This is a genomic window from Staphylococcus roterodami (assembly GCA_022493055.1).
GTDB lineage: Bacteria > Bacillota > Bacilli > Staphylococcales > Staphylococcaceae > Staphylococcus > Staphylococcus singaporensis.
Genome location: CP092781.1, coordinates 865,073 through 921,643, shown reverse-complemented (window position 1 = coordinate 921,643; position 56,571 = coordinate 865,073). Strand labels below are relative to the sequence as shown.

Sequence of the window (56,571 nt, the reverse complement as noted above, 5' to 3'; positions counted from 1 at the left end):
TTGCGTTACAAAATATGAGCTAACTAATAATTATGTAGAATGTATATACTTCTGCTTTTTCGTTCTATTTTAAATAAGGAGGTTGACGCATAGAGTTTTTGTGCTCTGGGAAACCGATTAACGGCGTCCCAAAAGCAGGATTTTCAGCAGAAACTTTCACGATTTGATGATTTTTAGATGTAAAAATAGCACATACACTCTAGACGGATTAATAATCTATCATCGAGTTATGTGCTATTTGTATTTTATTCTTTTGGTTTGTCTACTTCAGGTTGTGGTTCACCTTTCATATGTTTCGCAATTTGCTCATCCATATAAACCCAACCTTTCCAACCAATGTGTACTGCATCACTGATAACATATTTTTCATAATCTTTATCAGTCATATCGTAAATCTTACCACCATTATCTACTACAGTAGAATGGATTTTTTTGTAAACTGCTTGACGACGTTCTTGGTCAATGCCGATATGATCATACCAAACACCATTTGATGGGATACTTACATATTGAACATCTGCACCAGCAGCACGCATTGTTTTTACTAATAATTCTAGATCTTGGAATTCTGGAGAATTAACATTAAACTCATAGTCACGTCTAACTTTACGTTTACTTTCTTGAATTAATTTCCAGTATTGATCTCTAATACCAAATTTATTTGTAGTAGTATCAGCTTTACCAATTTCTACTGCTTTTTGTTTCATCTCATCCCATGAAGCATCTGGCTTTGTAGCAGGTTTGACATGTTCTAATGGAGATTTATCCATTGCAAACAATGACTTAATTGCTTCAATTTTAATCAATTGATTTTCTTTAAAAGCAGAGATGTAATTATCTTTAGTTTCTTGTGGGTCTTTGGCATAAGACTTCAAGTAACCTTTATTGTGAACATGCGGGAATTGTAATAAACGTTGTGCATAACGTTGTTTTAATTCAGTAGGCATATTCTTCTGCTGGAACATTTGATTAATTTGAGTTTGAGACATACGAGCATCAAAGTTTTGATTTGTTAAACCATGGTTTGTAAACCATTGTGGTGAAATAATAAATGTTAATTTCTTACCTTTTAATTTATCATACTGTGATGCAAGCTCAACTGCATTAATTAAATCCGTTGAACCACCGGCACCTAATAAAAATGCTTTCTTGTTCGAGTTGTGTTTATTTAATGCAATTGCAGGATTAAATGGGTCATCTTTACCTAATTCACTAGAGCCGTATATAGGATAATACTTATTTGATTCATATAACTTATTTTGAATGAGTGTGCCTTTTAGTACTTGATCTGTCAATGAAGTTCTATTATCATCTACAGTTTTTTCAGTTACTAAACCTGTAAACCATCTTGCTGGCAATAATAGAAAGACAATGAATACTGCTCCACTAATTAAAATGGGTAAAAAAGGTTTTAATTTCATCGTAACTCTTCTAATGCTTCAACGATTTTATTTGGTGTTGCCCACTCATCTCTATCAAAGTCCATAATAGATACTTCGATATCAAGTTTATTTTGAATCTCTAATAATAATCCAACTGTTTGGAAAGAATCAATAATACCTTCTTCAAAGATTTCTACGTCTGGATTTTCTTTTACAATATCATTTTCTGCTACTTCTGCTAATAAATTTAATACTTGTTCTCTAAATTCCATAATTAATTTCTCCTTTTTTATATAAGTTTACCTGAGAAGATTAAAAAGCCAAATGTTATAAAATGGAATGTAATCACAATGCTAAGCGCGTTTGTGAAACCATTTTGCCAACGTGGCGGATGTTTCTTGCGCCAACGTTCATAAAAGCCATAACCTATAAATAATGCTGCATGGTATAAACCATAGACAATGTAATACACTTCAATACCATGCCAAATTCCCATTATGAAGAAGTTGATTAAAAATGCCACATTAGACATTGCGAATTGACTCTTCAATAATTTCTTACGAGACATGTAGAATAAAGATCTCATGTAAATACAATCTCTGAACCAGAATGATAATGTCATATGCCATCTATTCCAGAAATCTTTAATATTTTTAGCTTTGAAAGGTTTATCAAAGTTTGGTGGTGTCTTAATACCGAATAAATAACTAAAAGCAATTGCAAATAAACTGTAACCTGCAAAGTCAAAGAATAAATATAAGCTGTATGCATACATATATAGCCACATATGTGTGAAACCATGCAAGTCTAATTGTAATGGCATAATTGCATAAGTGTTGATAAAGTAAGCAATAATATATTTATACAAGAAACCAAGCATAATCATATGGATTGCTTTAAGTACTAATTCACGGTATTCATTACCAGTTGGTACCTTTTTATCATCTTTAACAAAACGTTTGTAACGATCGATAGGCCCTGATGAAATCGTCGGGAAGAATGAAATGAATTGAATCAATTTCCATACTTTGATTTCTTTAATAGAACCATCACGGATTTCCATAATAAGTTGCACACTTTTGAAAGTAACATATGAAATACCAAGGAATCCTACGAATTCGATTAATTTACTTTCATGGAAGTGAATTTCATGTCCACCTAACCATGTGCTTTGTAATACTTTAACTAATGCTAATGGCAATATTGATAAAACCATTACAATAACAAATTTTGAAAATGAGTTATTTTTCGGTCTTGAATGATAATAAAACATGATTAACAATACTTGCCATACAATGTAAATAATGAAACTAATTAATTGAACACTTAAATACTTTTGATCAAACAGATTATGTTTATCTGAAGAAAAGATTAACACAATCATAAATGCTGTCACTAAACCATTATAAATGTAACTTCGCTTACCTAAAAATCCAAGTATAATGACTGGTAATAGTGCAATTAAAGCAATTAAGAAGAATGTAAAATCGCCATATGGAATCATCCGTTGATTACCTCTGCAATTTTCTTACGATCAATTTTACCATTTGAAGTTAATGGTAATTGTTCCATCCATTCAAATTTTCTAGGAATCATATACTCTGGTAAGCGTGATTTTAAATCATGTTTAATATTTTTAGTCATTTCTAAGTTATCAGTAACTTCAGTTGTTGGTACAATTGCTCCGATTAAGTGAATCACTTTATCATTTTTGTATATAGGTACAACAATTGCTTCTTTTACAAACTCAGATTGACGTAATTGTGTTTCAATTTCTTCTAATTCCATTCTGTAACCATTTAATTTGATTTGGAAATCAATACGTCCTTGAATGAACCATTGCCCGTTTTCAAATTTAGCTTTATCACCTGTATGGTATGTACGAATACCATTATCAAAGTTGAATACTTCAGCTGTTTTTTGATCATTTTTTAAGTAACCTAAACTTACGCTTTGACCTTCAATAACAAGTTCACCTTCATCAGTTGTAGATAATCTTGCACCCGGACGTTCTACCCCTACTGGTAATGTCGGATATTGGTCTAAAACTTCTTGTGTAATTTGAATACTTGTCACTGCAACTGTTGCTTCAGTTGGACCATAAGTGTTGTAAATCGTAGCACTTGGGAAACGACTTACTAACGCTTTTGCAGCTCTGTGAGGTAAAATTTCGCCACAGAAGAAGAATTCATTTAAACTTCCATACTGTTCTTCATTAAGTGTAGGTAACAATAAGCACATTTCCATAAATGATGGTGTTGAAACCCATATATTAATCGGTGTTGCAGACAACATTTCATTTAATAATTTAGGTTTATTAATCATGTTTTTATCTACAAGGTTTAATGTACCTCCAGAAGCTAAACATGGATAAATAGCCATTACAGATAAATCAAATGAAAATGGCGCTTGGTTTAGCCATTGTTGTTCATTACCAGATTTATTAAGTTCTAACATCCAGTCAGTAAATTGAACTAAACTTGCATATTCAATTTGAACGCCTTTTGGTTCACCAGTTGAACCGGACGTAAAGATAGTATATACAGTATCGTTATCTTTAATTTGGCTATCAAAAATTACTGGGTCTTGTGATGTTTTAATATCTTCTATTGTAAATACTTCACCTACTACGCTATCGAATGATTCATCTGTTGTATTAAATACGAATTCAGGTTGTACCTTTTCAATAATCATTTTAATACGGTCTTCAGGAATTGATGTATCAACTGGTACATAACCACATCCTGCTTTAATAGCACCAATCATCCCAACAATCATATATGGTGACATGTGACCGAATAAAATCATCGGCTTCTTACTACCTTGTAATCGATGTGCTAATTTACTAGACTCATCCATTAACTGTTGATAAGTTAATTCATCCGTTGTGTGTCTTACTGCAATGCTTTCAGGATTTGCATCCGTAAATGACTGCAGTTTATTAATAATATCTGTCATATTAAGTCTCCCTCATTAGAACTCATTATAAATGAAGTTATTGTGTGTATCGCCACTGCCATAGATTAAATATAAAGTAATAAATATTGCTAAGTACAATATTGTTAATAAATATGGTTTAAATGCTTCTACATATTTATTAGGTGGCTGTTTACTTTTAGATTTCATAATGCACCTCTTAAAGTTCTTAATAAAAACGTTTTTATAAAGTTCAACAATATAAAATACGTTTAATAATTTGTTTTTTACAATTCATTATATCGATATTCATAATGAAATTCAATTTTAAATTTATAGGTTCAACAAAGTATATGGTTGTTATCAGTCAATAATTGTAAAACGTAAACTTTGTTGAGAACATCATTCATTTTAAAGGTTATTTAAACATTAGACAATTACAGTCTATATAACAATTTTGTTATATGTGTCACAAATTTAAAACTCACCATCTACACAAGCTAGTTATATGGTGAGTTTATTGTTTTCGTTGTTGATTTTGGTGGGATTATTCTCACCATAATTTTCAATTTTAAAATGGTAATATGCCGGATTTGTAACAATTAATCACAAGGGCATAAAGTTAAATTACATCGTTAGCGATTCAATTTTAAACGAGCGTTGCCATGAACATAATCATAGTTTGAATATTTATTAACGCAACATTGATTTTTATCATCACATATAATAAGAATGCAACATTTATTAGTTGAAACGCAATCAATACTTTTTAATTAATTGGTGTTCGTGGTGATAAATGATTTAGTACCGCTTTAATGTTATCAATGCATAATTGAACCATATTATCACGTGTCATCACAGATGCACTTCCAATGTGTGGTGTAATGATGACATTATCACGACCCATTAATGGATGCAAATGGTCAATAGGTTCGGTTGCTAATACATCTAAACCACAAGCTAATATTTCTTTATTGTCTAATGCTTCTATTAAAGCAGTTTCATCAACAATCAAACCTCTACCAATGTTAATAAATATTGCATCGTTTTTCATTTGCTTAAACGCATCTGCATTAAATTTATATTTAGTTTCTTTTGTTAGCGGTGCCGTACATATTATAAAATCACTATCTGCTAACAATTTTTCAAAAGAAACATATGTTGCGTCATATTGCATCTCGGCATCTTTATTTCTAGAACGGTTATGATATAGGATATTCGTATTAAATCCTTTTAACCTTCTAGCAAAAGCTTTTCCAATATCGCCCATTCCAAAAATACCAACAGTTGAATTATAAACATCTTTACCTGACAACAAATAAGGTCCCCAGCTTTTCCATGCATTTCTTTCGATATACTTTTCAGCTTCCACTATGCGTCTTGCTGTAGCAAGCATTAACGTAAACCCTAATTCTGCTGTTGTTTCAGTTAATACATCAGGCGTATTTGTAACAATAACATCGTGTGCTGTTGCGCTCTCAACATCAATGTTGTCATATCCCACAGCCATATTTGCAATAACTTTTAACTTAGGTGCATTGGCTAAAGTTTGTGCGCTAATTTGTTCACTTAATGTAATGAAGCAAGCATCTGCATCAAGTAGAGCTGTTTCAAATTGTTGTTGTGGCATGGGCACTAAAGATTCTTGCCACATTTCAACGTCACCTAATTCACATAATTGTTGATAGAATTTATCCGGTATCTTTCTAGAAACAACAATTTTAACCAAATTCACTCACCTACTTTGTAACATGATTTTGAATTATTTTTCTAACTCCGCAATTGTTTCATTTAAATCTTTAAATGAATATGTTGGTGGTACATTTTTATTTTGTACATCTTCTAAAGAAGACACACCTGTTTGTACATGAATCGTATCCATCCCAACATTAATACCTGACATAATATCTGTATCATATAAATCTCCAACCATAGCTACTTCTGATTTATCTAATCCCAGAATCTCTAAAGCTTTAATCATAATAATTGGTTCTGGCTTACCAATAAACTGCGGTTGAATTCCAGTTGATACACTTACAACGCTAGTTATCGCCCCATTACCAGGTAATAGACCACGCTCTTTAGGAATTGATACATCAGGATTTGTAGAAATAAATGTTGCACCATTTCTTACACCTAACGTTGCAATTGCTAACTTTTCATATGTTACTTTTTCATCAAGACCAATGACTACATAATCAACATGTTCATCGTCTTTAATTTCAAGTCCTGCCTCTGTTAAAGCAGTATTCAATCCACTTCCACCTAACATGTAAACTGATGCACCTGGTGATTGTTCCGAAATATATTCAGCAGTTGCCAGTGCTGACGTTACAACTTCTTCAGGTTTTGCGTCAATATTCATTTCACGCAATTTTTCAGTTACTTGTTCTGGAGTTTTCGTTGAATTATTAGTTACGTATAAATGCGGGATATCTTTCTCATTTAAATAATCAATGAATTGTTTTGCACCATCAATTTCATCTGTTCCCATATACATTGTTCCATCTAAGTCGATTAAATAAGCTTTATATTGTTTCATTATTAATTTTCTCCTTTGCCAAAAGCTGTTACTGGTACATTTTCTTGTTGCAAAAATGTAGTTACTTCTGAAATGAATTGTTTATAGTAAGGCAATGCTTCGTCAAACATTGGCACTATCGTCGCAATATTTAACGTAGTGTAGTCATAAGTAAATTGTTTACGGATATCTACCGTTTTATTAATCGCTTGTTGCGTTTCTTTAGTGATAACATTTTCTAATTCTAAAATATCTATTACGTCTTTATAATTTCCAGGATCTCTTAAAATAAACGCGTCAATGATCATGTTACCAATATCTACTGATGATTCAATTAACATTTGAGCAATGCGTTCAAATGCATATTGATTATTTTTACTCTCCTGATAATCATCAGTTAATGTTTGTAAATAGGTTAATTTCTGAGTTAGTTTATCTTTGTCTACAAAATACATTCCTTGTCACCTCTTAGCTCTATATTATCATAATTTTGCAGTATACTTCATTTGTCGTTATACTAACTTTACTACTTTTAAAAGGAGCCGCTACAAAATGATAGATATGTATTTATATGATGATAATGAAGAAAGTCAAGTTCAATTTGTCGGTTTTGTCGGCGAACATAGTCGATATGATTTAATGCTAGTTCATACAAACAGACATTACGGCAAAACACTTGTACTTAATATGCAGACGAATAAATTTGGAATCATTGGTACTGATGATTTGAATGAAGAAGGATATATCGCACATATTTTAGGTGTAAGTCAAGATGAAGGCGAAGAAATTACTGAATATTTAAACGAGGTTATACATTAAAAATTAAAAACCCCTAACTAGATTAAAAGAACATATCATCATGGATTGCTCCATTTGTTCAATCTAGTTAAGGGTTTTATTAATGCTCAGCATCTTGAATGGTTGGTTTAATTTTTACATCTTGAAGTTTATTTTCTTCATCTATAACATCTGGTTGATCATATTCTTCGATTAACTTTTTAACTTCTTGTTTTGATAAATGTCTCAATACAAAATAAGGACAGCCAAAGTTACAATACTCAAATATATAATCTTGAATATTTGAAAAACGTTTACTCATCTCAGCTTTCTTATTTGAATCTTTATAAAAACCTTTTAACCTCAATTGATCATAGCCATAATCACCAACGATATAATCATATTTATCTAAGATATCAGAATATCGAGCGATAAATTGTTCTTCATTAAAGCATTCTCGATAATTTTCAATTAATTCAAAGTAATGTTGATCTACTTTTATCAAATTCTTCACCTATCTATGACAATGAAAGGCTCAGTTTATACTCTATGTGTTACATAAAAATAGAAAACACTTCTTATAACACGTTCGATATGTACAAACTAAGCCTTTATGTCTTATTAATGGTTAAATATTAACTATTTAACTGTGCCTCACCTTGGCGTTGCTTTTCTTTAGCCGCTTCATTTACTTGTTCATCTGCATGATATGAACTACGTACTAAAGGACCAGCTTGGCAATGTTTAAATCCTTTATCCATTGCCACTTTTCTTAATTTACCAAACTCTAAAGGCGTATAATATTTTTGAACTTTTAAATGCTTACGTGATGGTTGTAGATATTGTCCAATTGTTAAAATATCAACATCATTCGCACGTAAATCATCCATAGTTTCATAAATTTCTTCTATAGTTTCACCTAATCCAACCATAATACTTGATTTCGTTGGGATATCTGGTTGTAATTCTTTAGAGCGACGTAAAAACTCTAATGTTCTATCGTAAGTCGCACGTGCACGCACTCTTGGTGTTAATCGACGAACAGTTTCAATATTATGGTTTAAAATGTCGGGTCTGGATGCCATTAATGTTTCTAATGCATCGTAGTCTCCACCCATATCTGACGGTAAAATTTCAATCGTAGTAAATGGATTTCTTTCTCTAACTTTACGTACTGTCTCAGCATAAACATTAGAACCAGCATCTCTTAAGTCATCACGTGCAACAGCAGTAATAACAACATGTTTCAAGTTCATTAATTCAACTGATTCAGCTACACGTTCAGGCTCATTTAAATCAAGTTCATTAGGTAAACCTGTCTTAACCGCACAAAAACGACAAGCTCTTGTACAAACGGCACCTAAAATCATAAATGTCGCAGTACGACGTGCGCCCCAACATTCGTGAATATTAGGACACTTAGCTTCTTCACATACAGTGTTAAGATTCTTTTCCCTCATCATCTTCTTAAGTCCTGTATAGTTTTCGTTGGTATTTAATTTTATCTTTAACCAATCCGGTTTACGTAATATTTCCTCGTTTTTTGTCGCCATAACAACACATACCCTCCTGTTAAGTGTATCTTTAAACATTATATCGAAATTCATGACAAATGAAAATCTAATAATCTTACTTTTTAATATTCCAATAACTTTTCTTTAAAAATATCTCTTAAAAACTCTGGCATTAAATACTCTTTAGGTAATTCTTTTAATGAAGGGAAATAACGGCCAAATGTGTACATATCGATTGTACCTAAAACATAAAGTTGGTCATCTTCAATTTCTTGTCCATTTATATAAAACTTCCCTGTAGATTGAATATACCCTAAATTATAAAGTATATAGCCACCAAATATATTGCCTCTAAATCCTAAACCTTGCGCATGTTCATACATATATTCTTGTTTATTACTTTTCTCAATAATCTCTTTTAATTTTAAACCTGAAAGTCTAACTCTCACCATATTAATCGGATGCGGTAACATTTGATGAATGTCATAGTCTGTCACTAAATCTTTTTCAATATCTTTAACAAGTAAACCAGCATTGATAATTGCACATTGCGCATGCGTATACTCGCAAACACTTTGTGCTAGTAAATATCCAGCCTCAGTTATATGATTCAATCCTCGCTTTAATACAACTGGATGTTCAATGACAGGTGTTGACATTAAAGCTTTTCCTTCTTCATCAAATGATATTGTAACTTGAGGTAAATTCTCTAAAGGAATGATTGTTGCAGATTTGCTAACAACTTTATTTTCCTCAATGGTTAAATTAACTTCTCCAATATAATTTCCATATTTTCCAGCAGCTGCCATAAGTACCCCATTATTCATTTCACCATGTTCAAAATAATGGTGGGTATGACTACCAAATATTACATCAATCTCAGGCAATTCTTGACATAAAGTCTCATCAAAGAAAATCCCACAATGACTTAATATAATTAACACATCATATTTGTCCCGTTGATGTTCAACTTCTTCTTTTATTGCTTCTAAAGGATCCGTTACAATCCAATTTAGCGCGCGATAAAATGGTGTGAACGGTGCTGTTGCTGCGACGAATAAAATTTTTGTGCCTTCTATATCTTTAATATATGAAGAAACAATATTATTAGGTAAATGTCCTGATTCATCAATCACATTACTACATGTCACTTTAAAACGAGCATCATCATATAAATGATTCAACGCTTCATGAGAAATAGTCATACCTTCATTGTTACCAATAGTAGCCACATCACAATGTGCTTCATTTAATAACGACACATTCTTTTTTCCTAAAGTAGCTTCAGTTATAGGTGCAGATAAATCTACATGATCGCCTAAATCAACATATAAAGAAGGATGGTTAAGTCGTGGCCTATGTTCTGCCATATATGCTTTAATACGCTCATATTCATGCAGATGACTATGAATATCGTTAGTATGATAAATTGTTAACTGCATGTTGATGTCCTCCTTTTAAAAATGATGTTATATTAATGCACGAATAATTAAATATATACCTAGTAATAGCATCACTGTTCTCAATAAAGTTACCACTGTGTCTGACTTTATTGATTGATTTACTTTCACACCAATTTTCGCACCAAAGTAGCTTGAAATAATTAAAATAATTGCATATCCCCAAGCAACATGACCTTGTGCAATGTGTCCGATAGAACTCATCACACTTGAAAAGAAAATCATCATCATACTTGTTCCAACTGCAACATGTGGCGGAAATCTGAATACAATAAGCATCAATGGTGCCATAAGTGCACCGCCACCAATACCGAATAAACCAGTCAATATACCAATTAAAAATGTCGTAATAAACGCAAATAAAGGCGGAACGCTGTAATGATATGTTTTACCTTTAGCATCTACATATGTCTTTTGATATTTTGGTTTATCAAATATTTTAAAGGGTTTTATCTTATGTCTAACCATTAATAAAATAGCAACAAATATTAAAAATATACCAAAGTATAGATTAAAAGACTCTAACGTCAAATATCTACTAATAAATGAACCGAGTAATGAACCAGGTAATAGACCAAATAAAAATATGGAACCATTTTTTATATCTACTTGTTTCGTTTTCAAATAACCAAGTGATGAAGAAAGTCCTGTAACAATCAGAATGACTGATGATGTCCCAATAGCTACTTGCGTTGTAATACCATGAAGCAATCCATGTTCAACGCCTAAATAAACCATCGTTGGAACGATAATAATACCGCCACCGATGCCAACAATTGATCCGATAATCGCTGATAAACCTCCGATTAAAACTAATAATGTAATAGTTAATAACATAGTCGTCGCCTCTTAAAATAATTTTAATTGTTGTGGTGCTAATCCTTCATAATCTATATTCAATAATTGCTGGTAAGTTTTAGCATTATTCGCTGCGTGTCCACCAGAATTATTATTAAATATAACATAAACTTTCTTTGCTTTCTGTTCCAGAATTTGTGCCTTTTGTGCTAAGTCTGTTAATTCTTGCTCATTATAATCATATAAATAACGTACATCTCGCCATTCTTGGTCTGACATATCCTTTTTTGTCCAACCATATTGGTTTCTTCCGTGATAACGAACAAATGCAATTTCATTTGTAATTCGATTGACCAACGGAATACTACCATCTTTTACTTGTGGCTCATCAACTACTGCATGTATAATTTCATGTTCAGTTAAAAATGCCAATGTTTGTTCTTTAAATGCCTCACTAAACCAAGATTGATGTCTAAATTCAACACACATTGGGAATGATTGTAATTGTTGTCTTACATATAAAATGTATTTTATATTTTGTACATTGCAATCAAACCAAGGGGGAAATTGAACCAATACCATCGCCAATTTATGATGTGTTTGTAATGGTTCTAACATTTTCTTGAATTGTTCAAATAATTCTTGTCTCGTGTCTGCAAATGTTTTGTAGTCAGCATGCAAAGTGAGTGCTTGATGAATTTTGACCACAAATTCAAATGTATCAGGTGTTTCTTTTATCCATTTCAATATATTTCTTTCTGGTTGTATCGCATAATATGTAGCATCTAATTCGACAACCGGAAAATGTCCAGCATATGTTTTAAGTTTATCGGTTTGGCGTTCTAAATCTTCATATAATGAATAATGATCACCCCAACCTGTCAATCCGATGTTTATCATTTATATCACCACTGTCATCATACCATATAAGTTTTAATATAATCATTTCAGCGAACTTCATTTTGACTATTTCGCTTGTTTATATTCTTATCATTGAAGTTTGATTTGCTAATTGCGATTTTCCATATTCATATCAATGTACTTCGATTTGCTCATTGCGTTGAACTTCAGATTGATGATTATGTTTTGCTCTTTGCGGCGAGCCGCATCTTGATGATTTTGTTTCTTTTGCTCTTTGGGGCGAGCTGCATCTTGATGATAGCGATTCTCCATATTCTTATCATTGAACTTCTTTTTGCTTTTTGCAGCGAGCTGCACCCTTATGATTTTGTTTCTTTTGCTCTTTGCGGCGAGCCGCATCTTGATGATTACGTTTAATCACAATCATTCCAGCGAACTTTAGCACGATGCTTTCGTTCCTTTTGCTCATTGCGTTGAACTTCAGATCGATGCTTTCGTTTGATTTGATTTGTAAAATAAAAAAGCAATCCACCAAATTGACAAGCGCTAAAATTGTATATCGGGCGCTTGTGGTTTTGTGGATTGCGGTCGTTTATTTATATTGCATAATTTGATTTATTTGATTAATTAGGTTCGACATGATGGTGTTGGCAGGGTGTGTAGTTGCTAGTCGCGGACTTTGTCCACTCCACATATGCGTTAACTCTTTGTCGCCAATGTTTGCTGCGGCTTTTCTTATGCTGCTTGTTAGTTCATTTTGTATTGGGTAGTCAGGGATATCGCCTTCAAATTGAGACATTTCTTCGATAAACCTATTGTTGATGCCACGTGCAAGTTTTCCACTGAATGCTTTTGTTACAACGGTATCCGTTTCTTTACTATTTATAATTGCGTCTCGTAAAAGTTTGGATGCTTTACTATCTTGTGATGTTAAAAATGCAGTTCCCATTTGTACACCTTCAGCACCTAAAATAATACTCGCAAGAATTCCTCTGCCATCCATAATACCGCCTGCAGCGATGACTGGTATAGTCACAGCGTCTACAATTTGAGGTACAAGTGATATCGTTCCAATCATAGGGACTTGTTTTTGAGTTTTTAAAAATGAACCTCGATGCCCACCTGCTTCACTACCTTGTGCTACGATAGCATCCATACCGGCTTTTTCGTTCGCGATAGCTTCATCAACACATGTTGCTGTCCCAACAAGTTTAATATCCGCTTCTTTCAATCTATTTATAATTTTTTCACTAGGAATTCCAAAAGTAAAACAGCAAACAGGTACTTGTTTTTCAATTATCGTATCTATATGACATTTAAATTGTTGTTCTTCCGTAATTTTTACAACCGGTTCTTCTAAATGCAATGCACGTCTATAAGGTTTTAACCAGGCATTCATGTTTTCAATTTGCGAACTAGAATATGATTGGTGACTTGGTACAAAAATATTCACACCAAAGGCATTTTTAGTTAATTCTCTTACTCGATCTATTTCTTCTTCTAGCTGTTTCGTATTAAAATAACCTGCACCAATTGTTCCTAATCCACCACTATTACTTACAGATGCTACTAGTTGTGGTGTAGTGCTACCCGCCATACCAGCTTGTATAATTGGATATTTAATATTTAACATTTGAGTAAGTTGGTTCATATTCCACATAGTTGTTCGCTCCTTAGATTGAAATGTTGTGCTTTTTCCGCTGTTGATATTGAATTTGTTGTTGAAAAAGTTTTTCTTTTTCTTTTTTATCCATCTCGTCCTCAATTTCCATACCTAACAATTCTTCAATTAAATCCTCATGTGACACAATTGCCTCAGTTCCACCAAATTCGTCTAATACAATTGCTAAATGTTTTCTTGAAATTGTCATCTTACGTAATACCCATTCCGCTTTGTTATGTTCATTTACAAATAATGGTTTAGCTGAATAGTCTGTAATTTGATTTTCTTTATTATTACTCCAAGCCAATAAATATTTAGAATGAAACACGCCAATGATATTATCTATATCACCTTCATACACCGGATATCTTGTGTATGGTTTATTCATAACCGTTTCATAAACTTCTTCATATGTCGCATTTGATGCAAATGCAGTCACATTAACTCTTGGTGTTGTGTCGACATCTTTTACTTTTAAATTTTCAAAATTAATAACACCATTTAGCCTTTTTGTCTCAATTTTATTTAAAGCACCTTCGTGACCTGCAATTGCTAACATCGTTTTAAACTCTTCTTTAGAAAATTGATGTTCTTGTGGTTGTCCTTTTGATAAATTTCGATTAATACTGTCTGTTAATTTATTTAAAAGTAGTGTAATTGGACGAAATACAAACACACAAATATTGATGACCGGATATACAAGTCTCGTTATTTTGTCTGGAAATGTTGCTGCTACAGACTTTGGAATCACTTCAGAAATCAAAATAATAACAACAGTTAAGACAGCTGATGCAATTCCAACACTGATACCCCAGCGTAATGCCATAATAGTTACAAGTGTTGGTAGCAATATATTTGCGACATTATTCCCTATTAAAATTGTTGTAATAAACTCACTTGGTTTTTCAAGTAACCCTACAATCCCCTTCGCTTTTTTATCACCTTTGTCAGCTTCTGTTTTAAATTTGGTTTTATTTGCAGCTGTTAATGCTGTCTCACTTCCTGAAAAGAAAAACGAAATAAATATCAATATAATTATGGCAATGATCACGCGAGTTATCTCCTTATTGTCATATCTTATTTTTATTTTTGTTGTAGTTACTTAATTCCCGACGTTCAAGTTTAATAAACCATATAAAATTCATTATATATAATACTTTTATTAATAGTAACTAAAATGGCTTTTTAAGAAAGATTCAAATATGACTTGGTTTAATGAATTAACGTGAATGAAGTAAACAAATTAGTAGAATTATTTAAAGAGCGTTTCACATGATAGTCATTAACTTTAAGAAAGTTATACTAATGATAATTATTGAGGCATACGTAATTTTATTTCTAGGTAAATGTAATTTAATTTCTCTATATAGAAAGAAGGATTAACATGTATTTTGTTTTAGCAATATTTACAATAATCAGTGCAAGTGTACGTTTAGGTTATTCGATTCAATCATGTGCATCTAGTCATAATATTAACGCTTATTAAGCACTCACACGTAGCTTACCATTATGTTTATTATCAATTTTCACTATAGTTATTCTTAATGATAGTTTTTTAATTACTACCTCTATTGCAATGATTCTTATTCAATTTTTAGATACGTTTGTTGGTTATAAAAGTAAAGATGCATTTAAAACATACGGTCCATTAGTTACCTCTTTAATCAACTTAATATTGCTAGTCATTTTTTTATTTTAATAATTAAGTTCTTTACTATTATTAGTTACTAGGATTATCTTCAAATCTGCTTTTCTAAAATTTAAGTCAAATAATCTTATTTACTATTCTAAACAATATAAAAATTAAACGTCTCTGCACTTTGGATTTAATTGCCAATGTGTAGAGACGTTTATTTGTATCTTTAACTGTACTAAATATCAATAATGGATGTTCCTAAAATAAAAAAGCCACGTTAACGTGACTTTTTTAGTATCAAAATGGTATCATCAGCCTATTTTCACGATTAAGAATAGCTTAACCGCGCTTTTCAAAACTATCCGATACTACCTTCCATTTCGAATTTGATTAAACGGTTCATTTCTACCGCATATTCCATTGGAAGTTCTTTGGTAAATGGTTCAATGAATCCCATAACAATCATTTCTGTCGCTTCTTCTTCAGAGATACCACGACTCATTAAATAGAATAATTGTTCTTCAGAAACTTTTGAGACTTTTGCCTCATGCTCTAATGAGATCTGATCATTAAATACTTCGTTATACGGAATTGTATCTGAAGTTGATTCGTTGTCTAAGATTAACGTATCACATTCAATGTTAGAACGTGCACCTTTTGCTTTACGTCCAAAATGTACAATACCACGGTAAATAACTTTACCACCATTTTTAGAAATAGATTTAGAAACAATTGTAGAAGATGTATTAGGTGCTTTATGAATCATTTTAGCACCTGCATCTTGAACTTGTCCTTTACCAGCGAATGCAATTGATAACGTACTACCTTTCGCACCTTCACCTAATAGAACACAGTTTGGATATTTCATCGTTAACTTAGAACCTAAGTTACCATCTACCCATTCCATATTTCCGTTTTCATAGACAAAAGTACGCTTTGTAACTAAGTTATATACATTGTTCGCCCAGTTTTGAATAGTTGTATAACGTACATGTGCATCCTTATGCACGATAATTTCAACAACAGCTGAGTGTAATGAACTTGTTGTATAAACTGGTGCAGTACAGCCTTCTACATAATGTACAGAAGCACCTTCATCAGCAATAATTAGAGTACGTTCAAATTGACCCATATTTTCAGAATTTATACGGAAATATGCTTGTAATGGCGTATCCAATTTAACATTCTTAGGTACATAAATGAATGAACCACCTGACCATACCGCTGAGTTCAACGCTGCAAATTTATTATCTGCTGCAGGAATAACTGACGCAAAGTATTTTTTAAATAGTTCTTCATTTTCTTGTAAAGCACTATCTGTATCTTTGAAAATGATACCTTTTTCTTCAAGTTCTTTTTCCATGTTATGGTAAACAACTTCTGATTCATATTGTGCTGAAACACCAGCTAAATACTTTTGTTCAGCCTCAGGAATTCCTAATTTATCAAAAGTTCGTTTAATTTCTTCTGGCACTTCATCCCATGAACGCTCAGCTTGTTCTGATGGTTTAACATAGTACGTAATGTCATCGAAATTCAATTCTGATAAGTCGCCACCCCATTGTGGCATTGGCATTTTATAAAATAATTTTAATGATTTAAGACGGAAATCTAACATCCATTCCGGCTCATTTTTCATGTTAGAAATTTCTCTAACAATATTCTCAGTTAAACCACGTTCTGATCTGAAAATGGAAACATCATCGTCGTGGAATCCATATTTATAATCCCCAACATCTGGTGCTTTTTTAGCCATTTCAATCACTCCTTAAAAATATATTTACAACGGCGTGCGTAAGTTTTTAATTCATGATGTAAATCATATTATAACAATGACATGACACCTTATTAAAGTTTATATGTGTAATGTCAAATATCTCATACGATTAACAGCATTTTATTCTTCTTCAGTTGTACCTTCTGCTTTACCCTCTTTAGCTACAGTACCTTTTTCCAATGCTTTCCAAGCTAATGTGGCACATTTAATTCGAGCAGGGAATTGAGAAACACCTTGTAATGCTTCAATATCTCCCATTTCTTCTGTAATCACATAATCTTCACCAAGCATCATTTTCGTGAATTCTTGGCTCATTTGCATTGCTTCTCCTAGTGAATGACCTTTAACTGCTTGCGTCATCATTGATGCGCTTGCCATTGAAATTGAACAACCTTCACCTTCGAACTTAGCATCTTTAATAATGCCGTCTTCAATATCAAAAGTTAGTCGAATTCGGTCACCGCATGTCGGGTTATTCATATCTACTGTCATAGACCCGTTATCTAATACACCTTTATTTCTAGGATTTTTATAATGATCCATAATGACAGATCTATATAATTGATCTAGATTATTAAAATTCATAAGAGAAAAACTCCTTTGTTTGTTTCAAGGCATTTATTAACTGATCAATGTCTTCTTTCGTGTTGTATATATAAAAACTCGCTCTTGCTGTTGAAGACACATTTAACCATTTCATCAGTGGTTGTGCACAATGGTGTCCAGCCCTAACTGCGACACCTTCAGTATCAACAGCTGTAGCTAAATCATGTGGATGAACATCTTGTAGATTAAATGTTATCACACCTGCACGACGATCTTTTGGTGGGCCATAGATTTCAATTCCATCAATCGCCGACATTTGTTCATATGCATATATTGTTAATTCTTGTTCATATTGATGAATGGCGTCAAAACCTAAGCGCTCTAAGTAGCGAATAGCTTCTGCAAGTCCAATCGCTTGTGCAATTAATGGTGTACCTGCCTCAAATTTAGTAGGTAAATCTGCCCATGTCGCATCATATTTACTTACAAAATCAATCATGTCGCCACCAAACTCAATTGGCTCCATTTTTTGCAGTAACTCACGTTTGCCGAATAATACACCAATACCAGTTGGACCTAGCATTTTATGACCACTAAAGCTATAAAAATCTGCATCCATATCTTGCATATCAAGTTTCATATGTGGCGCTGCTTGTGCCCCATCAACACTAATGATTGCACCATGTTGATGTGCAACTTCAGCAATTGTTTTAACATCATTGATTGTACCAAGTACATTAGATACATGTGCAATTGCAACGATTTTCGTTTTATCATTAATTGTTTGCTTTATATCTTCAATGTTTAATTCACCATCAGCAGTCATTGGAATAAATTTCAATGTCGCATTTTTACGCTTTGCTAATTGTTGCCAAGGAACGATATTCGCATGATGTTCCATTTCTGTAACAACAATTTCATCGCCCTCTTCAACATTTGCATCGCCATAACTATGGGCTACTAAGTTAATTGCTGCAGTTGTCCCTCTAGTGAAAATGATTTCTTCAAAGTACTTTGCGTTAATAAAACGTCTTACTGTTTCTCTCGCATTTTCATATCCATCTGTTGCTAAGGAACCTAAAGTATGCACACCACGATGAACATTAGAATTGTATCGTTTATAGTAATCATCTAGAACATTTAACACTTGTACAGGTGTTTGACTTGTCGCTGTTGAATCAAGATATGCTAAACGTTTGCCATTGACTTTTTGATCTAAAATCGGAAAATCTTTGATTACTTCATTAACGTCAAATGAGTGTTCGGCCACTTCATTCACGACCTTTCTTAAATAAAAATCCTGTTTATTTAAATACTACCGTTGTAATAGTTTGTCACCAATATCAACAGTTTAAATTTAATTTACAATAACTTATTTAGAAACTTTGCGTTCAATTACTTCTCTCAATTGACGTTTAACGTCTTCGATAGGTAATTCACGTACAACTGGATCTAAGAACCCATGAATAACAAGACGTTCTGCTTCTCTTTGAGAAATACCACGACTCATTAAGTAATAAAGTTGATCCGGATCAACACGACCTACTGAAGCCGCGTGACCTGCTTGAACATCATCTTCATCAATTAATAAAATTGGATTTGCGTCTCCTCGTGCATGTTCTGATAACATTAAAACACGTGATTCTTGGTTAGCAATTGATTTAGTACCACCATGCTTGATATATCCAATACCATTAAACACAGATGATGCATGTTCTTTCATTACACCGTGTTTAAGGATATAACCATCAGTTTCTTTACCATATTGAACAATTTTAGATGTTAAATTGATTTTTTGTTCGCCTGTACCTACTACGACTGATTTAAGTGAACTTGTTGAGCGATCACCATATAAATTAGTTGTATTATCAATAATTTGGCTACCTTCATTCATTAAACCTAATGCCCAATTAATTGAAGCATCCGCTTCTGTAATACCACGACGAATGATATGGCCTGTAAAGCCTTTGTCCATGTAATCTACTGAACCATAAGTGATATTTGAATTTGCACCAGCAATGACTTCAGAAATAATATTTAATTGATTTCCTTCACCAGATGCATTTGATAAATAGTTCTCAACATATGTCACTTCAGCACTTTCTTCAGTAACAATAATGACATGATTGTAGAAGCTTGCGTTCTCATCATCATGTAAAACAACATATTGTACTGGATGTTCTACAACTACATTTTTAGGAACATAAACAAATACACCACCATTAACTAATGCTGTATGTAGCGCTGTAATACGATGTTCATCTACAGTTACTGCATCCTTCATAAAATACTTTTGTACTAAATCACTATGATTTACAAGTGCATCTGCTAAACCTTCAATAATAACACCATCATTTGATGCATTATTATCAACTTGTGTAAATGCAATCGTATTGTTATGTTGAATCACTAAATTTTTAGATTGATCTACATCAATAATTTCTCTTACTGATTCAGGTAATTGTGATAAAGATTGATAAACATCACCTTTAACATCGTGTTGTTTAAAAGAATCAAAATCCCATTTTCTTAATTTTGTTTTATCAGGTTTTGGCATTTCTAAAGTTTCTGTTAATTTCAAAGCTTTTTTACGTAATTCTGTCATCCAAGAAGGTTCATTGTGGGCTTTAGAATAATCAACAAGTTGTTCTTCAGAAATGTTCAAAATATCAGTTGTCATAACTTTTTCCTCCTACTTGATGAAATTTACTATTTCGAATAAATGTCCATTTTCATCATATATAGATGAACATCTCATGGATATTGTATTAATAAGATTATTCAGCTGAACCGAACTCTTCTTTAACCCATTCATATCCTTCTTCTTCAAGACGTTTTGCTAATTCTGGGCCACCAGACTTAACGACTTTACCAGCATACATTACGTGTACTTTATCTGGCGTAATATAATTTAATAAACGTTGATAGTGAGTAATCATTAATGCACCAAAGTTTTCCCCACGCATTTGGTTAATGCCTTTTGATACAACTTTTAATGCATCGATGTCTAAACCTGAATCGATTTCATCTAAAATTGCAAATTTAGGTTCTAACATCATTAATTGTAAGATTTCGTTACGTTTCTTCTCTCCACCTGAGAAACCTTCATTTAAATAACGTTGAGCCATGTCTTTATCGATATCTAAAAAGTCCATGTTCTTATCTAATTTCTTAATAAATTGCATTAAGTTAATCTCTTGTCCTTCTTCGCGTTTCGCATTAATTGCCGAACGCATGAAATCAGCATTTGTTACACCTGTAATTTCAGATGGATATTGCATTGCTAAGAACAACCCTGCTTTTGCTCTTTCATCAACTTCTAATTCTAAAATATTAACACCGTCTAAAAGTACTTCTCCTTTAGTTACTTCATAGCTTGGGTGTCCCATAATTGCAGATGATAAAGTTGATTTACCTGTCCCATTTGGTCCCATAATCGCATGTATTTCATCAGTGTTAATTGTCAAGTTAACACCTTTTAAAATTTCTTTATCCTCAATAGACACATGTAGGTCTTTGATTTCTAATGTTGATGCCATTTTATATTCCCTCCGTAAAATATAAAGTTTTCTTAACTAGTTTATAATAATTTTAATTTGTAGTCAAAAAGACTTTGTAATAATGCGTACAGTTAATTATAACTTACTTATACCTTAATATAAATAACTTAAACCCTTTTTATTATTTTTAATAACTCTAAAGTACATCTCTAATTGACTCCGTTCAGAAGTATAAATGATAATCAGTACACATAATTTCTCAATGGATTTTATGTTTTTAAAATATGTTATCATTTCACTAATACATTTATGATATGGTATGATGCTATTTATGTTTTATTCCAATCGTTAGAAAGGAGTTATTCATGCAACAGTTTAAATGGATTAATATTTTAAAAGGATTTGCTATGGGTACGAGTGATTTAGTACCTGGCGTTAGTGGTGGCACCATCGCTTTATTACTAGGTATATACAACCAGTTTATCGCTTCCATAAGTGGTATCTTCTCAAGGCGCTTTTGGCCAAGTTTCACATTTTTACTTCCTATTATAATTGGCATGTTATTAGCAATGGGATCACTAAGTAATCTTTTCAATTACTTATTAAGCCAACATCACATAGCTACTATGTTTTTCTTTGGTGGGTTAATTATAGGAATTGTCCCTTACTTATTAAAAATATCTAACTATAAGTCATCATTTTCAGTTAAACATTATATGATGGTTATAATTGGTATCGTCATTTTAGTTATCATTACTTTATTAAATAGTGGCGATAAACACGCTGGTGAAACACTGACACTTTCAACTGGTCTTATTTTTAAATATTTTATTGCAGGTATGTGTGCATCCAGCGCCATGTTACTTCCAGGTATTTCAGGTTCATTTATGTTATTAGTATTTGGTGTTTATGGTACTGTCATGTTAGCTATTTCTGAAGTAGTTAAGCTTAACTTTGCCGGTATCCCTATTTTACTTGCAGTCGGTTTTGGTGTACTTGCTGGTTTCATTTTTTCCAGCAAAATCATTCAATATTTCCTGTTGAATCATAAATTAATGACTTTTGCGTTGATAATTGGTTTCGTCATTGGATCGCTTTTTGCAGTATTTCCAGGTTTACCAACTAGTATCACGATGTGGTTTGTTTCAATTGTAGTATTTATCATCGGCTTAATCGTAAGTTTGACTTTAGGTCGTATTACCGCTGAAAATGAATAACCATCCGCGAATAATTCTTTGATTCAGATTTTCTCGTTAATTACTTTCAATGTAGGATTAAGTTTTCGTTGATTACCATTGAAGTTAGTTAACGAGTTTTTTAATTTAGACTCTTTCTTTCATTAAAATTAATATTAACTAAATCACGCATGACATAATTTTCATAGACACAGCAAAACCACTTAGCCGATATTTATACCGACTAAGTGGCATGTGTAGTGTATTAGGATATAAAAGTAAAATTACTCGCCTTTGTTACCTTTTACTTTGTCTATAAAATCAGTTGCTTTTTCTTTAGCATTTTCAACGAATTCTTTAGCTTTACCAGAAGCTTTATCTTCTTTACCTTCATTTTCTAAATCTTTATCATCAGTAACATTTCCTACTGTTTCTTTAACGTTACCTTTTGCTTGTTCAAATTTACTTTCGTCTGCCATAATGAATGCCTCCTTGAAATAAATGTTGTAATTTAAATTTACCCGATTCAAAAACGTCTAAACATTTAACTCAAATAATTTTGTAAAATTATTTAGCTTCATTATATAATGAGTGAAAAAATTTCAATGTTAAGTATGTTATTTTACCTTTTGCTACTTCACCATTTAATAAATAATATACCTTATACTTAGTGTTTTTTATTTTCGTTGGAAACTCACAACTCACAAAAGCCCAGCAACTTGACGTTACTGAGCTTGTAATTGGTTATTTAGCAGGAATAACAAATTGTATTATCAAGGAAATCCATGAGCATTCAAAATGCTTTTATATAGGCATTTATAAGTGTTTCAAGGTATTTTATAGTTCATACCCTTGCCCTTTGTTTTAAAATTATGCCCTTTTTTTGCCCTTGAAAATAACCACACTCCTAAATTAATAGGTGGTGTGGTTTGATCATTTATAATATAACATAAAAAACAACCACCCAGTAACTAGTATGGGTGGTTAAAATGTGCCTTTAGCACTTAATAAAACCGATAATATGCTTTATTATGTCGCAAATATTTCAGCGACTTGTTATGCACCACCACACAAACTTACTCCCATCCAGGAACACAGAGCTTTGTCGCTCGTCAGCAACGTCATATGAATTCTCAGTTCATGTTGTGGTGACACTTTAAACGATCTGTGCCAGTAGCGACCGAGTCATTTCAAGAATGACCATTTCACATTTATATTATAACACTTGTCGTGCGTAACTGTATAGTTTTTCAGTTGTATTTAAAGTTAAGTTATCTACTTCGCGCTTTCCTTGCCTTAATTGTGAAATTACATATTGCGCTACGCCAGTTTGTTTGTGAATTTGGTAACCTGTTATATCACTTTTGATCAATTCAATTATTTTTAATTTATAATCACTCATATTATCTACGTCCATTCTTTTTATCTAAACAATAAAAATGTGTTTTTCTCCCGATAAATAATAACAATGGTAGGCTTAATAAAAACAATAATAAATACATTTGTTCTGTCATAATTGAAAACCTCCAAATAATATTATATTATATAAGTGTAAGGAGGAGCCGTCAGGCTCCAAGCATAATGTTAATCTTTGTTGTTTGGCTTTCGGTCTAGGTAGCCGAGATGCCATTCTCTAAGTTGTTTTAACACTTCTGGAATTATCAGTACTGCCAATACTTGATGTTCTAGAAGTGTTTTTATTATGTCTAGCATGAGGCTTTTCACCTCCTTACACATAATTTGTAAGTCATCAACTAACCTACAAATATAATTATACTAAACAAATGTTTATTATTCAAGTGTTTTTTAAAATTTGCATAAAAAAATAGGCAAGTACCGAAGTACCTGCCTAAACAACAACAAGATTAACATGTGAATAATGGAAATAAAAAGTCAGCCCGAAGGCTAACTTACGAATAGATGAAAATTTGAACACATTGCTGTGTCTAAAACGATTATAGCATAAATGACGAATATTTCTAGCTCAAAATTATTATATTTTAATGATAAAATTTTATGGATTTGTTAATAATTATTTAATTGATTTACATAAATAATAATTGTAAAATTACTTTGTAATCGATTGCAAATAAGTTATAGGAGAAAATAAAATGAATAAAAAACTATTAACAAAAACATTGATAGCAAGTGCTTTAGTTTTAACAACAGTAGGTTCAGGTTTTCATTCTTCTTCAAATTATAATGGTATTAATAACGTTGCAAAAGCTGCTGAAACAACAGACGGACAGTTGTGGAAAAATGTAAGAGATGCTTTGAAAGAGGCTAATATTATCGATAAAACAGATAATGAAAATGTCAAAGTGACTTATAAATTACCAAATGGCGGTGAAAACAGTATTGAAGGTACCGCCAATTTAAATGAACTTAGCAATTCTAATAACAAACCGATTAATACCGATAGTGTTAAAAGAATTGATTTGTCAAGAATAAATCCAAACGGAAATAGGTTTGACGCAAATGATGCATGGAAAAAATTAACTGACAAATTAAAAGAGAAACAAATCGTTAAAAACGGCGACACAGTAACTATCCATAGTAAAGATAAAAATGATCCCCCAATTTCAGCTAAAGTTGGTGATGACTATAATGATCATAAACAATTGATGTTATTTAAAAAGGATATAGATAACATCACGATAAACTAATCATGGTTAAAGACAGGTTACTTTTTTAATGTAACTTGTCTTTTTTAAAGAGATAGAAGCAAAGTATCTATCTCAAATATTAGTCTATTATTTACAAATCTATATCTACACTTTATCTATTTCTATATACACACTAATCGCTCACTGCAACACAGTGCGTTTCTCAGCGTCTTAAAATACAAAAAACGCCACTCGAAAGTGACGTTTCTTTAGTTATATTTTATTGAATTGTTCGCATGCGTTTATAATTATTTTTCATTATTCATAGAGAGGTTTAGTGAGAAGAGATAAATAATTAAAGTTATTTTTATAAATATATAAATGGAAATTATAGGTAAAATTAACGAAATATAATAAGTAAATAACTTAATCCAATAATTCGTACCTTCAAAATTAAAATAATGCATAACTAGAAATAAGCTTAAATAAACTATAATAGTAATTAATGAAATAACAATATAAGATATACAAAATGTTATTATATTTTTGAAAAGTTTCTTAGCCTTACTTTTATATTTTTCAATATTCCCAGCCATAAAAGTTAGAGAAGATAGAGTAAAACCAATAGTAATTGAATAATAAGTTAACAAAAGAGGAACAAATTTTTTTAGAACATCTAAATTAGAATCAAGTTTATATTTTATAATTTCACAAACGAAGCAAAAAATAATTACTAATAATATAATAAGTATACATAAATCTAATTTTTTAAATCCTTTTTTAAAATCTTTTAAAAAATTGCATGTATAAAGAAATCGTGTTTTCTTTGTTTTAAAACTAGTATTATCTAAATTGTTTGTTCTTCTACTCATAATTAACACTCCGTCCCTCTATAATTTTACCCCTTTAATCTCTTTATATTGAGAGTTGTCAACATTCAATTGATCCTCTTCTTCAATAACTCTTTGAATATTTTGAAATAATTGTTGTTCTTTCGGAAAACCTTTTACATCAACTTCGTTTTTTACATAAAAGTCTCTAGTTGTTGAATCTTCAGTAATTTTTTTAGGATAATTATTACTTACATTTCCTTCCACAGCGATATCTTCATATTTTTTACTTTTTGCTAAATATTCAATAAAATTTTTTAATTCATTAGTAAGTTTCTTATTTTTAAATTTAGTAAGTTTAATCTCTGTCTGATATTCTCCAACATTATTTTTATCTAAATTTTGTTTCAAATCATCAAAAATATTATTATCTTTTTCATCTTCAATTATTGTTTTTGAAGGATTAATTTTAATACTTTTGACTGTTGTTAACTTACTAATCTTTTCAAGAAATGGTAAAGGTTCTAATAACTCTATCATATAAAGCTTATTATTGTTTTCATCTATAAATGCATTAGAATTTTCTTCATTGAATTTATTTATATATTTCATTCTTTTAGGTTTTTTTATAAAAAAGTAATTTCTTAATCTTTCAAAATTGATAACGTGTAACTCATCATTAACAATATAAAAATATCCACTCTTTTTATCAATTAAAAAACTGACTTTATTTTTAATAGCATCATCTTTCTCGTTTTGTCTTGTTACTTTAAATTCAGTAATATTTAAATTATCTGATATAAAGCCATGCTTTAAAGAAATAAAATTTCCAACTGCGAAATCGTCGCTAAAATCTTCATTATAATTTTCAATATAAAAACTTTCAGTTTTTTTATAAGTTTTAAGTCTGTCTTTTTCACTTAATTTCATTTTTTCTTTAATACAATAATTAAATCTATTAAAGTCAAAGAAATCTCCTACATGAGCAGTATTTTTTTCATCTTTCTCAAACTCAATAGGAGTAGTAATCTTAATGATTTTAATTTTAATATCTTTATTCACTTTCCCCTTAACCTCTTTCATGTGTAGTTATTTTTTATTATATATTTAGTTGTACAAAATAAAAAGGTTTCATATTAAAAAAAGCAACTAATATCAGGGAATGACATTAGTTGCAACTACACAAAATCATTATACTACATTTTAGTACCTAGTACTAATTTTAACAAATTTTTAAATGTTATGATTACTATATATCACAATTAAACGATGTTTCAATCTCCTCAATCCTCTAATGGTATATCATCCAAAATCACAGTATGATTAGGATTAGCGTTAGATACATTTTTCACTGCCTTATCTAATTCCTCATCGTCTCCGTCCCATTCACCAATGTTAATGAATATAGGCACATTGCCGTTAATATCATGCTTATCTGTAAATAACTTATAGTATTTCCCCAACATATCACGAGCTTTTAAACGATCACTTGGCTTAATTGGCACCTCTACCAGTTCAACATGTTCGTTATAGACTAGCTGTACTTTGCCACTTTGTGGGTTTTCTTTATATTCTCCACGCTTTACTACTACTTCTTTCGTTTCTGTTTCATCACCGACTGCCGCATTCGTAAGCACATGTAGTAACTCTTTTGCAGTTAATACATTCTCATCTATAATCTTATCTTTTTGTTCTTGTATATATTGCTTGATGTGTGGCTTCTTCAATAACCTACACCCTGTCACATGTGCACTATTTGCGCTATAACCTGCTTTTATAGCACTTTGTGTAACATTAAGTGTTCTAATATACTCATTCACAAAACGCGCTTGTTTTGCCGTTAACTCACTCATTCTATCACCTCCACAATTTTATCTAATAAGGTTTCATATCATAATCTTACAGATTGTTCTGAACAATCTAAGACACCACTAATATCTTGATAACTACGTCCTTGTATAAGGGAGTCAAAAATATAAAACTCTTTATCGGTCGCTACTCGGTCAACAATCATTTCTAAGTGATTCTTTACAATATGATCATCAATGTTATCGTCTGCCATCCATTCATTGGAATTTTCATCACCTATTGAAAAGAATTCATCAGTATTTATATCATCATCTATTAATACATCACTTCTAGTTCGCTTATGATAATCACACACGATGCCTTTTATTTGTTTTTTATCCATTGTTACACCACTTTTACATGTGAAGATTGGTGATAAGCATTTACTCGTGCAATCTTGCTATTTTCAATTGCTGTATTTCTTTGTTTTTGACGTTCTGAACGTTGTTTAATACTTGCTTGATACAAATCAACTTGTAAGCGTTCAATGACGTTGTAGGGCTTATATCGTCCATTTGAACGCATATATTTTACAACTTGCTTCTGCTCTTTTTCTGTATAATGATTTAGTACCTTTTTCAACAACGCCATATTATTTATAGATCTATTTTTATAGTTTTGTAACCCTGCTTTTGTTTCAATAATTTTGATAACTAATTTTTCAATCGGATATGAGACAGACACGACCCCCATTATTTCATCACATGTTGTGGTCGACGCACTCATATGGTACATACTTTCAATTTGGAATTCACACATCTTAATTTTTTTATTAATAAATGCTGGGTTAAATTGCGTTAATAGTTGATACTCAGATAGTTTATTGTCGCCATTACGATAATATAAACAATTCTTCGTTTTAAGCAGTTTCATTTATTCACCCCTATAAACAGAGCCTACCCGAATTGGATAGGCAATCATTGCTATTTAATAATCCTGTTTTGCTTAGCTAAATTTTGTAGCGTTGTACCTAATTGCTTTTGCTTAGACTGTTCTGATTGTTGTAACTCACTTGAAATCTCCTGCATATTGTTTTTAATATCCAAATCAACTGCATTTATTAATAGATTTGTATCTTCTTCATTTAAACCAAATGCATTTGCGACCTTTTTAGTATTATTTAACTCGTATTTTGTTTCCATTTAATTACCCTTTCTTTTTAACGTTTTAAAAACAACTTGTTATTGTGTTCGTATGGCAAATCATTACCATTAATATATGATGTAAATATATTTTCTCTAAAGTAGCCATTCAATGCTTCCCTAGCCTCTTTATCATCATATAATTGTTCTTGACTATAAATACTCGCATATTGCTGATGCTCATCTTCATATCTATCATTAATATCTTCTATTTCATCAATGATCTCATTATATGCATCGACTACTTTTTTTAATTTACCTAAAGCTGATTGCTTTTCTGATTCGTATAATGATGACAACTCGCTTTGATGTTTTAATAATTCAATTGTCTTTTGATATTTAACTTCTTTCGACACACTTTTCTTTGTCTCTAAGCGTTTATTAAGTGCTTTTAGTTTCTTTTCATCAGCATCTGTTGCTTGATATAGGTTATCTGCTTTATCATCTTGTCCATCCATGATTAACTGTTTATATGTGGACTTATCTATCTTTATTTTACTCTCCAATGCATTACGCTCTTGTTTCAATTCTTGTATAGCCTTTTGTTGATCTATTACAAATTGGTTGTATTCTTTAAAGTACGATTCAGTTTTCATTTTTATCCCCTTTACACTTTAATTCGTTTCAAAGCTTCATAGCGTTTCATACTGCCATCAGCTAATTTCTTAATACTTCTCATCGCTTGTTGCTTTTCTTGTTCTGTCGTAATGATGTAATAACCACGTTCACTAGGTTTATAACTGCACCCGATAGGATAGCCATAATCATATACTAATGAATTGATTACTCTTCGTAACCATCGTTCATTGCTTGAATTATATTCATATCCCAATTGATTTAAGATTTTAGTTTTAGTAATATACTTATTGGACGTATTTTTTATCACATTGAAAACTTGCAGGTGTTCGGTGGGTAAATGATACGTCTCTTTTTCTGCGATACTTTGCATTTCTACACCCCTTTATTTTAATTATTCCATATCTAAATTATACCATTTTTACAGGTCTAAAACAAACTTACGTTCGCTTTATAGCGCGTTTTATCAATTGTTTAGCTTATCGTATATAACACTTATAAAATCATGTTATAAACTTAACATTAGGCTTTTCACATTAACTTAATACAGAACTTAAGTTCGATAAAAATAGCACGAACAAATAGCGAACAAAATTAAGTTTTAGGCCTATACCAAAAACACACACTTTAGCTTGTATTAGCGTTAACAAAGTTCGCACACCTTGCACAAATCTTGCCATTTTTTCAATTCTCAAAGACTGTATACCTTCCGATTTTAAAAGCTAATACCTTTATATAACCTTATTATTTTCAAAGCCATAAAATAGCTTAATATCAACGTTTCATACTTTTTTAAAGTTCTGTACCTCAACCATTTTAAACTGCTATACCTCGTATAAAATCGTAGTATTTTATTAGGAGCCACACACTACATGTGACCCCTCATAACATTATTTACTCAAGCTATAGTAAGACGCTTTTAAATCATTCAATTTACGTTCTAAAGCCTTGTAATCCTCTTGTATCGCATTCTCATCTTGTACAAACTCAGTTACTAATTTCAATCCCTCAACTAACTCTGGTGCTGGTTCATTGATTCCCGTAGCTAACTGATACAACATTTCAATATTCGCTATCATATCAGTATTACTTGATTGAATGCCCTCAAGTGTATCTGTATCAAATCCATTTTCTAGGTACTCAAACACATCACTATTATTTGATTCTGCATATGTTTGTAATCCATACATAAAATACTCATCTTCAAACAAATGACTAGCCATCATATCACTAATAGAAAGCTTTTTACCGTCATGTAATTCATAACCCACATAATGTCCCTCTATGCTTCTTATAAGCCCCTCAGTGTGCTTAGGTGACGCTAATTCAAATGATTGCCTTACTTTACAATCTTTAATATATACATGACCGAATAGCTTGCTGTTCATCATCACGTATGCCATATCAAATGGATCATTGTATAACTTAAAGCAACATGGTTGCACTTTACTATGTTCTAATAATCCTGTGTAGTACCTTAGTAACGTGCCTGCTCGTGTTTCAAATTGGTTTACGATAGTTTCTAAGTTCATTTGATTTTCTCCTCTTTATTTATTCTTAATACCATAGGCACCCATGAGGGCACGTCAGTTTGTTGTCCATCTTCTGGATAACAAATAGCTAATGGTAAATTAGGAACTCTACCATCCAACAAATAACGCATTACAAAACTACCTCTATACACTAAATCAAGTTGTTCACTTTTAACTAATTCAATCAACCCAAACATTGTAATTTTGTTCCATCCACTCCAAAACACAATATTCTCATCCTTATCGTGTGTGATACTAGTTCTCCCTATATAGTCGTGATTCAGTTCTTTAAACAAATCTTCTAACTGATATATCGGTATCTCCTTATATTCTTTTACATAATCGTATATATACTTTTTAAGTTGTTCTTTATCCATGTGTAACCTCCAGCATTAATTTGATGTTTTTTATTTTAGTAGAGGACTAGTACCCAGTGAGTCCCCAGTGATTCTTTTACTTCGGGTACTATCAAACTCTTATCACTACGTTACTTTATGCAAAAAGTACCCGTTGTACCCGTATTTTATATAATAGGAAACCTGTATTATATGAATGTTCTTACAAAACAACTTATTTTAATTAAATACTATTAATAAACATTGGGTACTTCGGGTACTTATGGCTTTAGAGACTTGATATTACTGCGTTTATTGAGTACCCGTTTTATTTTTTTATTGGGTACTCAACGGGTACCGATGGGTACTTATCAATAATCAGAATTAGGATTATATGAATTAGAAAAGTCAAAACCCAATTCTTCAAGTACTTCTCGCCTTATAGCAAATCCCCTATACTTTACCGTTTGATGTTTGACCTGTTTTTGTAACCTGTCTTTTTCACCTTTAATTAAATATCCTTTTTTGTCCCATTGTCCAGTGATGGTCTGCAATTCGTGTGTTAACTTCTCTTTGACTGTTTCACCTAATATACATAAATAATCACGTTTATATATAGCTTTGATGTCGCCATTTTTGACTGAACTATAACCATCACCAGCAATATTATTTCTATTCGCATCTAAATATTGTAATAGTTCCTCTAACAGTTGCTTAGGTTTATCAATCGTCTTATTGTTTTTAACCATGCTGTCATAGGCTTGTTCAATAATTTTAAAATGATCATGTTCAAATCCATCAATATCATTCAAAACCTCACCGGTAACTTGTAGTAACGCAAAGGCGCGTCCTAAACGTTGCATGATTTCATTACTACCTTTTTGATTAAAATACCGTTGATAGCTCTCAAAAGCTTTCTTATACACGTCTTTTTTAGACTCATATTGTTTAATAAATGCCAACCCTAACGTTCCATAGTTCTCCCTAAACGATTTGTCTAATGTGGTAAAATCAAAATTATCTGGATATGGTGGATCTTGTAGTGTAACTACACGTGCTGATACACCCGCTTTTTCATCAGCCATATTTGCGATAGATGATTCACCAGTAGAAATTAAAATATTTCGCCATTCTTTTTTAGCGTTTAGTGTTAAATTAATATTACTTCTTGATTTGCTTTCGCCACTAGAAAAGTTATATGTGGCACTGGTAACAAACTTAGGATGTGTGTTACGTGTATCATCTTTAAACATTGGAAATGAGTTCAAAAATGACGCCATCGATTCAATACTATTTTGAGTAGAACTCCATGTCGTAATAAGGTCACTGGTTCCCCAAACACTTGATACTAAGTTGAGTGTGAATGTTTTACCTGTGGATGTACTACCTGATATTTCTACAATAAAGGGCTGTAATCCAAATTCTCTTAATAAAACCGAACCTAAAGATGCATACAACATAACCATCACCATTGGTAAATCTTTTATTTGAGCAAACACCTTTTTAGAGTAACCTTGTAGTGTTCCTTTACTTCGAAAAGAGTCTATTAACTTTTGAAACCCTTTATCATTGCTAAACAACTTGACATTGCTGTCTTTCATTACTTCTTGATAAGGATAAATAAAATAACCTTTCACATGCCCCAAACGCGTTGCAACTTTAACATTTAATGGTGGATTATACCGTTTAGATACATTAATATAGTCAACAAGTTTAGTAGATGTCGACGATGTTACATCTAGCTTTTTATTAACCAATTTCAAGAGTTGACGACTATCTGAAATTTCTTCGGCACTCACTGCTATATTTACAGGCGTTTTATTGTCATAGAAAAGCATATTAAAGCTGACTTCGTTACTTTCAATATCTTCAAAGCGTTCAGTGATTTGAGGGATTGTACTTGTGATAAAAACCTTTTTATCTGGTTCACCTTCTTTTTTACTTGGTATAAGTTGATATAAGGCAACACCGCATTGATGATGTTCAATTTCATAGCCTTTCGGTATAATTTCTTGTAAGGCACTATCTTTTTTATTAATTTTTTCAATTTTATCAAGTACATCACTTTTACCTGTTTCCATACAAAGCCCCTTTCTAATTGTTATAGTGTTTATTTAATATCGATTGAAAAGTGGCGTTGATTTCTTGTTCTTTCATAGGTGGTTTACATGCGAATTGCCCCCATAATAAAGCATATGAATACACAATATAATCATTGACGCGACATCTTAATAAATGCCCAACTAAGCTAGCTAGTGCATTGTTACGATTGCCTTCGGTTGTTCCAAAGCTTAACTCACGCCAGTACGCACTATCACGTCGCGTGTACCCTATAACATTAGGACTAGCATTTGATTGTTCAAGTTCCTTCGACCACTGTTCGAGCATATCAACATCGATAATTGGACAGTCATTCACTCGTTTAATAAATATGTGCCCTTTTTGAATAACTGGTAATGCAAAACATCTACTTGGCTGATATGAACCTTCATCAACTTTATGACCAATTTTGTTTGCTAATACCTTTGAATATTTACGATAATCATCTGCACTTATCCGCTCATTTAGAGGGATATACAGGCGTATTCTAGCTTGTTCAGTTCTGTGCGAGTAACTTGTGTGCCAAAACCATGCAACATTGCTTAAAGCTGAGCTGATTGCTTCATGTAATTGCTTTAAATCATTTGTTTCATCGTAATCAAGTACAATCACATCTCTGTATACGACATTAACGTCATTGCGATGCTTTTTGATAATTTCACCATGATCATTTGCACCATTTTTAATATCACCGTAAACAGCAACACCACGTGCATACTTATAATTTGCTTCTATAGGCACAGACAGTTTATTAATTAACTTACTCCATTTAGGTTTTGAAAAGCTCTTAAATGAACGTGAGTCTAAACTTTCATAATGTACCACTGAAACATGTGTGTCATATTCTAATTTAATTTCATTCATTTTTTGCACCTCTAGTGATTCACAGAGTAAAAAATGTTATAATAAAAATATGTAATTTTTAAATTACTCTGTTATTTTTATTAAATGCTATGCGTTACTTTCGCTTTGGTCGGCTTGAAGTGACGCTTTTTCTATTTCATGAAACTTATTCATTAAACCGTCTAATTCTTTCAAATAAGTAAGCATTAATTCTGTAACTTGTTCGTTGTGAATTCTATGTTCGTTATACGCTAGACCGTAATTAACCGCTTCTTCTTTAGTTTTTAACGATCTCTTCCTAAATCGTTCATCTACAAACCATGTATGTGTAGTCGCTACATCTTCCAACTTTTCTTTTACTATCTCTATATTGCACATTAAATTTCTAATCTCCCAATTCATTTATAATTCCTCCACTTCAATATTTCCCACAATGTAATCTAATGCCCACTCTAACATTCCAATCACGTGTCCTTTGCGATCTGTTGTATGTTTATGTTCACCTTTTTCGTCTATGACACTATAACGGTAAACGTGTTGTGTTTCTTTCATGACATCACTTAGCGTCATTGTTACTTCATCAAGAATTAAAAATGCTTCATCTTCAAAATCTAATTCAGCAAGAATATTGAACAATCCATTATGAACTAACTTTAAAGCATATTCATAAAATGCTGTATCCTCATTGAGATAACTAATATCATCATAAGTTTTACTTTTCTCGTATAATACTACTTCTAATACTTTAACCACTTTTGATAATTGATATTTTTGTTTGATTTTCATCTTAACTACCTACCTTTTTCTTATTTTTAATTTCTGTAATTTTTGATAAATCCATTTCTAAACACGCAACTTGAACATCTTTACTAACATCAGGAAAGCACTGTTCAAATACTTTTGGCGGTATATTTAACATTAAATTATGTTGAGTATCTTTAATGTTGTACCAGCCAACTACTGTTTTTGTAATAATCACTTGTTTTCGCACGTTGTAATCTCTCCTGTTAAATTAAATCCATAAGTTACCATCATGCCGTACACACTAAAAGCGACATACATGTTAGATATTGCTAGTAATAGTATTGTTAACAATGAAACTAAGCAAATATAAGTTAAGTACATTTTCATTGCCTTGCCTCCTACATCCATTTTTTATGACGTTTCTTCATGTACTCCTCAAATCTAGGAATACTGATAACCGTCATAGTTGATGACAATGAATAATACAAATCGTCAACACCTTTAGGATCTTTCTCCCACTCTTTTAAAATACGATTTGTCGAACTATACGAAATACCAAAAATACTTGCTAGCGCGTTTGGTTTAGCAAACAGTGGTTTTACTACAACTTGTTTTGGTTCACTGATTGTATTTTCCTTAGTCGGTATATCTTTCAACTTTGTTCTAGCCATTTATTTGACCTCCTCTTTTTCTTCTATAAAGATGAAAATATCTTTTATATCAACATTGAGTCTTTTCGCTATTTTATTAGCTGTTTTTGGGGATGTCGTTCTTTTACCATTAACAATGGAATTCAAAAAGTTAGAATTCACTTCTATTTCGCTTGCAAAATCTTTTAAACTCAATCCTTCAAATGCAATCAAACGTTTCAAATAATTCACTTTAGCAATCATAAAAACACCTCCTCACGCTAAATGTTTGTAAACTTTAATTTTGTTTACAAACAAATAGTAACATCTTAGCTTCCTTTTGGCAAGTTTTTAATTACTTGTTTACGAACAATAAGAATAAAAGTATAATAATCAACATAGACAATAGGATATTTACAGGAGGATTGATAAAACATGCAACAAAATAGTCTTGAAGATTTTTCAAACATTCTTAAAAATTTTAGAAAAGCAGAAGATTTAACTTTAGATACTCTTTCAAAGTACTTAGGTGTATCAGATGTGTATGTTAGTAAATTAGAAAATGGTAAGCGCTTTCCATCTAAAAATATTTTATTTTGGTATGTATTGTTTATGGATCAATCTCAAATGCATGATGATATTGAAAAATTACTAACTATATTTAGTGAAAACAAAAAAATAAGCTATGAACAATTGAGAACAGAATATGACGAGTTTGTTAAAAAATTCCGAGAAAAACAAAAAAAGCATTCAAGTAAAATCCAAAGAAAAGAAATTAAACTTACTATGAACGAATTTAATCAATACCAAATTGAGGAAATAGACGAGCCTTACTTTGATTTAAAATGGCTATTAAACCAGTCTGAATATAAGCTGTTTTATAGTGGCATAGATAACAAAAATTCTCTTGGTTTTAATGAAGTTTTATCAGAAAGCGATAAAAAAATGTTAAGCGAGATTGTTAATTCAGTAATTCAAAGAATATATAATGATGAAAATCAAAAATAATACAAAATTAAGCAAAGGGGAAAATAATGAAAAAGATATTTTATTGCTTTCTATTGATATTTTCTATTTTAATGCTATTTGGAGGAATAAATGAAGTTACTCAAAATAAATTGACTTTTATAGATATTTTTATGTTTGCTATTTTTATATCTCTTATTGTATTTAGTATAGTTAAATTGTTTAAGCATAATCATTTAGATTATAAAAGCAATAAATCCAATACTAATCACAAAAATATATCTAATTCTAAGACGACTCAGTTTAACACTGTTCAATCAAATGACCATATTAGGAAAAATAATATCACACATGATATTGAAACTAATAATACTAAAAAAGTAAAACAGGTAAAGTCAATTACAAACAATAAAACTAATACATTAAATAAAGACCAAGTAAAATTGAATGAAAATGTCCAAGAAAATAATCAAGATTTAGTTATAGATGTTAAAGATGATAACAACAATAATTATCATTATGATTTAAATGCTAACGATATTTTAATATTGCACCTAAATAAAAATAGAGAAGTTGGAAAAGAAGTTAAAAATCATTTTTATTTGCTAGAAAACCAAATTAATGTAGATGAAATTCTAAACAAATTAATCAACTTAGATTATCTAGATATAAAATCGAATTTTGATGTTTCTTTATTTTATCTTAAAGTCCCAGAATTAAAAGAAATATTAAGAGAATATAAACTCAAATTAAGTGGAAATAAGCCAGAATTGATAGAAAGAATCAAAACTAATATAGATGAAAATGCGATTAAACTACCACAAGTATATGTTCCAACTTCAAAGGGGAATAAAATAATTGGTGAAACGGAATATATTTTACACTTTTATAACAGTCCAATTATTTCATTAGGTTCAGCACATAAAATGGCAAAAGAAGTATTAAATATAGATGATAAAATAGAGTATATTTATTTTTATTTATTACAACAAAATCAAAAATCAAATAATTCAGATCATAGAACAGCAAATATCATAAATAGTTTAGTGCTTTACTATAAAAAGACTAATAAAGATAAAGACGTTATAAGAAAATATACTAATTATGCTACTTATTTATCAGTAACACAAGGTATCCACTCAGCAGACTTTCCTATACTCTAGTGAAGAAAACATTATAGATAGACTATTTATATATTTTAATTATCATCTTGAATATTATGAAAACATGTTATTTATAGACAACGTTAGTAGACGTTTATTTAAAAACTTATTCTATGAAGATATTAAATCTTTCGAAGATACAGATAAAAACTTTTGTGATGAAATCTGCGAATTACTATTTGCTCAAATTTATAATAATAGAAATATTACATTAAATAACCTTCCAACTATAAACTATGTTTTAGAAAAAATTAAAAAAGAAAATGAAATAAGAATGACAAAATATGACTTTTAGGAGGCTCACTCACATGTGGTACGAGAAATTTACTAATAAACATGGTGAAACTAAATATCGCTATTATGAGAAGTACAAAGACCCTCTCACAAATAAATGGCGACGTGTTAGCGTGGTTCTCAATAAGAATGGTAAGCAGTCGCAGAAAGAGGCTCAGAGACGCTTAAATGAGCGTATAGAGGCAAAACTGAATGATAATACACCGACAACGTTAAAATCATTAACTTTTCATGTCGCATGTGATGAGTGGTTTCAGAATTATATCAAAACGTCTGGGTCAAAAAGAACAACTATTAAAACTAAATTGAGTAAGCTAAACACTTTGAAGAAATTTGTAGATGAAGATATTTTAATCAATAAAATAACACTTTCATATGCACAACAAGTTTTCGATGAAATGGATAGTAAAGGTTATGTATATCAAGTAAACAAAGATGCGTTAAGCATATTCAAAAATGTATTTGAATACACTAGACGCATCTACAAACTGCAAGATTTAGAATTTTTAAAAGATATAACGTTAAATAAAAGGATTAAGTCTTATGATGAAGTGAAAGCTAAACGTAATAAATACCTCGAATTAAATGAAATACAATCTATCATCAAAGATATTAATATGAAGGCTCAGAAGATGCACTCAGGTATCCATAAGCGGTTTTATTTATTCGTTGCACTCATGACAGAATTCCAAGCCTTAAATGGTATGCGTATTGGTGAAATGTTAGCCATTAAAAATGAAGATATAGACTTTGATAATAAGAGTTTAAATATTAACGGAACCATCCATTGGTTTCACGATGAATCTGGTGGATTCGGTGTAAAAGATACCACTAAAACAGAGTCTAGTTATAGAACAATTGGATTGAGTAGCAGAAGTTGCGAGATATTAAAGAAAGCAATACTGGAGAACAAAAAGGATTCAAAATGGAATGATGGATATCTAAATAGAAATTTTGTATTTACTAATCATAAAGGCAACCCAATGCAGACTGAAAGATTCAATAAAATCCTTAGGGAATCAGCTAAAGATGTGGGTATTGAAAAAGAAATTTCTTCACATATATTAAGACATAGCCACATATCATTACTCTCTCAACAAGGAGTGTCACTTGAAGCTATTATGGATCGTGTAGGCCATTCCGACCACCGTACAACACTTTCTATTTATTCACACGTTACTGAACAGATGGATAAGGATATGATGAACAAACTTGAACAGGTAAAGCTTGGATAATGCGCTCAAATCTGAGCGTATTTTTTTGTTTAAAATTCGATAATTTGCATATACTGCCCCTTTTATGCCCTTTTTCTATTTCCAACACCATAAAAAAGCCCCTTAACTATTGTTGTTAAAGGGTTTTATTATTTAATTGCAATTAATTAGCAGGAATTACTGCCCCATTGTATTTTTCATTAATGAAGTTTTGAATATCTTTAGATTGTAATACTTCGATTAATGCTTTAATTTTCTTATCATCTTGATGACCTTCTTTAACTGCAATTAAATTAGCATATGGATTGTCTTTCGCACTTTCAACAGCAATTGAATCTTTTTTAGGATTAAGTTTTTGTTCGATTGCAAAGTTTGAGTTAATGATAACCGCATCAGCATCTTCGTTTTGATAAATTTTAGGTAAGAATTCTGCTGATTGTTTATTGTTGAATTTGATATCTTTTTTATTTTCAGTAATATCGCTGAATTTCGCGTCTTCAATTTTTACGCCTTTTTTAATTTTAATTAGTCCTGCGTCAACAAAGAATTTCAAGAAACGTCCTTCTTCAGCTGGATTATTTGAAACATATACTGTTGCACCTTTTGGTAATTCTTTTAAGCTTTTATATTTTTTAGAATATACAGCCATTGGTTCTAAATGAACGTCCCCAGCACTTACTATTTTGTATCCTTTATCTTTTTTCTCAGTATTTAAATAAGGTGTATGTTGGAAATAGTTTGCATCGATTTCACCTTTATCTAATAATTTATTAGGTGTAGTGTAATCGTTGATTGTTTTAATTTCAAGATCATAACCTTTTTTCTTTAATAATGGTTTTGCTTTTTCTAAAATTTCAGCATGAGGTGCAGGTGAAGCACCGACTGTAATTTTCTTGTCATCGCTGCCACCTTTATTTCCATTACCGCAAGCTGTTAATACAACTGCAAATGTTAATACTAATAAAAATCCAAATAATTTTTTCATAAAATGAAACCCCCAATTTATCGTTTATCAAGTTTATTTGTAAGCCAATCCCCGAAGAATTGGATTATAAATACAATAATTAAAATAAAAACTGTTGATACTAAAATGACATCATTTTGATTTCGAGTGAATCCTGTTAAGTAGGCTAAATTACCTAAACCACCTGCGCCAATAACTCCAGCAACCGCAGTTGAACCTACTAAAGCTATTGCTGTAACTGTAATACCAGAAACTAACGCTGGCATTGCTTCGGGTAAAAGCACTTTACGAATGACTGTCCAAGTGTTTGCTCCCATTGACCAAGCCGCTTCAATAACACCTTTATCAATTTCTTTAAAAGCAATTTCAACAAGCCTAGCATAAAATGGTGCCGCACCTATAATTAAAGCTGGTAATGCACCTGTTGGCCCACTAATTGTTCCAAGTACCAAACTAGTAAAAGGAATTAATAAAAGGATTAAGATAATGAATGGTATAGCTCTAAATAGGTTTACGACAAAAGATACAATTGTATAAAAAATTCTAGCACCTTTAGACTTACCTTTTGCAGATAAGAACAAAAGAACACCTAAGATGAGACCTAAAATAAAAGCAAATATAGTTGAAACGACAGTCATATAAAGTGTTTCGACTATTGCAGTCCATACATCTGGCCACTGCACATTAGGCATTGTTATCATTTCATTAATAATATCGCTAAATGATTTACCCATGTCTTAACACCTCCACTTTAACTTGTCGCTCAATTAACTCTTTTTTGAATTTTCCAAAATCTTCGTTTGTAATAAACGGAATTTGTAAAATTAAAAAGCCAACTGTTCCATCTTTTGTATTTTTTATATTAGCTTCTAAAATATTTATTTTGATATTAAATGCGCTAGACAAGCTCGATACGATTGGTTCCGTAGTTGTTGAACCTGCAAAATTCAATCGAACAATGTAAGCGTCTTTGTCTAATGGCTCTAAATCTGTTAGAGATGCTTCAAAATCATCGTTTAAATCTTCTCTCACAAACCTCTTTGTTACTGCATGTTGAGGATTTTCAAATACATGAGTAACCGGTCCATGTTCAATCACTTTACCATTTTCCATAACAGCTACTTCATCACAAATACGACGAATAACGTGCATTTCATGTGTAATTAAGACGATTGTTAAGTTTTGTTGCTCTCTAATTTTTAATAAAAGATCTAAAATTTCATCTGTCGTTTGCGGATCAAGTGCGCTTGTTGCTTCATCACAAAGTAAAACTGTCGGATCGTTAGCTAATGCGCGTGCAATACCCACACGTTGTTTTTGTCCACCAGATAACTCAGATGGGTACGCTTTTTCTTTCCCTTTTAAACCAACCAGCTCAATTAGTTCTAAAGCTTTTCGTTTCGCTTTTCTTCTACGTACACCAGCAATTTCAAGCGGAAACATAATATTTTTAAGTACTGTTCTTGACCATAATAAATTAAAATGTTGGAAAATCATACTCACTTTTTGTCTTTTTTTTCTAAGTCCATTTTTAGATAATTGCCCAATGTGATCTCCGTCAATAATGACCTCACCTGATGTAGGCGATTCCAAATTGTTAAACATACGAATCAAAGTACTTTTTCCTGCTCCAGAAAATCCAATGACGCCATATATCGATCCCGATTTAATCGATAAATTAACGTGATCTACAGCAAGTACTTGTTTATTTTTAGTCCGATATTCTTTGACGACTTCTTTTAACTCAATCACGTTTATTCCTCCCTGTGTTGCTATATAAAAATAAAAAATGCTTTCTCAAATCGATAGAAAAATTGAGAAAGCAATAGAAGTATTGTTTCTCTCATCTTCAAAAGTCATAACTTTATGTGAATTGGCACCATTTCTATATAAGACGGTTGCCGGGCTTCGCAGGGCACATCCCTCCACCACTCTCGATAAGAGTTTACGCATCATTTAATTTGTATTAATCCTAACACCTTAGTAAAAATTCGTCAATAACTATTTTAAATTTTCTAATAAATCAGTCACCGATTGAAAAGCATAAATTCGTTTTACTTCTTTATCTTTATTCATTAATAATAAAATCGGCACTGACATAATTTGCATATCTTCACAAAATTGAGGATGAAAGTTTAAATCTATTTTAATTAAAGGTAACTTCAATATTTCATTAGCAATATCTAACATTCTTTCTGAAACCTTACATGTACCACATGTTGGTGTATAACCAAAGATTAAATGTTTTTCTTCCTCATAATGCGTCGTTACATCTGTGATGTCAATTGAATTATTCATTCGCTAAAACTAACCTTTCAGTATTTAAATTCGGTATGAGAGATGATTCTTTCTTACAATTGAAACCATGTCTAGTAAGTACATTTGCTAAATATTTTTTAGGACAGTTAGCAACTTGACAATAGGTTTTATCTATAAATATGTGTTCACTTTCACTTAGATAGCGTTTAAACCATTTCCTAATTCGTTCACCTTCGTCATCAGAATCTGCTAACACAAAAACTTGTTTCCCATATAAAGATTCTATCATATCGTCTATTTTATCTATACTCATCGTTCCGTGCGTACAAATAATATTTACCGGTTCTGCAATGACTTGTTGTACTTTTTTCTTATCTGATTTTCCTTCAACAATTATTACCTTATTTACAATAGCCATAATCATCACCCTTTAAAAATCAATAAAAACCTGTCACTGTATCATTTCACATTATTAGCTTGAATAAAACATAAATCACAAAAAATTTAAGCAAGCTTAATGTAACGATTACAATATTAATAATTTTTGGCTTTCAAGGACAATTTGAATAACTAAATAGAGCTTGAGACACTAAGTTCTTAGGCAATGTAAAAAAGCTGATTTCTACTGATTATTTGATAGGAATCAGTTTTTTTCAAATGTATTTGATAATATACAGCTCGTTGAGCTGCTATTTTCCTTATATTAAGTGCCATTAATACAAAACCTAGCTCTCGTTTAATTTTATCTATTCCTCATTCATCGAATTCACTATCAGATATCGTTTCAACAATTTCATTAACATATCGCGCAATATCATTTTGAGGAATTCTAACAGAAGTTTCTATTGGTAGTGTATGTTGGGTCATATTATAATTTTTATACGTAAGTCACCTCGTTAATTTAGTTTAGTGATATTTATTAAATTATACGAAGGGACCCAACACAAAAAATTCAAATTATTGAATTTTACATTTATGTGCAAGTTGGGCTAAGTGTCTTATTTTTTAAAGTATTTAAAAGTAAATTTACATGTTAATACGTAGTATTAATGGCGAGACTCCTGAGGGAGCAGTGCCAGTCGAAGACAGGGGCCCCAACACAGAAGCTGACATATAGTCAGCTTACAACAATGTGCCGGTTGGGGTGGCTGAGACGGCACCCTAGGAAGGGACCCGTCATCAAAAATTCTATTTATAGAATTTTACAATTATGTGCCAGACGGGCATAGCGAAGCCATTCAATACGAAGTATTGTATAAATAGAGAACAGCAGTAAGATATTTTCTAATTGAAAATTATCTTACTGCTGTTTTTTTAGGGATTTATGTCCCAGCCTGTTTAATAATACATTTTACTAAAGTTAATCATTTAGTTTACGATTGTGTTAACTGCAATACCAAGAATACATGTAATCATCAAACTTCATAGCCTCAAGGTCAGAAGACTTAACTAAGATATTAGCAATACCAAGGTCGCCCCACATAATTGAAGAACTTCCATCTCTCGTGGAATCAATTTGTAATAACACTCTGTCATACATTTTCAGTTCTTGATCATTCGTTCTTGGATCTCTTTGATCAAAATAAGGATAACCACCAATTTGATTATATGGTTCTTTAGCAGTAAATGTGTTACACACAGGTTCCATTAATTCATCATAGTCGCCAAACATTGATTTTAATTTAAAGGATGGATTGACTTTATTCCATAATGCAAGGACGTCTTCATCGTACTTATAATCAGCACATGTGATTGTTTGTTTCGTCAGCTTAAATTCAATAGAAAATGCCCCACTAAACGGTATATTCCCATTGTTTGAATCTCTTGACTTCATATGTGATTGAATTTCTTCAAATGATAAATCGGTGATTGGCTCTTTTATATAAACAAGTCTCGAGTTGATGTTGTTTTCTTTTAAATTTTCCGACATACCATACATTGGATCTTCTGAACTAATCCAAAACTGCAATATTCCTTCTTTTACAGGAAATATTTCTTGTTGCTCTGGAAGTTGACTCAAATTAATTTGCGCTAACAATATCATCGGTACTTTATTTTCATCTAAAGGTATATCTTTAAAAGATTTTAAAAATGGTATTCCACCAACTTTACTCTGATTCAATGTTTCTTCTTTCATCTCTTTTAGATTCATTTCAATACATGGTAATACTGGTAAATTACCGTTTTCTACGGATTCTACGAAACGGTTATATGCTTTTTGCTCCTTTTTAGAAAGATGACTAACGTCTTGAATGTTTAGCATTTTAATTTCCCCCAATTTATATTTTTAAAATAACTTAATACATTATCTTCGTCATTCTTAAATAATAAAATAAAGCATTGTTTTAAAATATAGTACCTAATAAATTTCATTTCGTATTATTTACTTACTCAGACCAAAAATTAACTCCTCAATATTAAATTAAGGAGTTACGTAGTGATTATTCACCAATCATTTCTGCATATTTTTCAGCTGTTAATAATGCTTCAATCTGACTTTCATCACTAATTTCTACTTTTACCATCCATGCTTTTTCGTATGGAGATTCATTTACAAATTCGGGACTATCTTCTAGTTCTTCGTTGACTTCAACTACTTTACCAGAGATTGGCGCATATAATTCTGATACAGTTTTAACTGATTCTACGCTACCAAACGTATCCCCTTCATTAATTTCATCATCAGTTTCAGGTAATTCAACAAATACAATATCACCTAACTCGCCTTGCGCATATTCTGTGATTCCGATTGTTGCAACGTTGCCTTCAACTTTAACCCATTCATGCTCTTTTGAATATTTCAATTCATTTGGTACTGCCAAGAGAATCCCCTCCTAATTGTTCTTTACAACCTTAATGATGCCATAAGGCTAGATGCTATTCAACTATATTTATAAAAATTAACAATTGAATAGCCTCTTTCATTTTACATGTAATTATTCTAAATATCGAGACATTTAGTAAACGATTACATTATTATTATGATAACCAAGTCTCTTTATATTGATCTTCTTTAAATCCTAACGTAATTTTATCACCTAAAATAGCTAATGGACGTTTTACTAACATCCCGTCTGATGATAACAATTCTAATTTTTCATCGTCAGATAACGTTTGTAATTTATTTTTTAAGTCTAGTTCACGATATTTTGCACCATGTGTGTTAAATAATTTATTAATCTCAACACCTGTTTCAGCAATAATTGTTTTAAATTCATTTACTGTAGGTGTATGTTGAACAATATCAATTGGTTCATAACTTACGCCATATTCATCTAAAAACTTTGCTGCCTTTTTACAAGTTGTACAATTTTTATATTGATAAAATTTAATCATGCGACTGTTACCTCCTTTATATATTTAACATAAATATATCATTTTCCATGGCAAAAGGCTTTTATTTTGAGGCTAAAATTTTTTAATAAACAAGAAGTTTAGCTATAATAAAATTATCAAGCATACAAGAGGAGTTGTAACTATGCAAGCAATTAAAAGTAATGAAGAATTCAAATCTGTAATTAACAATGATAACCCAGTGATAGTTAAATTTGAAGCAGGCTGGTGTCCTGACTGTCGTGCAATGGATATGTGGATTGATCCAATTGTAGAACAATATAATAACTACGAATGGTATACCGTTAACCGTGATGAATTAGAAGATGTAGTGGTTGAAAACGAAGTCATGGGTATCCCTAGTTTATTAGTATTCAAAAATGGTGACAAAATTGCCCATTTACATTCAGCTAATGCAAAATCTCCTGAACAAGTGGAATCATTTTTAGCTGAAACATTTAAATAGTAATATTACTGAATACTGACAGTATTTACAACATAATAAAAAGCTGGGACAACTTTGTAATGAATCCTTAAAAAGTATGAATTCTAACTTTAAGGGCACATCAAAGTGTCTCAGCTTTTTTCTAAATCTCATCTTATTAATATAATGTAATTAAATTTCTGTTTTTTCGCGGCGCTTTAGGCATATGATCTTCTAAATCTGTTAAATACAAGAATCCAGCTAAAACTTCATCTTTTTTAATTCCTAATGTTTTTCTTACTTTCGGATCATAAATATATAATGGTGATTTCCAGCATGTACCAATTCCCGCTTCATAAAGTAATAACATTAAATTTTGAGTATAAGCACCAAACGCAAAATAGTTTTCATCATTTTGGCGTTGTCTAGGGTCTGTTTTTAAAATAAGTAATAACATACCACCAAGGTTCGTTACTGCATCATAATGAGATTGTTGCTTATCTAATTCATTCGGAAATGCAAATTTAGATATATCTTTACTCATTTCTCCTAATCGATCTTTTGGAACATGCACAACTCTCCAAGGTTCCCTCATTCCGTGATTTGGAGCATCAGCAGCTTTTTCGATTGCTTGGTATAGCAATGCATCATCTATGTGCATATCTCTTTTAAACTTTTTCACACTTCTTCTATTAGCTATTGCTTGTTGTAATTCCATTATAAAATCGCTCCTCCACGAACAATGATAATACTTCTCAATTATAATGCAGCCTATCTTTAAAAGCAAACGACTTACATTTTATTGATATAATGACACTTGTTCTTTTAAATCAACCACATCAACTTGACCTGGTGCTTGAGGTTCTCCTATACATCCATATGTTAACGCGCCACCAAAGACCCCCTGTGCTGTTCTACTTATTAATCCGAGTTTAGACATAGATATACCTACTACTTTACAATTCATCGTGTCTGAAAAAGTAGCCATAGCTTGTAATAAATTTAAGACGTCGTTTTTATTCCGTGGCATAACTGCTAACTTTACATACTCTGGGTTGAACTTTTGCATTTTAAAATAAATGAATTGTAGCTCATCTAAAGACGGTGTCTCATTAAAATTATGATGCGAGATGATCACTTCTTTATCCTGTACTTGTAAATTTTTAATGACTTGTTGGAAACGTTCAAGCTCAATATCTTTATCCCATTCAATATCAACCATATCTATCTCTTTAACATTTGCCAGGGATGACAATAAATTCATATAAGAATTACTTGTAATTTCGCCACTCCCCCCCTGACTGATTGTACGATATGTAACTAAAACTTTATTTATTTTTGGTAAAGTTTTTAGTTTTATAACTAACCTTGACACATCATCAACTGAAATATTTTCAAGTTGGTCAATCCGAAGTTCAATAATGTCAATTACATCACTCCGCTTATTTATTTGTTTTTGTAAAGTCTCATCAATTTGAATTTGCGGTGCGATAGTAGCAACCACTTCCACAGTCTTCATGGTAAATCCCTCTTTTCAGTCGCTCATTATATTTTATTGTAAACAACTACTTTTCATCATTCAATGATACGTTACTAAAATCAATGATGATTACCTAATATTAATATGGGTAAAGCATAAATGTAATTTATTATAGGAGGTCATAGTAATGGCAATTCATTATGAAACAAAAGCTACAAATATCGGTGGTCGTAAAGGTCATGTTTATACAGATGATCATGCATTAGATGTCGATATCATTCCACCAGCACAAGCAGATGGAAAAGCAACAAATCCTGAACAATTATTTGCAGCAGGATACGCATCTTGTTTCAATGGTGCGTTTGACCTAATTTTAAAACAACACAAAATTCGTGATGCAAAACCAGAAGTAACAGTAACTGTGAGATTAGAAGACGATTCAAATTCAGAAAGTCCTAAATTAAGTGTTGCAATAGAAGCTAAAGTTAAAAATGTATTATCTCAAGATGAAGCTAAAAAATACTTACAAATGGCACATGAGTTTTGTCCATATTCAAAAGCTATTCATGGAAATGTTAAAGTTGATTTAAATGTAAGTATAGTTGATTAATAAATTAGGCTAGATAAATTCAAATGTAATATTTCACATAATATTCACATTTACCAACCAAATTTCCAGGTGATTTTTGGTTGGTTTTTCATTAAGATTAACATAGTAAATTCATATTAATTCTAATGAAAAATAGATCATTTTTATTTGTCCATAAGTGGTACCGGTTCCAATACTATCAAGGTTTCTGCCAATTTATATTAATTTGAAAGTTGAAGTTTTATTCGCCTACGTATTCATAATAAACAAAAACTTAAGCAGAATTTTAATTAAATTAATTCTCAATTTACAAGAATGCGCATTTAAATCAATGATTGCAAAATTTTAATAAACATTTTAATATGTAATTAAGAAAATTTTTTGCACAAAATCTTTCTTAATAATGATTAAGGAGGTCAGTAATGAAAATTAAAACATTAACAAATGATGATTTTAATGAGTATAAACGACTCGTTTCGACAGTCAAAGAAGAATTCACTCAAGATTCACACTATAGTCAAACTATGACTGACACCTTAATACATGACATTTTAGATGAAACTTTACCAACATGTATCGTCTTTGGCTGTTATGACCGTAACACACTCGTTGCTACGGCTACGCTAGAACAAATTCGATATGTAGGAAAAGAGCACAAATCATTAATTAAATACAACTTTGTTAATAACAACGATAAATCGATTAATAGCGAGCTCATTAATTACATCATTAGTTATGCACGACAGAATAACTACGAATCTGTACTTACATCAATTGTATCAAACAATATAGGCGCTAAAGTTTTTTATAGTGCTCTAGGATTCGACATTCTCGGTTTTGAAAAAAATGCAATTAAAATAGGCAATTCTTATTTTGATGAACATTGGCTTTTTTATGATTTGATTAATAAGTAATTCAGTTTTATATTTATATATTTCTTCATTTCTAATAAATTCAAATCATATTAGCAAAATGAATCCTTTCTAAACTGCTCTTATATTGAGCAGTTTTATTTTATTTGATATGCTTCTATTATATATTTTCAGAATTTTCAATACTTTAAAAGGGAGATCAGCTTTATGTTAGAAGCAATAATACATGGTTTTATCTTATCGATTGGACTTATATTGCCATTAGGAGCACAAAATGTGTTTATATTTAACCAAGGTGCAAACCAATCGAAATATAGATATGCATTACCTGCAATTCTTACAGCAGGACTGTCAGATAGTTTATTAATTATAATTGCTGTTATTGGTACATCTATCATTATTATGTCGATGCCCATTCTTCAAGCAATTATTTATATAATTGGTTTAATATTTTTACTGTATATGGCTTGGACAATTTGGAATGACAAACCTTCAGTGAACAGCCAAGTACAAGCAATGTCACCAATGAAACAAGTTAGCTTTGCCTTGTCTGTATCACTACTAAATCCTCATGCCATATTAGATACAATTGGTGTCATTGGTAGTAGCGCTGCACTATACAATGACAAAGATAAAATTGCATTTACTATTGCATGTATAAGCGTTTCATGGTTTTGGTTCTTTTTACTTGCAATATTAGGTAAATTCGTAGGTTCTATCGACAAAACTGGTAAATTATTATTAATTATCAACAAAATTTCAAGTGTCATCATTATAATTGTGGCTCTTATGATTTTACAAAAACTGCTACAACTATTATTTTAAAATTTCAGTCTCATTAAAAAGCGTTACATCAAAGACTCGAACTTGTCTAAGTGTAACGCTTTACATATTATAAATTTGGATCAATCAACTCTTCAAAGCTAAAAGTTCCATCGTCATATTTGAATTTTAAAATATTACAATTACCTATATTATGTTTCAATGCCTCATTTTTATCTAGGCAATATCTGAGAAACACTCCTATAATTGTTCCATGACTTACAACCAATGCATTATCCTTTGTTTGAGACATCAGCTCATGCAAAGCTTTAACCATACGATCCTCAACATGCTGCTTTGATTCACCTTTAAAAGGCACTATGCGATCTCCGAATAAATCTTCAGGTTTGTATAAATTATCAAATAGATATACAGACTCACCTTCAAATAATCCGAAGTGCCATTCTTTTAATCCTTTTAAACGATGATATGGTTGGTTAGGCGCGACATTTTCAAGTGTGTCACTTGCACGTTCCTGTGTTGATGATGCATATAAATCGAAGTTTATCCCCTTGCTTTCAAAATAACTACGTGCTTTTTCAGCTTGCAAAATCCCCAATTCTGTTAATGGAGAATCTCCAAATCCTTGTATTAGTCCCTTAAAATTAAACAAAGTTTGACCATGGCGCATTAAATATAACGTTTTAGCCAACAATAACACCTCTTCAATAAAAAGTATTGATAGCTCAAAATATATTATCTTTTTATTAAAATGAGTACCGAATATATTAAACCATTATTTAAACTTTTTTAACAGTGAAAAGCATGGGATTTTAATATACATATTTTGAAAAGTGACTATGATTTTGGTTTGAAAGATTATATTAATGGGTAAAATGCAATGAAGATTACAGAAACTTAAAGGAGTGAGTATTTATGGATAATCATAATCAATGTAATTATGTGAATCCAAAAAATGTTTCACTTGACTGGGAATGTTTTATAATTAGCAAAAGTGAAATGTTGTTAGATGGTGTACCAAATGAGCTTATCAACACTTGGTTAGATAAAGACATTATTACACCATTTTCGATAAGAAATAATGAAATAAACTTTAAAACAAAAGATATTTGGGATGCATTAATTCATCACAATTGGTATTATTCAAATTAATTTATCATATATAAACTTATAGCTCTGTTTGTAGTTTCAATTAATTGATGGTCTTTATAATGAGACAAAACATAGGCTCTAATAACTTGATGACTTTCTTCTAAGCGTGGGAATGCTTTATCTTCATTAACGTAATTTGCTAACATGCCGAAAGGTGTATTATCATTTTGAAAACTCATAATGTAATTATAAAAAGTCATATAACCATCTCTCCTACGTTTGATACGTGCTTTTTTAAAGTGTTGCTATTAATCTTATCAGAAAACTAATATTTGTAAATGTGCAAAAGTCATTTTGCACATTTTTTATTGTTCAATTTTATAAAATGTGACGGAAAATACAAAAGTTACTGCATTTAAATGCCATTTAAACCTGAAATGATAGGTTGATTCCTATTTTATTTAATAAGTTCGCTCAATTAACCAACTTTAATATTGAGCAAATAATATTTTAAAAATAACTTTACTTTTTATTTACCTTTTGCAAAATAGTGTTATGATATTCAATAAGAAGCTATATTTATATTAGTAGGTGTCAATCATGAAAAACATTCAATTAAATGCTATAAATTTAGTTATTACAATCATATTTGCTATCTTTAATATTATGATTACATATAACGAAGATTTAGATGATTTGTGTTGGCTCCTGCCTGGCATTATCATTTGCGGTTCGATACTCGTTGTATCGTTTACCATTGCAATGATTACTAAATTCTGGTTAAGTGAAATATTATTTTTTATTAACATCGTGCTCGTTCTTTATTATATTTATCCCATTTTCTATGATTTTATTAATTAACGATTACGACTTATAAGGAGGGTTTCACATGACTTTACATTTTGCAATTTTATTTTGGCTAGCATTAATTTTTATCGTTGCTGGTACATTTATATTTGTCTTAATGAAAAAAACTGCTAAAGAATCTAAAAAAGAATCTTATTTAAGTTTTGCCGTTATTTTCTATATTTTTGGATTCGCAATGTTAATTTATACATTCATTTTTGGCATTCTTTAAAAGAACATATGATAATAACAGCCAGGGACATTCACTATTGATGTCTTTGGCTGTTTTTATATACTTAATAGACATTTTATATCATCATACATTAATATTTAATATATATTTTAAGCATTCTAAGCGAATGAGACATTCATTTTAGTCTCATACTCGTTTCAATTAATTACATACATTTTTTTAACAAGGAGCTTTTAAGTGAAATTTATAAAACATACAATCATTATCCTCTTATTATTCATTGTCATTTCCCCTATTGGTGCACCTTCAACTATTGCAGATAATAAATATAAAGAAATAAAAGATGATCATTTTAAATTACAACCTGGCGACATAATTATCACTAAAGGTCCAGTTATGTGGGGATTTTTTGGCCATAGCAGTATTGCCATTGATGATAAAACCATTTTACAGATTGAGGGCCCAGGTGATAAACCTACAACACAATCCTTTGAGTCATTTAAATATATATATGCTAGCGGTAAAAACGACTGGATGAAGGTCTATCGCTGTACCTATCCTGGAGCTGGTAAAAAAGCTGCCGACTGGGTTAAGAAAAACTATGAAAACACAAACCACCGCTATCTTGTTACATTAAATTTAAATAGTAAGAACTTCACATATTGTACGAAAATAATTTATCAAGGTTATAAATTTGGTGTTAGTGAAAAATCTGTTAGAAGTCATGGTTTATTAATAATTTCTCCGTACGCTATAAAAGATAATTTTACAGATCAATATCGCTTAAAACTTGTAAAAACATATTAAAGACATTGAAAATGCGATTAATTTAGTTGGTATTTTTCAATAAATTGGGTATAACATATAAACGATGTTTCAGGAGGCCAAAGATTTGAATAAACTAACTAAAGAACAAAAATATACGATAGCTAAATTTTATAAATTATATATTGAACGCTCAAATAACGGCGATACAGAAACTAAGGCTAACTATTTTGGTGATGCTAAAAATGCACAAGAAGATTATTTTTGTGATAGGAACTACGAAAACTTTTATGCAAATTGCATAGTTCTAATTGAACAAGACTACTTGCACGGAGATATTGAAGAGGATAATATTTATAATCTTTCAATATTAACTAAAACATTTGTCGAAATTGAGCAAAGTTTTGGTTGATAACTAATACATTCGTTAAAATCAATACAACATCACTAATGAACAGGAGAACTTACTAAAATGAATGAATGGCATATCAATAACCAATCAACTCAACCATTTTTAATTCAACAAAACGAAACGCAAATGTCGATAGTAAGACCTTTGCCTAACGGTAGCTTTAAAATACTATCGGAAATTGATTTAACAAATGGTCAAATTAAGAATAATGATGAAAACTTAGTTATTTCAGTAGATATCAAATCGCTAGAGTTGAATATATTCGATAGATAAATCTAAACACAATATTTTCATTTAATTATTTTAATGTTTCACTTTTTAAATGGAAATGAGATTACTGAATTATTATGAGATTTTAAAAACATTAAATTTTCGCAATAATTAATCACTCTTAATAAAAAATTAACAAAAAGTTGATTAGTTAAATTATTAATTAAGTAGTAAGATATAATCCGATATGGTATCCTATTAATGTTAAACACTTTGAGTGTTTAACATTACTTCTTGTTATCGCCATATACAGACTTTAATTCTCGTCATTATTAAAGTTCTGTATTGGCGGTTTTTTTGTTTAAGAATTTAATTTTTTGTATATGTTTGCTAAGTAAAACTAATAATAATTGCTATTATGAGTAGCGAGTACTGTTATATATTTGTTAAATAGATCCATTCATGTGCTGATCATTTTTCTGTGGTCTATTCTTCTGGCTGTATTATGTAGATAATTTATCATTAAAGAACTACTTTTTTAGAAATTAGTATTTCTTATACATTAGTTTTGCTCATGTATTCCTATTTTTTAAGGACGCATTAGCTGGAGATAATCTGTAAGAACAACTACATAAAAAATCATGAGTAATTTTTTATCATTTCTGGCTCATTCTCTCAAAAATAGTATAAAAAAAACAGCCCTATAATGAGGACTGTTTGAATTAACTAAAATTACATTTTAACTACGTTAGCAGCTTGCTCTCCACGGTCGCCTTCAACGATGTCGAATTCAACTTTTTGGCCTTCTTCTAATGATTTGTATCCATCTTCAGCGATTGCTGAGAAGTGTACGAATACGTCACTACCATCTTCTCTTTCGATGAAACCAAAACCTTTTTCTGCATTAAACCATTTAACTGTACCGTTATTCATATCGAATACCTCCGTCGTGCTTTTGCACTAAATATTTGTAACAAATTCATAAATGAAAAGGAGAATATTCTGCAAAAATAACTCACAATTTTCTTCACGCTCTTTATTACTTACCTACCATTATACACTTCTAAATATAGAAGTAAAGCATTAATTTATTTTCTATGAAAATACATATTGTAATATATAGTAATATTCCATTTTAATACTAAATTCAAAACTTTTATATTCTGATATTAAATACACTTTGATTTGATACAATTTATTTTTTCATTTCAAATTTAATAATACTTAGTGAACTTATGAGTATATATTAAAAGTGCCACTAGCAGCAGTGGCACTTTATGCTAAGTGTCAGTAACTTTATTCTGCGTCACCTTCACTCCAAATATTTAAATGTTCTTTTTTCGCTTGTGCTTCACTTTTTCTTAGTAGTTGTTCATGTGTATTATTAGGTTTATATACATATGCAACTTTTGCTAATCCTTGACGCACTAATGCTTGGTTAACCATTTTACCATCTGCATAAATATAAGCTAATCCACGTCCATATTTATCTGTCTTTTGTCCCTTGTCAAATTCAACTTCAATTTTCTTAGCATTCTCTACCATTTTTTTCGTAAACGCACTTGCTTCAGGTCCATATTTTTCAACGCCTTTTTTAGGATGTTTCGTTTCGGGCGTATCAATTAATAACAATCTAAATGTCATTGGTTGTCCTTTGTACATTAACTTCACAGTATCACCATCAATCGCTTTGATTAATGTCGCAGGCTCTTTATGTAATTTAGTCGTTGCTGACTTGCTATATTCAGTTGCATTGCTATTTCCATCTTCATCAGTTAATTGGGAAGCTCCAGCAGTTTGATTAAAATTAGAAATTACAACTAATGTTAACACTAAGCAACTAGTAGAGAAAAATAAAAATCTTTTCGCGGTTTGCCTTTGAGAAAATTTACTTATAGCCATCACTATAAGTACTAATGAAACTATTGCCGTAAATATGCCAGCACTTAAAAAGTATTCTGTCATAACTAACACCTCTTTCTTTTTAGTTAATTTTCATATTAAACGTTAATTAAATATTTATCTACAAATTTACAATTAATTAATAAATATTTAATAAATTAACGAATATACATGTAGTTATTTATATATTTTTTGTATATTTTAGTCTCATAAATTAATGTTTTTTATCTTTCGAAAATTTAAAAAGCCTGCAACTATAAGCGTTGCAGACTTAGTTAGCGAGACAATGTAAATTTATAATGCCTCTAAATCTATATTAAAATTGATAATCTATCAATGGAATTGTCATTATTTATATGATGTCGAATAACTACGAGTTATGTAACTTTTAAATTTAATTTGATTTAGCGTTGCAAACCATTATAAACTTTATCAATTTGTTTATTGAAATATTTTTGATGCGGTTTGCTTAATGTATTCACTTTTTGCTTAGCTTTAACTCTGTCTTGCGCAGTTTGGGTATCTTTATAGTTTTCTACTAAATTTTGTGCCTCTTTAACATGATCACGTCTAATTGCACGTTTATCACGATCAGTAAAATGCGATGAGTCATTTTCACTGTAGCCATACAACATTCCTGATTTACCTCCAGCTTGATTAGTATGTAAATCATATTCAATAATGTTATCGCTTGATAGTGATTTTAGTTTATTTTTTTGTGTATACTCTTTTACTATAATTTGCTGTTCAGTTGTTATTTCAGTTTGCGTTTGTAATATTTTGTTAATATCTTGATCTTTAACTACAAAATTTGTTTCTACACTTTCAGTTATCATCGCTTTGGCATTACTTGAATTCATTAACTGTGTCGCAAATATTACACCCATTGATACTATAAATAATTTCCTTTTCATTTGTTTTTGCTCCCTAATTTTTCTAATTTTATAACCGACTTATTTACCCTGTTTTCTTCGCCATCAAAAATTATATACCAATATTTTAGAAAAAATAATTAACTTGTGATAAACAAACTATTAACAATTATCTTGAGTCTTAATTTTATCTTAATTAAAAGGAATTTTATTTAAGGTTAGTTTAA

General features: G+C 30.9%; 75 protein-coding genes, 1 pseudogene and 1 riboswitch. Of the genes and pseudogenes, 17 read left to right on the top strand and 59 right to left on the bottom strand.

Annotation, left to right across the window (positions count from 1 at the left end; translation table 11 throughout):
- Positions 1–245 precede the first annotated feature (245 nt).
- The 9 genes from dltD to ML436_04525 all read right to left on the bottom strand — a co-directional run bounded on the left by dltD (position 246) and on the right by ML436_04525 (position 7,274).
- Positions 246–1,421, bottom strand: a complete 1,176-nt coding sequence (gene dltD / locus ML436_04565) for a D-alanyl-lipoteichoic acid biosynthesis protein DltD (GenBank protein ID UMT79011.1) — start codon at positions 1,419–1,421, stop codon at positions 246–248.
- A complete protein-coding gene (dltC, locus tag ML436_04560) occupies positions 1,418–1,654 on the bottom strand; it encodes a D-alanine--poly(phosphoribitol) ligase subunit 2 (protein ID UMT79010.1) in 237 nt (78 codons plus the stop codon). The genes dltD and dltC overlap by 4 nt, the downstream gene beginning before the upstream one ends.
- A gap of 17 nt (positions 1,655–1,671) precedes the next feature.
- On the bottom strand, positions 1,672–2,886 hold the full coding sequence (gene dltB, locus ML436_04555) for a PG:teichoic acid D-alanyltransferase DltB (protein UMT79009.1): 1,215 nt from the start codon (positions 2,884–2,886) through the stop codon (positions 1,672–1,674).
- Positions 2,883–4,340 carry a D-alanine--poly(phosphoribitol) ligase subunit DltA gene (dltA, locus tag ML436_04550; protein ID UMT79008.1) on the bottom strand — a complete coding sequence of 486 codons (1,458 nt, stop codon included), beginning with the start codon at positions 4,338–4,340 and terminating at the stop codon, positions 2,883–2,885. The genes dltB and dltA overlap by 4 nt, the downstream gene beginning before the upstream one ends.
- A gap of 15 nt (positions 4,341–4,355) precedes the next feature.
- Positions 4,356–4,508 carry a teichoic acid D-Ala incorporation-associated protein DltX gene (locus ML436_04545; GenBank protein ID UMT79007.1) on the bottom strand — a complete coding sequence of 51 codons (153 nt, stop codon included), beginning with the start codon at positions 4,506–4,508 and terminating at the stop codon, positions 4,356–4,358.
- 43 nt (positions 4,509–4,551) lie between these two features.
- Entirely contained in the window at positions 4,552–4,665 is a 114-nt protein-coding gene (locus ML436_04540; GenBank protein UMT79485.1) for a hypothetical protein, read from the bottom strand.
- Positions 4,666–5,067: 402 nt separating this feature from the next.
- Positions 5,068–6,027, bottom strand: a complete 960-nt coding sequence (locus ML436_04535) for a D-glycerate dehydrogenase (protein ID UMT79006.1) — start codon at positions 6,025–6,027, stop codon at positions 5,068–5,070.
- Between the two features lie 33 nt (positions 6,028–6,060).
- Entirely contained in the window at positions 6,061–6,840 is a 780-nt protein-coding gene (locus ML436_04530; protein ID UMT79005.1) for a TIGR01457 family HAD-type hydrolase, read from the bottom strand.
- Positions 6,841–6,842: 2 nt separating this feature from the next.
- Positions 6,843–7,274: a DUF86 domain-containing protein gene (locus tag ML436_04525; protein ID UMT79004.1), complete on the bottom strand. Its 432-nt coding sequence runs from the start codon at positions 7,272–7,274 to the stop codon at positions 6,843–6,845.
- Between the two features lie 97 nt (positions 7,275–7,371).
- Here ML436_04525 and ML436_04520 point away from each other — a divergent pair, with 97 nt between their 5' ends.
- Complete coding sequence (locus ML436_04520; protein ID UMT79003.1) at positions 7,372–7,638, top strand: DUF3055 domain-containing protein; 267 nt, start codon at positions 7,372–7,374, stop codon at positions 7,636–7,638.
- A 79-nt stretch (positions 7,639–7,717) separates the two neighbouring features.
- Here ML436_04520 and ML436_04515 read toward each other — a convergent pair whose 3' ends face one another.
- The 8 genes from ML436_04515 to ML436_04480 form a co-directional block, all read right to left on the bottom strand.
- Positions 7,718–8,101, bottom strand: coding sequence for a YutD family protein (locus ML436_04515; GenBank protein ID UMT79002.1), 384 nt, complete (start codon positions 8,099–8,101; stop codon positions 7,718–7,720).
- 130 nt (positions 8,102–8,231) lie between these two features.
- Positions 8,232–9,149 carry a lipoyl synthase gene (lipA, locus tag ML436_04510; protein UMT79001.1) on the bottom strand — a complete coding sequence of 306 codons (918 nt, stop codon included), beginning with the start codon at positions 9,147–9,149 and terminating at the stop codon, positions 8,232–8,234.
- Positions 9,150–9,232: 83 nt separating this feature from the next.
- Entirely contained in the window at positions 9,233–10,552 is a 1,320-nt protein-coding gene (locus ML436_04505) for a bifunctional metallophosphatase/5'-nucleotidase (GenBank protein ID UMT79000.1), read from the bottom strand.
- Between the two features lie 27 nt (positions 10,553–10,579).
- A complete protein-coding gene (locus ML436_04500; GenBank protein UMT78999.1) occupies positions 10,580–11,407 on the bottom strand; it encodes a sulfite exporter TauE/SafE family protein in 828 nt (275 codons plus the stop codon).
- 12 nt (positions 11,408–11,419) lie between these two features.
- Complete coding sequence (locus tag ML436_04495; GenBank protein UMT78998.1) at positions 11,420–12,268, bottom strand: DUF72 domain-containing protein; 849 nt, start codon at positions 12,266–12,268, stop codon at positions 11,420–11,422.
- 280 nt (positions 12,269–12,548) lie between these two features.
- Positions 12,549–12,698: a hypothetical protein gene (locus ML436_04490; GenBank protein UMT78997.1), complete on the bottom strand. Its 150-nt coding sequence runs from the start codon at positions 12,696–12,698 to the stop codon at positions 12,549–12,551.
- Positions 12,699–12,821: 123 nt separating this feature from the next.
- Positions 12,822–13,889, bottom strand: a complete 1,068-nt coding sequence (locus ML436_04485) for a nitronate monooxygenase family protein (GenBank protein UMT78996.1) — start codon at positions 13,887–13,889, stop codon at positions 12,822–12,824.
- 13 nt (positions 13,890–13,902) lie between these two features.
- Positions 13,903–14,943 (bottom strand): CNNM domain-containing protein, encoded by a 1,041-nt coding sequence (locus ML436_04480; protein UMT78995.1) that lies wholly within the window; start codon positions 14,941–14,943, stop codon positions 13,903–13,905.
- Positions 14,944–15,276: 333 nt separating this feature from the next.
- Here ML436_04480 and ML436_04475 point away from each other — a divergent pair.
- Positions 15,277–15,591, top strand: a pseudogene (locus ML436_04475) (hypothetical protein).
- A 295-nt stretch (positions 15,592–15,886) separates the two neighbouring features.
- On the opposite strand, the gene sufB reads toward ML436_04475, so the two are convergent.
- The 5 genes from sufB to sufC form a co-directional block, all read right to left on the bottom strand.
- A complete protein-coding gene (gene sufB, locus ML436_04470; protein UMT78994.1) occupies positions 15,887–17,284 on the bottom strand; it encodes a Fe-S cluster assembly protein SufB in 1,398 nt (465 codons plus the stop codon).
- 141 nt (positions 17,285–17,425) lie between these two features.
- The gene (locus ML436_04465; GenBank protein ID UMT78993.1) at positions 17,426–17,890 is read right to left on the bottom strand and encodes an SUF system NifU family Fe-S cluster assembly protein; all 465 of its coding nucleotides are present in this window, start codon (positions 17,888–17,890) and stop codon (positions 17,426–17,428) included.
- Positions 17,880–19,130 carry a cysteine desulfurase gene (locus tag ML436_04460; GenBank protein ID UMT78992.1) on the bottom strand — a complete coding sequence of 417 codons (1,251 nt, stop codon included), beginning with the start codon at positions 19,128–19,130 and terminating at the stop codon, positions 17,880–17,882. The genes ML436_04465 and ML436_04460 overlap by 11 nt, the downstream gene beginning before the upstream one ends.
- A gap of 93 nt (positions 19,131–19,223) precedes the next feature.
- Positions 19,224–20,531 carry a Fe-S cluster assembly protein SufD gene (gene sufD / locus ML436_04455; GenBank protein UMT78991.1) on the bottom strand — a complete coding sequence of 436 codons (1,308 nt, stop codon included), beginning with the start codon at positions 20,529–20,531 and terminating at the stop codon, positions 19,224–19,226.
- A 97-nt stretch (positions 20,532–20,628) separates the two neighbouring features.
- Positions 20,629–21,390: a Fe-S cluster assembly ATPase SufC gene (gene sufC / locus ML436_04450; protein ID UMT78990.1), complete on the bottom strand. Its 762-nt coding sequence runs from the start codon at positions 21,388–21,390 to the stop codon at positions 20,629–20,631.
- Between the two features lie 326 nt (positions 21,391–21,716).
- On the opposite strand from sufC, the gene ML436_04445 reads away from it, so the two are divergent.
- The gene (locus ML436_04445; GenBank protein ID UMT78989.1) at positions 21,717–22,568 is read left to right on the top strand and encodes a DUF368 domain-containing protein; all 852 of its coding nucleotides are present in this window, start codon (positions 21,717–21,719) and stop codon (positions 22,566–22,568) included.
- A gap of 242 nt (positions 22,569–22,810) precedes the next feature.
- Here the strand turns inward: ML436_04445 and ML436_04440 are convergent, their stop codons facing one another.
- From ML436_04440 to ML436_04425, 4 genes are all read right to left on the bottom strand, one after another.
- On the bottom strand, positions 22,811–23,005 hold the full coding sequence (locus ML436_04440) for a CsbD family protein (GenBank protein ID UMT78988.1): 195 nt from the start codon (positions 23,003–23,005) through the stop codon (positions 22,811–22,813).
- Between the two features lie 737 nt (positions 23,006–23,742).
- Positions 23,743–23,928 carry a hypothetical protein gene (locus ML436_04435; protein UMT78987.1) on the bottom strand — a complete coding sequence of 62 codons (186 nt, stop codon included), beginning with the start codon at positions 23,926–23,928 and terminating at the stop codon, positions 23,743–23,745.
- Position 23,929: 1 nt separating this feature from the next.
- Complete coding sequence (locus ML436_04430) at positions 23,930–24,040, bottom strand: hypothetical protein (GenBank protein UMT78986.1); 111 nt, start codon at positions 24,038–24,040, stop codon at positions 23,930–23,932.
- Positions 24,041–24,110: 70 nt separating this feature from the next.
- Positions 24,111–24,263: a hypothetical protein gene (locus tag ML436_04425; protein UMT78985.1), complete on the bottom strand. Its 153-nt coding sequence runs from the start codon at positions 24,261–24,263 to the stop codon at positions 24,111–24,113.
- Positions 24,264–24,637: 374 nt separating this feature from the next.
- Here ML436_04425 and ML436_04420 point away from each other — a divergent pair, with 374 nt between their 5' ends.
- The gene (locus ML436_04420; protein ID UMT78984.1) at positions 24,638–25,192 is read left to right on the top strand and encodes a DUF4888 domain-containing protein; all 555 of its coding nucleotides are present in this window, start codon (positions 24,638–24,640) and stop codon (positions 25,190–25,192) included.
- 248 nt (positions 25,193–25,440) lie between these two features.
- Here the strand turns inward: ML436_04420 and ML436_04415 are convergent, their stop codons facing one another.
- The 18 genes from ML436_04415 to ML436_04330 all read right to left on the bottom strand — a co-directional run bounded on the left by ML436_04415 (position 25,441) and on the right by ML436_04330 (position 35,975).
- Complete coding sequence (locus ML436_04415; GenBank protein UMT78983.1) at positions 25,441–26,004, bottom strand: hypothetical protein; 564 nt, start codon at positions 26,002–26,004, stop codon at positions 25,441–25,443.
- Between the two features lie 18 nt (positions 26,005–26,022).
- Positions 26,023–27,024 (bottom strand): hypothetical protein, encoded by a 1,002-nt coding sequence (locus ML436_04410; GenBank protein UMT78982.1) that lies wholly within the window; start codon positions 27,022–27,024, stop codon positions 26,023–26,025.
- 221 nt (positions 27,025–27,245) lie between these two features.
- Positions 27,246–27,815, bottom strand: coding sequence for a terminase small subunit (locus ML436_04405; protein ID UMT78981.1), 570 nt, complete (start codon positions 27,813–27,815; stop codon positions 27,246–27,248).
- A gap of 38 nt (positions 27,816–27,853) precedes the next feature.
- A complete protein-coding gene (locus tag ML436_04400; GenBank protein ID UMT79484.1) occupies positions 27,854–28,024 on the bottom strand; it encodes a pathogenicity island family protein in 171 nt (56 codons plus the stop codon).
- Between the two features lie 131 nt (positions 28,025–28,155).
- Complete coding sequence (locus tag ML436_04395; GenBank protein ID UMT78980.1) at positions 28,156–28,683, bottom strand: spore coat protein; 528 nt, start codon at positions 28,681–28,683, stop codon at positions 28,156–28,158.
- Positions 28,684–28,733: 50 nt separating this feature from the next.
- Positions 28,734–28,952: a capsid morphogenesis B protein gene (locus ML436_04390; protein ID UMT78979.1), complete on the bottom strand. Its 219-nt coding sequence runs from the start codon at positions 28,950–28,952 to the stop codon at positions 28,734–28,736.
- A gap of 17 nt (positions 28,953–28,969) precedes the next feature.
- Complete coding sequence (locus ML436_04385) at positions 28,970–29,548, bottom strand: pathogenicity island protein (protein UMT78978.1); 579 nt, start codon at positions 29,546–29,548, stop codon at positions 28,970–28,972.
- Positions 29,549–29,559: 11 nt separating this feature from the next.
- Positions 29,560–29,901: a pathogenicity island protein gene (locus tag ML436_04380; protein UMT78977.1), complete on the bottom strand. Its 342-nt coding sequence runs from the start codon at positions 29,899–29,901 to the stop codon at positions 29,560–29,562.
- Between the two features lie 517 nt (positions 29,902–30,418).
- Positions 30,419–31,060: a pathogenicity island protein gene (locus tag ML436_04375; GenBank protein UMT78976.1), complete on the bottom strand. Its 642-nt coding sequence runs from the start codon at positions 31,058–31,060 to the stop codon at positions 30,419–30,421.
- Positions 31,057–31,437, bottom strand: a complete 381-nt coding sequence (locus ML436_04370) for a hypothetical protein (protein UMT78975.1) — start codon at positions 31,435–31,437, stop codon at positions 31,057–31,059. Before ML436_04370 ends, ML436_04375 begins: the two co-directional genes overlap by 4 nt.
- Before the next feature lie 329 nt (positions 31,438–31,766).
- Positions 31,767–33,476 carry a DUF927 domain-containing protein gene (locus ML436_04365; GenBank protein ID UMT78974.1) on the bottom strand — a complete coding sequence of 570 codons (1,710 nt, stop codon included), beginning with the start codon at positions 33,474–33,476 and terminating at the stop codon, positions 31,767–31,769.
- A 13-nt stretch (positions 33,477–33,489) separates the two neighbouring features.
- A complete protein-coding gene (locus ML436_04360) occupies positions 33,490–34,359 on the bottom strand; it encodes a primase alpha helix C-terminal domain-containing protein (GenBank protein UMT78973.1) in 870 nt (289 codons plus the stop codon).
- 87 nt (positions 34,360–34,446) lie between these two features.
- The gene (locus tag ML436_04355; GenBank protein UMT78972.1) at positions 34,447–34,740 is read right to left on the bottom strand and encodes a DUF1474 family protein; all 294 of its coding nucleotides are present in this window, start codon (positions 34,738–34,740) and stop codon (positions 34,447–34,449) included.
- Positions 34,741–35,124 (bottom strand): pathogenicity island protein, encoded by a 384-nt coding sequence (locus ML436_04350; protein UMT78971.1) that lies wholly within the window; start codon positions 35,122–35,124, stop codon positions 34,741–34,743.
- A 1-nt stretch (position 35,125) separates the two neighbouring features.
- On the bottom strand, positions 35,126–35,329 hold the full coding sequence (locus ML436_04345; protein ID UMT78970.1) for a pathogenicity island protein: 204 nt from the start codon (positions 35,327–35,329) through the stop codon (positions 35,126–35,128).
- Positions 35,314–35,469, bottom strand: coding sequence for a pathogenicity island protein (locus ML436_04340; GenBank protein ID UMT78969.1), 156 nt, complete (start codon positions 35,467–35,469; stop codon positions 35,314–35,316). Before ML436_04340 ends, ML436_04345 begins: the two co-directional genes overlap by 16 nt.
- Before the next feature lie 11 nt (positions 35,470–35,480).
- Entirely contained in the window at positions 35,481–35,753 is a 273-nt protein-coding gene (locus tag ML436_04335; protein ID UMT78968.1) for a helix-turn-helix domain-containing protein, read from the bottom strand.
- Positions 35,754–35,975 (bottom strand): helix-turn-helix domain-containing protein, encoded by a 222-nt coding sequence (locus ML436_04330; protein UMT78967.1) that lies wholly within the window; start codon positions 35,973–35,975, stop codon positions 35,754–35,756.
- Positions 35,976–36,146: 171 nt separating this feature from the next.
- Between ML436_04330 and ML436_04325 the strand changes: the two genes are divergently transcribed.
- The 3 genes from ML436_04325 to ML436_04315 all read left to right on the top strand — a co-directional run bounded on the left by ML436_04325 (position 36,147) and on the right by ML436_04315 (position 39,369).
- Positions 36,147–36,719 carry a helix-turn-helix domain-containing protein gene (locus tag ML436_04325; GenBank protein ID UMT78966.1) on the top strand — a complete coding sequence of 191 codons (573 nt, stop codon included), beginning with the start codon at positions 36,147–36,149 and terminating at the stop codon, positions 36,717–36,719.
- A 26-nt stretch (positions 36,720–36,745) separates the two neighbouring features.
- Positions 36,746–37,840 carry an SAP domain-containing protein gene (locus tag ML436_04320; GenBank protein UMT78965.1) on the top strand — a complete coding sequence of 365 codons (1,095 nt, stop codon included), beginning with the start codon at positions 36,746–36,748 and terminating at the stop codon, positions 37,838–37,840.
- Positions 37,841–38,148: 308 nt separating this feature from the next.
- Positions 38,149–39,369, top strand: coding sequence for a site-specific integrase (locus tag ML436_04315; protein ID UMT78964.1), 1,221 nt, complete (start codon positions 38,149–38,151; stop codon positions 39,367–39,369).
- Positions 39,370–39,511: 142 nt separating this feature from the next.
- Here the strand turns inward: ML436_04315 and ML436_04310 are convergent, their stop codons facing one another.
- The 8 genes from ML436_04310 to ML436_04275 all read right to left on the bottom strand — a co-directional run bounded on the left by ML436_04310 (position 39,512) and on the right by ML436_04275 (position 45,907).
- Complete coding sequence (locus tag ML436_04310) at positions 39,512–40,333, bottom strand: MetQ/NlpA family ABC transporter substrate-binding protein (protein UMT78963.1); 822 nt, start codon at positions 40,331–40,333, stop codon at positions 39,512–39,514.
- Between the two features lie 17 nt (positions 40,334–40,350).
- Entirely contained in the window at positions 40,351–41,046 is a 696-nt protein-coding gene (locus tag ML436_04305; GenBank protein UMT78962.1) for an ABC transporter permease, read from the bottom strand.
- Positions 41,039–42,064 (bottom strand): methionine ABC transporter ATP-binding protein, encoded by a 1,026-nt coding sequence (locus ML436_04300; GenBank protein UMT78961.1) that lies wholly within the window; start codon positions 42,062–42,064, stop codon positions 41,039–41,041. The genes ML436_04305 and ML436_04300 overlap by 8 nt, the downstream gene beginning before the upstream one ends.
- An 88-nt stretch (positions 42,065–42,152) precedes the next feature.
- A riboswitch (SAM riboswitch) is annotated at positions 42,153–42,256 on the bottom strand.
- A 57-nt stretch (positions 42,257–42,313) separates the two neighbouring features.
- Entirely contained in the window at positions 42,314–42,610 is a 297-nt protein-coding gene (locus tag ML436_04295; protein ID UMT78960.1) for a thioredoxin family protein, read from the bottom strand.
- Positions 42,603–42,989, bottom strand: coding sequence for a toprim domain-containing protein (locus ML436_04290; protein UMT78959.1), 387 nt, complete (start codon positions 42,987–42,989; stop codon positions 42,603–42,605). The genes ML436_04295 and ML436_04290 overlap by 8 nt, the downstream gene beginning before the upstream one ends.
- A 966-nt stretch (positions 42,990–43,955) precedes the next feature.
- The gene (locus ML436_04285; protein UMT78958.1) at positions 43,956–44,834 is read right to left on the bottom strand and encodes a DUF1963 domain-containing protein; all 879 of its coding nucleotides are present in this window, start codon (positions 44,832–44,834) and stop codon (positions 43,956–43,958) included.
- A gap of 178 nt (positions 44,835–45,012) precedes the next feature.
- Positions 45,013–45,393, bottom strand: coding sequence for a glycine cleavage system protein GcvH (gene gcvH / locus ML436_04280; protein UMT78957.1), 381 nt, complete (start codon positions 45,391–45,393; stop codon positions 45,013–45,015).
- A gap of 157 nt (positions 45,394–45,550) precedes the next feature.
- The gene (locus ML436_04275) at positions 45,551–45,907 is read right to left on the bottom strand and encodes an arsenate reductase family protein (protein ID UMT78956.1); all 357 of its coding nucleotides are present in this window, start codon (positions 45,905–45,907) and stop codon (positions 45,551–45,553) included.
- A gap of 142 nt (positions 45,908–46,049) precedes the next feature.
- Between ML436_04275 and ML436_04270 the strand changes: the two genes are divergently transcribed.
- Complete coding sequence (locus ML436_04270) at positions 46,050–46,370, top strand: thioredoxin family protein (protein UMT78955.1); 321 nt, start codon at positions 46,050–46,052, stop codon at positions 46,368–46,370.
- A gap of 136 nt (positions 46,371–46,506) precedes the next feature.
- On the opposite strand, the gene ML436_04265 is transcribed toward ML436_04270, so the two are convergent.
- Together ML436_04265 and aroD are read right to left on the bottom strand one after the other, a co-directional pair.
- Positions 46,507–47,046 carry a nitroreductase gene (locus tag ML436_04265; GenBank protein UMT78954.1) on the bottom strand — a complete coding sequence of 180 codons (540 nt, stop codon included), beginning with the start codon at positions 47,044–47,046 and terminating at the stop codon, positions 46,507–46,509.
- Between the two features lie 81 nt (positions 47,047–47,127).
- Positions 47,128–47,847 carry a type I 3-dehydroquinate dehydratase gene (aroD, locus tag ML436_04260; GenBank protein ID UMT78953.1) on the bottom strand — a complete coding sequence of 240 codons (720 nt, stop codon included), beginning with the start codon at positions 47,845–47,847 and terminating at the stop codon, positions 47,128–47,130.
- Between the two features lie 148 nt (positions 47,848–47,995).
- Here aroD and ML436_04255 point away from each other — a divergent pair, with 148 nt between their 5' ends.
- From ML436_04255 to ML436_04245, 3 genes are all read left to right on the top strand, one after another.
- Entirely contained in the window at positions 47,996–48,418 is a 423-nt protein-coding gene (locus ML436_04255) for an organic hydroperoxide resistance protein (protein UMT78952.1), read from the top strand.
- A gap of 401 nt (positions 48,419–48,819) precedes the next feature.
- Positions 48,820–49,311: a GNAT family N-acetyltransferase gene (locus ML436_04250; protein ID UMT78951.1), complete on the top strand. Its 492-nt coding sequence runs from the start codon at positions 48,820–48,822 to the stop codon at positions 49,309–49,311.
- Between the two features lie 165 nt (positions 49,312–49,476).
- Complete coding sequence (locus ML436_04245) at positions 49,477–50,094, top strand: LysE/ArgO family amino acid transporter (GenBank protein UMT78950.1); 618 nt, start codon at positions 49,477–49,479, stop codon at positions 50,092–50,094.
- A gap of 67 nt (positions 50,095–50,161) precedes the next feature.
- Here ML436_04245 and ML436_04240 read toward each other — a convergent pair whose 3' ends face one another.
- Positions 50,162–50,743, bottom strand: coding sequence for a phosphoglycerate mutase family protein (locus tag ML436_04240; protein UMT78949.1), 582 nt, complete (start codon positions 50,741–50,743; stop codon positions 50,162–50,164).
- 224 nt (positions 50,744–50,967) lie between these two features.
- Between ML436_04240 and ML436_04235 the strand changes: the two genes are divergently transcribed.
- The gene (locus tag ML436_04235; protein ID UMT78948.1) at positions 50,968–51,204 is read left to right on the top strand and encodes a hypothetical protein; all 237 of its coding nucleotides are present in this window, start codon (positions 50,968–50,970) and stop codon (positions 51,202–51,204) included.
- Here ML436_04235 and ML436_04230 read toward each other — a convergent pair.
- Positions 51,201–51,404 carry a sterile alpha motif-like domain-containing protein gene (locus tag ML436_04230; GenBank protein ID UMT78947.1) on the bottom strand — a complete coding sequence of 68 codons (204 nt, stop codon included), beginning with the start codon at positions 51,402–51,404 and terminating at the stop codon, positions 51,201–51,203. The two genes, ML436_04235 and ML436_04230, sit on opposite strands and share 4 nt — an antisense overlap.
- A 340-nt stretch (positions 51,405–51,744) precedes the next feature.
- Between ML436_04230 and ML436_04225 the strand changes: the two genes are divergently transcribed.
- From ML436_04225 to ML436_04205, 5 genes are all read left to right on the top strand, one after another.
- A complete protein-coding gene (locus ML436_04225; protein UMT78946.1) occupies positions 51,745–52,005 on the top strand; it encodes a hypothetical protein in 261 nt (86 codons plus the stop codon).
- Between the two features lie 28 nt (positions 52,006–52,033).
- The gene (locus tag ML436_04220) at positions 52,034–52,222 is read left to right on the top strand and encodes a hypothetical protein (protein UMT78945.1); all 189 of its coding nucleotides are present in this window, start codon (positions 52,034–52,036) and stop codon (positions 52,220–52,222) included.
- A 198-nt stretch (positions 52,223–52,420) separates the two neighbouring features.
- Complete coding sequence (locus tag ML436_04215) at positions 52,421–52,990, top strand: hypothetical protein (GenBank protein ID UMT78944.1); 570 nt, start codon at positions 52,421–52,423, stop codon at positions 52,988–52,990.
- Between the two features lie 85 nt (positions 52,991–53,075).
- The gene (locus ML436_04210; protein ID UMT78943.1) at positions 53,076–53,360 is read left to right on the top strand and encodes a hypothetical protein; all 285 of its coding nucleotides are present in this window, start codon (positions 53,076–53,078) and stop codon (positions 53,358–53,360) included.
- 60 nt (positions 53,361–53,420) lie between these two features.
- Entirely contained in the window at positions 53,421–53,633 is a 213-nt protein-coding gene (locus ML436_04205) for a hypothetical protein (GenBank protein UMT78942.1), read from the top strand.
- A gap of 669 nt (positions 53,634–54,302) precedes the next feature.
- On the opposite strand, the gene ML436_04200 is transcribed toward ML436_04205, so the two are convergent.
- The 3 genes from ML436_04200 to ML436_04190 all read right to left on the bottom strand — a co-directional run bounded on the left by ML436_04200 (position 54,303) and on the right by ML436_04190 (position 56,386).
- Complete coding sequence (locus tag ML436_04200) at positions 54,303–54,503, bottom strand: cold-shock protein (GenBank protein ID UMT78941.1); 201 nt, start codon at positions 54,501–54,503, stop codon at positions 54,303–54,305.
- A gap of 363 nt (positions 54,504–54,866) precedes the next feature.
- Complete coding sequence (locus tag ML436_04195; protein ID UMT78940.1) at positions 54,867–55,535, bottom strand: thermonuclease family protein; 669 nt, start codon at positions 55,533–55,535, stop codon at positions 54,867–54,869.
- A 341-nt stretch (positions 55,536–55,876) separates the two neighbouring features.
- Complete coding sequence (locus tag ML436_04190) at positions 55,877–56,386, bottom strand: hypothetical protein (GenBank protein ID UMT78939.1); 510 nt, start codon at positions 56,384–56,386, stop codon at positions 55,877–55,879.
- Between the last annotated feature and the right edge of the window lie 185 nt (positions 56,387–56,571).

Excerpts from the sequence above, each read along its gene's own strand:
- dltD (UMT79011.1), bottom strand. The coding sequence starts at position 1,421 with ATGAAATTAAAACCTTTTTTACCCATTTTAATTAGTGGAGCAGTATTC.
- dltC (UMT79010.1), bottom strand. The coding sequence starts at position 1,654 with ATGGAATTTAGAGAACAAGTATTAAATTTATTAGCAGAAGTAGCAGAA.
- dltB (UMT79009.1), bottom strand. The coding sequence starts at position 2,886 with ATGATTCCATATGGCGATTTTACATTCTTCTTAATTGCTTTAATTGCA.
- dltA (UMT79008.1), bottom strand. The coding sequence starts at position 4,340 with ATGACAGATATTATTAATAAACTGCAGTCATTTACGGATGCAAATCCT.
- ML436_04545 (UMT79007.1), bottom strand. The coding sequence starts at position 4,508 with ATGAAATCTAAAAGTAAACAGCCACCTAATAAATATGTAGAAGCATTT.
- ML436_04530 (UMT79005.1), bottom strand. The coding sequence starts at position 6,840 with ATGAAACAATATAAAGCTTATTTAATCGACTTAGATGGAACAATGTAT.
- ML436_04525 (UMT79004.1), bottom strand. The coding sequence starts at position 7,274 with ATGTATTTTGTAGACAAAGATAAACTAACTCAGAAATTAACCTATTTA.
- ML436_04520 (UMT79003.1), top strand. The coding sequence starts at position 7,372 with ATGATAGATATGTATTTATATGATGATAATGAAGAAAGTCAAGTTCAA.
- lipA (UMT79001.1), bottom strand. The coding sequence starts at position 9,149 with ATGGCGACAAAAAACGAGGAAATATTACGTAAACCGGATTGGTTAAAG.
- ML436_04505 (UMT79000.1), bottom strand. The coding sequence starts at position 10,552 with ATGCAGTTAACAATTTATCATACTAACGATATTCATAGTCATCTGCAT.
- ML436_04500 (UMT78999.1), bottom strand. The coding sequence starts at position 11,407 with ATGTTATTAACTATTACATTATTAGTTTTAATCGGAGGTTTATCAGCG.
- ML436_04495 (UMT78998.1), bottom strand. The coding sequence starts at position 12,268 with ATGATAAACATCGGATTGACAGGTTGGGGTGATCATTATTCATTATAT.
- ML436_04490 (UMT78997.1), bottom strand. The coding sequence starts at position 12,698 with ATGAGCAAAAGGAACGAAAGCATCGTGCTAAAGTTCGCTGGAATGATT.
- ML436_04485 (UMT78996.1), bottom strand. The coding sequence starts at position 13,889 with ATGTGGAATATGAACCAACTTACTCAAATGTTAAATATTAAATATCCA.
- sufB (UMT78994.1), bottom strand. The coding sequence starts at position 17,284 with ATGGCTAAAAAAGCACCAGATGTTGGGGATTATAAATATGGATTCCAC.
- ML436_04465 (UMT78993.1), bottom strand. The coding sequence starts at position 17,890 with ATGAATTTTAATAATCTAGATCAATTATATAGATCTGTCATTATGGAT.
- sufD (UMT78991.1), bottom strand. The coding sequence starts at position 20,531 with ATGACAACTGATATTTTGAACATTTCTGAAGAACAACTTGTTGATTAT.
- sufC (UMT78990.1), bottom strand. The coding sequence starts at position 21,390 with ATGGCATCAACATTAGAAATCAAAGACCTACATGTGTCTATTGAGGAT.
- ML436_04445 (UMT78989.1), top strand. The coding sequence starts at position 21,717 with ATGCAACAGTTTAAATGGATTAATATTTTAAAAGGATTTGCTATGGGT.
- ML436_04440 (UMT78988.1), bottom strand. The coding sequence starts at position 23,005 with ATGGCAGACGAAAGTAAATTTGAACAAGCAAAAGGTAACGTTAAAGAA.
- ML436_04435 (UMT78987.1), bottom strand. The coding sequence starts at position 23,928 with ATGAGTGATTATAAATTAAAAATAATTGAATTGATCAAAAGTGATATA.
- ML436_04430 (UMT78986.1), bottom strand. The coding sequence starts at position 24,040 with ATGACAGAACAAATGTATTTATTATTGTTTTTATTAAGCCTACCATTG.
- ML436_04425 (UMT78985.1), bottom strand. The coding sequence starts at position 24,263 with ATGTGTAAGGAGGTGAAAAGCCTCATGCTAGACATAATAAAAACACTT.
- ML436_04420 (UMT78984.1), top strand. The coding sequence starts at position 24,638 with ATGAATAAAAAACTATTAACAAAAACATTGATAGCAAGTGCTTTAGTT.
- ML436_04415 (UMT78983.1), bottom strand. The coding sequence starts at position 26,004 with ATGAGTAGAAGAACAAACAATTTAGATAATACTAGTTTTAAAACAAAG.
- ML436_04405 (UMT78981.1), bottom strand. The coding sequence starts at position 27,815 with ATGAGTGAGTTAACGGCAAAACAAGCGCGTTTTGTGAATGAGTATATT.
- ML436_04400 (UMT79484.1), bottom strand. The coding sequence starts at position 28,024 with ATGGCAGACGATAACATTGATGATCATATTGTAAAGAATCACTTAGAA.
- ML436_04395 (UMT78980.1), bottom strand. The coding sequence starts at position 28,683 with ATGAAACTGCTTAAAACGAAGAATTGTTTATATTATCGTAATGGCGAC.
- ML436_04390 (UMT78979.1), bottom strand. The coding sequence starts at position 28,952 with ATGGAAACAAAATACGAGTTAAATAATACTAAAAAGGTCGCAAATGCA.
- ML436_04385 (UMT78978.1), bottom strand. The coding sequence starts at position 29,548 with ATGAAAACTGAATCGTACTTTAAAGAATACAACCAATTTGTAATAGAT.
- ML436_04380 (UMT78977.1), bottom strand. The coding sequence starts at position 29,901 with ATGCAAAGTATCGCAGAAAAAGAGACGTATCATTTACCCACCGAACAC.
- ML436_04375 (UMT78976.1), bottom strand. The coding sequence starts at position 31,060 with ATGAACTTAGAAACTATCGTAAACCAATTTGAAACACGAGCAGGCACG.
- ML436_04370 (UMT78975.1), bottom strand. The coding sequence starts at position 31,437 with ATGGATAAAGAACAACTTAAAAAGTATATATACGATTATGTAAAAGAA.
- ML436_04365 (UMT78974.1), bottom strand. The coding sequence starts at position 33,476 with ATGGAAACAGGTAAAAGTGATGTACTTGATAAAATTGAAAAAATTAAT.
- ML436_04360 (UMT78973.1), bottom strand. The coding sequence starts at position 34,359 with ATGAATGAAATTAAATTAGAATATGACACACATGTTTCAGTGGTACAT.
- ML436_04355 (UMT78972.1), bottom strand. The coding sequence starts at position 34,740 with ATGAATTGGGAGATTAGAAATTTAATGTGCAATATAGAGATAGTAAAA.
- ML436_04350 (UMT78971.1), bottom strand. The coding sequence starts at position 35,124 with ATGAAAATCAAACAAAAATATCAATTATCAAAAGTGGTTAAAGTATTA.
- ML436_04340 (UMT78969.1), bottom strand. The coding sequence starts at position 35,469 with ATGAAAATGTACTTAACTTATATTTGCTTAGTTTCATTGTTAACAATA.
- ML436_04335 (UMT78968.1), bottom strand. The coding sequence starts at position 35,753 with ATGGCTAGAACAAAGTTGAAAGATATACCGACTAAGGAAAATACAATC.
- ML436_04330 (UMT78967.1), bottom strand. The coding sequence starts at position 35,975 with ATGATTGCTAAAGTGAATTATTTGAAACGTTTGATTGCATTTGAAGGA.
- ML436_04325 (UMT78966.1), top strand. The coding sequence starts at position 36,147 with ATGCAACAAAATAGTCTTGAAGATTTTTCAAACATTCTTAAAAATTTT.
- ML436_04320 (UMT78965.1), top strand. The coding sequence starts at position 36,746 with ATGAAAAAGATATTTTATTGCTTTCTATTGATATTTTCTATTTTAATG.
- ML436_04315 (UMT78964.1), top strand. The coding sequence starts at position 38,149 with ATGTGGTACGAGAAATTTACTAATAAACATGGTGAAACTAAATATCGC.
- ML436_04310 (UMT78963.1), bottom strand. The coding sequence starts at position 40,333 with ATGAAAAAATTATTTGGATTTTTATTAGTATTAACATTTGCAGTTGTA.
- ML436_04305 (UMT78962.1), bottom strand. The coding sequence starts at position 41,046 with ATGGGTAAATCATTTAGCGATATTATTAATGAAATGATAACAATGCCT.
- ML436_04295 (UMT78960.1), bottom strand. The coding sequence starts at position 42,610 with ATGAATAATTCAATTGACATCACAGATGTAACGACGCATTATGAGGAA.
- ML436_04290 (UMT78959.1), bottom strand. The coding sequence starts at position 42,989 with ATGGCTATTGTAAATAAGGTAATAATTGTTGAAGGAAAATCAGATAAG.
- ML436_04285 (UMT78958.1), bottom strand. The coding sequence starts at position 44,834 with ATGCTAAACATTCAAGACGTTAGTCATCTTTCTAAAAAGGAGCAAAAA.
- ML436_04275 (UMT78956.1), bottom strand. The coding sequence starts at position 45,907 with ATGATTAAATTTTATCAATATAAAAATTGTACAACTTGTAAAAAGGCA.
- ML436_04270 (UMT78955.1), top strand. The coding sequence starts at position 46,050 with ATGCAAGCAATTAAAAGTAATGAAGAATTCAAATCTGTAATTAACAAT.
- ML436_04265 (UMT78954.1), bottom strand. The coding sequence starts at position 47,046 with ATGGAATTACAACAAGCAATAGCTAATAGAAGAAGTGTGAAAAAGTTT.
- aroD (UMT78953.1), bottom strand. The coding sequence starts at position 47,847 with ATGAAGACTGTGGAAGTGGTTGCTACTATCGCACCGCAAATTCAAATT.
- ML436_04255 (UMT78952.1), top strand. The coding sequence starts at position 47,996 with ATGGCAATTCATTATGAAACAAAAGCTACAAATATCGGTGGTCGTAAA.
- ML436_04250 (UMT78951.1), top strand. The coding sequence starts at position 48,820 with ATGAAAATTAAAACATTAACAAATGATGATTTTAATGAGTATAAACGA.
- ML436_04245 (UMT78950.1), top strand. The coding sequence starts at position 49,477 with ATGTTAGAAGCAATAATACATGGTTTTATCTTATCGATTGGACTTATA.
- ML436_04235 (UMT78948.1), top strand. The coding sequence starts at position 50,968 with ATGGATAATCATAATCAATGTAATTATGTGAATCCAAAAAATGTTTCA.
- ML436_04230 (UMT78947.1), bottom strand. The coding sequence starts at position 51,404 with ATGACTTTTTATAATTACATTATGAGTTTTCAAAATGATAATACACCT.
- ML436_04225 (UMT78946.1), top strand. The coding sequence starts at position 51,745 with ATGAAAAACATTCAATTAAATGCTATAAATTTAGTTATTACAATCATA.
- ML436_04220 (UMT78945.1), top strand. The coding sequence starts at position 52,034 with ATGACTTTACATTTTGCAATTTTATTTTGGCTAGCATTAATTTTTATC.
- ML436_04205 (UMT78942.1), top strand. The coding sequence starts at position 53,421 with ATGAATGAATGGCATATCAATAACCAATCAACTCAACCATTTTTAATT.
- ML436_04200 (UMT78941.1), bottom strand. The coding sequence starts at position 54,503 with ATGAATAACGGTACAGTTAAATGGTTTAATGCAGAAAAAGGTTTTGGT.
- ML436_04195 (UMT78940.1), bottom strand. The coding sequence starts at position 55,535 with ATGACAGAATACTTTTTAAGTGCTGGCATATTTACGGCAATAGTTTCA.
- ML436_04190 (UMT78939.1), bottom strand. The coding sequence starts at position 56,386 with ATGAAAAGGAAATTATTTATAGTATCAATGGGTGTAATATTTGCGACA.